The 44,336-nt window shown below is 34.8% G+C and carries 39 protein-coding genes and 2 pseudogenes (1 of these 41 only partly in view); 9 read left to right on the forward strand and 32 right to left on the reverse strand.

Going from position 1 to position 44,336, the window contains the following annotated elements; all coding sequences use genetic code 11:
• From DFR56_RS14950 to DFR56_RS14995, 10 genes are all read right to left on the reverse strand, one after another.
• Nucleotides 1-812, reverse strand: the 5' portion of a protein-coding gene (locus DFR56_RS14950; RefSeq protein WP_110396254.1) for a cysteine desulfurase family protein. Its footprint begins 328 nt before the window's first position; the window shows 812 of its 1,140 coding nt (coding positions 1-812); it begins with the start codon at nt 810-812; its stop codon lies off the left edge, out of view.
• A gap of 85 nt (nt 813-897) precedes the next feature.
• Nucleotides 898-2,592 carry a septation ring formation regulator EzrA gene (gene ezrA / locus DFR56_RS14955; protein ID WP_110396255.1) on the reverse strand — a complete coding sequence of 565 codons (1,695 nt, stop codon included), beginning with the start codon at nt 2,590-2,592 and terminating at the stop codon, nt 898-900.
• Nucleotides 2,593-2,788: 196 nt separating this feature from the next.
• On the reverse strand, nt 2,789-3,394 hold the full coding sequence (gene refZ / locus DFR56_RS14960; RefSeq protein WP_110396256.1) for a forespore capture DNA-binding protein RefZ: 606 nt from the start codon (nt 3,392-3,394) through the stop codon (nt 2,789-2,791).
• 107 nt (nt 3,395-3,501) lie between these two features.
• Entirely contained in the window at nt 3,502-5,370 is a 1,869-nt protein-coding gene (locus DFR56_RS14965) for a sensor domain-containing diguanylate cyclase (protein WP_158525663.1), read from the reverse strand.
• A gap of 250 nt (nt 5,371-5,620) precedes the next feature.
• A complete protein-coding gene (locus tag DFR56_RS14970) occupies nt 5,621-6,298 on the reverse strand; it encodes a response regulator transcription factor (protein WP_110396258.1) in 678 nt (225 codons plus the stop codon).
• Nucleotides 6,299-6,489: 191 nt separating this feature from the next.
• Nucleotides 6,490-7,176, reverse strand: a complete 687-nt coding sequence (locus tag DFR56_RS14975) for a class C sortase (RefSeq protein ID WP_211320640.1) — start codon at nt 7,174-7,176, stop codon at nt 6,490-6,492.
• Nucleotides 7,177-7,178: 2 nt separating this feature from the next.
• On the reverse strand, nt 7,179-8,006 hold the full coding sequence (locus DFR56_RS14980; protein ID WP_110396260.1) for a class C sortase: 828 nt from the start codon (nt 8,004-8,006) through the stop codon (nt 7,179-7,181).
• A gap of 514 nt (nt 8,007-8,520) precedes the next feature.
• Entirely contained in the window at nt 8,521-10,044 is a 1,524-nt protein-coding gene (locus DFR56_RS14985) for a SpaH/EbpB family LPXTG-anchored major pilin (RefSeq protein WP_110396292.1), read from the reverse strand.
• 38 nt (nt 10,045-10,082) lie between these two features.
• Entirely contained in the window at nt 10,083-12,581 is a 2,499-nt protein-coding gene (locus tag DFR56_RS14990) for a Cna B-type domain-containing protein (RefSeq protein ID WP_110396261.1), read from the reverse strand.
• A 211-nt stretch (nt 12,582-12,792) separates the two neighbouring features.
• Nucleotides 12,793-15,555, reverse strand: coding sequence for a SpaA isopeptide-forming pilin-related protein (locus DFR56_RS14995; RefSeq protein ID WP_244916550.1), 2,763 nt, complete (start codon nt 15,553-15,555; stop codon nt 12,793-12,795).
• Between the two features lie 380 nt (nt 15,556-15,935).
• Between DFR56_RS14995 and DFR56_RS15005 the strand changes: the two genes are divergently transcribed.
• A complete protein-coding gene (locus tag DFR56_RS15005; RefSeq protein WP_110396263.1) occupies nt 15,936-16,670 on the forward strand; it encodes a helix-turn-helix transcriptional regulator in 735 nt (244 codons plus the stop codon).
• Between the two features lie 632 nt (nt 16,671-17,302).
• Nucleotides 17,303-17,905 carry a 30S ribosomal protein S4 gene (rpsD, locus tag DFR56_RS15010; RefSeq protein WP_110396264.1) on the forward strand — a complete coding sequence of 201 codons (603 nt, stop codon included), beginning with the start codon at nt 17,303-17,305 and terminating at the stop codon, nt 17,903-17,905.
• Nucleotides 17,906-18,175: 270 nt separating this feature from the next.
• On the opposite strand, the gene DFR56_RS15015 is transcribed toward rpsD, so the two are convergent.
• The 12 genes and pseudogenes from DFR56_RS15015 to DFR56_RS23730 form a co-directional block, all read right to left on the reverse strand.
• Nucleotides 18,176-19,039 carry an N-acetylmuramoyl-L-alanine amidase gene (locus DFR56_RS15015; protein ID WP_110396265.1) on the reverse strand — a complete coding sequence of 288 codons (864 nt, stop codon included), beginning with the start codon at nt 19,037-19,039 and terminating at the stop codon, nt 18,176-18,178.
• Between the two features lie 76 nt (nt 19,040-19,115).
• Complete coding sequence (locus DFR56_RS15020) at nt 19,116-19,514, reverse strand: phage holin family protein (protein WP_110396266.1); 399 nt, start codon at nt 19,512-19,514, stop codon at nt 19,116-19,118.
• A gap of 153 nt (nt 19,515-19,667) precedes the next feature.
• A complete protein-coding gene (locus DFR56_RS15025; protein ID WP_110396267.1) occupies nt 19,668-20,279 on the reverse strand; it encodes an alpha/beta hydrolase in 612 nt (203 codons plus the stop codon).
• 524 nt (nt 20,280-20,803) lie between these two features.
• Complete coding sequence (locus DFR56_RS15030) at nt 20,804-21,106, reverse strand: metal-sensitive transcriptional regulator (RefSeq protein WP_110396268.1); 303 nt, start codon at nt 21,104-21,106, stop codon at nt 20,804-20,806.
• 84 nt (nt 21,107-21,190) lie between these two features.
• Nucleotides 21,191-21,901: pseudogene (locus tag DFR56_RS15035) on the reverse strand (HAD-IC family P-type ATPase); the annotation flags it as partial.
• Between the two features lie 475 nt (nt 21,902-22,376).
• Nucleotides 22,377-22,586, reverse strand: coding sequence for a copper chaperone CopZ (copZ, locus tag DFR56_RS15040; protein ID WP_110396269.1), 210 nt, complete (start codon nt 22,584-22,586; stop codon nt 22,377-22,379).
• Between the two features lie 175 nt (nt 22,587-22,761).
• Nucleotides 22,762-23,799, reverse strand: coding sequence for a flavin-containing monooxygenase (locus DFR56_RS15045; RefSeq protein WP_110396270.1), 1,038 nt, complete (start codon nt 23,797-23,799; stop codon nt 22,762-22,764).
• A 62-nt stretch (nt 23,800-23,861) separates the two neighbouring features.
• Nucleotides 23,862-24,772: pseudogene (locus DFR56_RS15050) on the reverse strand (cation diffusion facilitator family transporter).
• A gap of 71 nt (nt 24,773-24,843) precedes the next feature.
• Complete coding sequence (locus DFR56_RS15055) at nt 24,844-25,167, reverse strand: ArsR/SmtB family transcription factor (protein WP_244916544.1); 324 nt, start codon at nt 25,165-25,167, stop codon at nt 24,844-24,846.
• A gap of 251 nt (nt 25,168-25,418) precedes the next feature.
• Nucleotides 25,419-26,768, reverse strand: coding sequence for a sodium-dependent transporter (locus DFR56_RS15060; protein WP_110396272.1), 1,350 nt, complete (start codon nt 26,766-26,768; stop codon nt 25,419-25,421).
• Nucleotides 26,769-27,333: 565 nt separating this feature from the next.
• A complete protein-coding gene (locus DFR56_RS15065; RefSeq protein ID WP_280523463.1) occupies nt 27,334-28,227 on the reverse strand; it encodes a tryptophanase in 894 nt (297 codons plus the stop codon).
• Nucleotides 28,215-28,715 carry a beta-eliminating lyase-related protein gene (locus DFR56_RS23730; protein ID WP_280523464.1) on the reverse strand — a complete coding sequence of 167 codons (501 nt, stop codon included), beginning with the start codon at nt 28,713-28,715 and terminating at the stop codon, nt 28,215-28,217. The genes DFR56_RS15065 and DFR56_RS23730 overlap by 13 nt, the downstream gene beginning before the upstream one ends.
• 189 nt (nt 28,716-28,904) lie before the next feature.
• On the opposite strand from DFR56_RS23730, the gene DFR56_RS15070 reads away from it, so the two are divergent.
• A complete protein-coding gene (locus DFR56_RS15070) occupies nt 28,905-29,531 on the forward strand; it encodes a helix-turn-helix transcriptional regulator (RefSeq protein WP_110396273.1) in 627 nt (208 codons plus the stop codon).
• Between the two features lie 238 nt (nt 29,532-29,769).
• On the opposite strand, the gene DFR56_RS15075 is transcribed toward DFR56_RS15070, so the two are convergent.
• Nucleotides 29,770-30,411, reverse strand: a complete 642-nt coding sequence (locus tag DFR56_RS15075) for an NAD(P)-dependent oxidoreductase (protein WP_110396274.1) — start codon at nt 30,409-30,411, stop codon at nt 29,770-29,772.
• 179 nt (nt 30,412-30,590) lie between these two features.
• Between DFR56_RS15075 and DFR56_RS15080 the strand changes: the two genes are divergently transcribed.
• Entirely contained in the window at nt 30,591-31,028 is a 438-nt protein-coding gene (locus DFR56_RS15080) for an Rrf2 family transcriptional regulator (protein WP_110396275.1), read from the forward strand.
• A 93-nt stretch (nt 31,029-31,121) separates the two neighbouring features.
• Here DFR56_RS15080 and DFR56_RS15085 read toward each other — a convergent pair whose 3' ends face one another.
• From DFR56_RS15085 to DFR56_RS15095, 3 genes are all read right to left on the reverse strand, one after another.
• Complete coding sequence (locus DFR56_RS15085; protein ID WP_110396276.1) at nt 31,122-31,622, reverse strand: GyrI-like domain-containing protein; 501 nt, start codon at nt 31,620-31,622, stop codon at nt 31,122-31,124.
• 47 nt (nt 31,623-31,669) lie between these two features.
• Nucleotides 31,670-32,605 carry a class I SAM-dependent methyltransferase gene (locus tag DFR56_RS15090; RefSeq protein ID WP_244916545.1) on the reverse strand — a complete coding sequence of 312 codons (936 nt, stop codon included), beginning with the start codon at nt 32,603-32,605 and terminating at the stop codon, nt 31,670-31,672.
• 119 nt (nt 32,606-32,724) lie between these two features.
• Nucleotides 32,725-33,645, reverse strand: coding sequence for a class I SAM-dependent methyltransferase (locus DFR56_RS15095; RefSeq protein WP_110396277.1), 921 nt, complete (start codon nt 33,643-33,645; stop codon nt 32,725-32,727).
• Between the two features lie 893 nt (nt 33,646-34,538).
• Between DFR56_RS15095 and DFR56_RS15100 the strand changes: the two genes are divergently transcribed.
• Together DFR56_RS15100 and DFR56_RS15105 are read left to right on the forward strand one after the other, a co-directional pair.
• Complete coding sequence (locus DFR56_RS15100) at nt 34,539-35,714, forward strand: cystathionine gamma-synthase family protein (RefSeq protein WP_110396278.1); 1,176 nt, start codon at nt 34,539-34,541, stop codon at nt 35,712-35,714.
• 154 nt (nt 35,715-35,868) lie between these two features.
• Nucleotides 35,869-37,341: an alanine/glycine:cation symporter family protein gene (locus tag DFR56_RS15105; RefSeq protein ID WP_110396279.1), complete on the forward strand. Its 1,473-nt coding sequence runs from the start codon at nt 35,869-35,871 to the stop codon at nt 37,339-37,341.
• A 314-nt stretch (nt 37,342-37,655) separates the two neighbouring features.
• Here the strand turns inward: DFR56_RS15105 and DFR56_RS15110 are convergent, their stop codons facing one another.
• Together DFR56_RS15110 and DFR56_RS15115 are read right to left on the reverse strand one after the other, a co-directional pair.
• A complete protein-coding gene (locus DFR56_RS15110) occupies nt 37,656-38,297 on the reverse strand; it encodes a phosphatase PAP2 family protein (RefSeq protein ID WP_110396280.1) in 642 nt (213 codons plus the stop codon).
• 86 nt (nt 38,298-38,383) lie between these two features.
• Nucleotides 38,384-38,989 carry a PepSY domain-containing protein gene (locus DFR56_RS15115; RefSeq protein WP_110396281.1) on the reverse strand — a complete coding sequence of 202 codons (606 nt, stop codon included), beginning with the start codon at nt 38,987-38,989 and terminating at the stop codon, nt 38,384-38,386.
• Between the two features lie 212 nt (nt 38,990-39,201).
• Here DFR56_RS15115 and DFR56_RS15120 point away from each other — a divergent pair, with 212 nt between their 5' ends.
• Nucleotides 39,202-39,678, forward strand: coding sequence for an Lrp/AsnC family transcriptional regulator (locus DFR56_RS15120; RefSeq protein ID WP_110396295.1), 477 nt, complete (start codon nt 39,202-39,204; stop codon nt 39,676-39,678).
• A gap of 241 nt (nt 39,679-39,919) precedes the next feature.
• Here the strand turns inward: DFR56_RS15120 and DFR56_RS23735 are convergent, their stop codons facing one another.
• Nucleotides 39,920-40,051: a hypothetical protein gene (locus DFR56_RS23735; RefSeq protein WP_280523465.1), complete on the reverse strand. Its 132-nt coding sequence runs from the start codon at nt 40,049-40,051 to the stop codon at nt 39,920-39,922.
• Between the two features lie 136 nt (nt 40,052-40,187).
• Here DFR56_RS23735 and DFR56_RS15125 point away from each other — a divergent pair, with 136 nt between their 5' ends.
• Nucleotides 40,188-41,600 carry a hypothetical protein gene (locus tag DFR56_RS15125; RefSeq protein ID WP_110396282.1) on the forward strand — a complete coding sequence of 471 codons (1,413 nt, stop codon included), beginning with the start codon at nt 40,188-40,190 and terminating at the stop codon, nt 41,598-41,600.
• 361 nt (nt 41,601-41,961) lie between these two features.
• Here DFR56_RS15125 and DFR56_RS15130 read toward each other — a convergent pair whose 3' ends face one another.
• The 3 genes from DFR56_RS15130 to DFR56_RS15140 are packed head-to-tail and all read right to left on the reverse strand — an operon-like array spanning nt 41,962 to nt 43,502.
• Entirely contained in the window at nt 41,962-42,438 is a 477-nt protein-coding gene (locus tag DFR56_RS15130; protein ID WP_110396283.1) for a Crp/Fnr family transcriptional regulator, read from the reverse strand.
• 41 nt (nt 42,439-42,479) lie between these two features.
• Nucleotides 42,480-43,115: a GyrI-like domain-containing protein gene (locus DFR56_RS15135; protein ID WP_158525665.1), complete on the reverse strand. Its 636-nt coding sequence runs from the start codon at nt 43,113-43,115 to the stop codon at nt 42,480-42,482.
• A 36-nt stretch (nt 43,116-43,151) separates the two neighbouring features.
• Entirely contained in the window at nt 43,152-43,502 is a 351-nt protein-coding gene (locus DFR56_RS15140) for a VOC family protein (RefSeq protein ID WP_211320641.1), read from the reverse strand.
• Between the two features lie 259 nt (nt 43,503-43,761).
• On the opposite strand from DFR56_RS15140, the gene DFR56_RS15145 reads away from it, so the two are divergent.
• The gene (locus DFR56_RS15145) at nt 43,762-44,238 is read left to right on the forward strand and encodes a sigma-70 family RNA polymerase sigma factor (protein WP_110396286.1); all 477 of its coding nucleotides are present in this window, start codon (nt 43,762-43,764) and stop codon (nt 44,236-44,238) included.
• Nucleotides 44,239-44,336 lie beyond the last annotated feature (98 nt).

The following is a 44,336-nucleotide window of genomic DNA, read 5'->3' on the forward strand; positions in this document are numbered from 1 at the left end:
AAAAGATTCTGATGGATTTTTTGTAAGTGGCCATATCCCTTTTGTTTCCGCTCCATCATTAACCGTAAAGCACGAACAAAGGAAACATTTCCTGCCACATTTTCAGTTCCCGATCGTAATCCCTGTTCTTGATTTCCACCGTGAAAAAGTGGATAAAGAACAGTACCTTTTTTAATGTATAGCATTCCTGTCCCTTTTAATCCATGGATTTTATGGCCTGAAAACGTACATAAATCAATGCCGCTATGATGTAATTGAAGTGGAACTTTCCCAAGTGCTTGCACAGCATCTACATGGAAAAATAGTTTTGGATGCTTTTTAGCAATTTCTCCGATTTCTTCAATCGGTTGAATGGAACCTGTTTCATTGTTCACATGCATGATCGAAATGAGAATTGTTTTATTCGTAATAGCGGATCTTACCATTTGTACATCCACTACACCATCGCTATTTACGGGAAGATAAGTTACAGTGAATCCGAGCTCTTCTAGACTTTTACATGTTTCATACACGGAAGCATGCTCAATTTCAGTCGTAATTATATGATTCCCGCGCCCTTGATATTTTAACGCGACCCCTTTTATTGCCAAATTATTTCCCTCTGTTCCTCCAGAGGTAAAAATAATCTCACTCGGATCTATTTGCAATAAAGTAGCTGCTTGTTCACGTGCTTTCGTTTGCAACCTTTCAACGTCTGCTCCTAATTCGTGAATGGAGGACGGGTTGGCAAAGTATTTTTCTGATACTTGTTTAAAGCTTTGTACAACTGATTCATCAGGGATCGTCGTTGCACTGTTATCTAAATAAATCATCTAAAAATCCTTCCTACTCATTATTCATCTTATCAAAAAACAAGACTGACTATATAGATGTTACCCTATAAGACAGTCTTATTATTTAAGAAACAGTCATTTCTTGATGTTTTTCTATTTTTTTAAGTGCACCAGGTTCAATTTCTTCTATTGCATTTGCTGCATTTTCTAATGCTAATTCATATTCAGCCTTACGAAATAATTGTTCTGCTTCTAAAAGCTTTGCCGCAAGTGATGGATTGGAACTACGATAACGATTTGCATACTGGATAACTTGTTCCGTCAAATACGCTTGCTCTAACATCATATTCGTATTTTCAATAGCACTCATCACAGAGCTTTTTGCTTCTGCTAGCGATTTTTGTACTTCTAATATATCTAGTGGTTGGTTATCAAGCGCTTGTAAAACGAGTTCGTTTTTCTCCGTGGCTTCCTCGATCATCGACCAAATAAAGTTGGGAACGCCAGGTAAATTGCTATTTCTTAGCTTGCGATTTGTTTTAAAGATATCATCACTCATCGACTGCAATTGTGCCCTCGCTTCTACTTCATCTTTACGTAAGTTTTGAATCCGACTTTTGAAATCTTGATGCTCTTCGACAATGTTTTCAAGTTGCTGAAAACCTTGTTCTAACTCTGTTCTTAATTTTGAATGTGCAGAATTATTTTTTTCAACTTTTTGTGCAAATGTTTTTAATTGCTCTTGTAGTTGAGTAACCATTTTTTCTAAAGACATATATTTTTCTAAATCAGAATCTTCAAAGTAATATGCTTGCTTCAGTTGTGCTACTTCTGACTTTGTATGTAAAAATTGAACTTCAAAGTTTTCCAATGCACGTTCATAACTAGGCATTTTGGATTCGACAAAGTTTTTAGCTAACGCTTCTTTTTCTAACAATAGGTACATTTCTTTTACCCGTTCCTCGATTTCGGGAACCATTTCTTTTACCTTATTCGTACTTTCCTTCTCTAATGCATGAACAAGATCGATTAATTGGGCTTGGAACTCTTTTATTTCTTTTTCTAAGTCTAAATGATCAATCCAATAGCCCTCCGCTTTCATTTCGTTTAAGCCTTTATACAATTCATCTAATTGTGTAGGAAGTCCTTGTCGACATAATTTATACAGAGCTGGAAATTCTTCTAGTTCTTGTTGTAATGCTTCTAAACGTTTTTTTACTTGATCGACTACTTCTGTTGACTGTATATAGTTTCCTTCTGCCACTAGCTCCTTATATAGCGTTAATTCCTTCTGTATTTCATCGAATTCAACTTCAAATCTTACATCTGCTCGGTCATATTGATAACGATTTTGCGAAAGTATTTTACGCAATTCGTTCAGCTTCGGTTCAAGCTGTTCAACTTCTTCTCGATTCGATTGCTCTATTTCAAGTAGTTCATTTAATTCCGCTAAAATAGTTTCGATCTTCTTTTCAACTGCCTGTAAGATCTCTTCCATTTGTTTCATGCATTTTTTTGCAGCTGGAAAACTATAGCGGTCTGCTGCATTTTCCGTATCATAAAGTAATTCTTCTACTTTTCCAAGCTCAACGGTTAAAATGGTTTCCCATTTATTTTTCCATTGTTCAAATTTTTCTTTTGTTTCTCCTTCTAAATTAAGCTCCTTCACTTTCGCTAATTCTGAAGCAACATTACGATTCATAATATCGAGTTTCCAGCTTTCATAATAATCGACCGAATCATATAATCTTTTTCTTAAAAGGAGTCCTACTATAATTAACACAATTACTGCTAAAATTGCACCAATAACATATTCCATCTTTTACCTCCTAATCATTTTTATAGAAGGATATATATAATTAAATCATTATAGTATTATTTCACTATTAATAATACCATGATTACGGTCGTTTTTGCTAAAAAAAACAAAAAAATATGCATATTCTACATAAATGTCGAATTTTCGTCCCGATAAAACGTGAAGTCATTCAATTTCATGAGCAAAATAAGGAAACTTACTTATCTTTATCTGCAATAAAATCGATCCATTGATCAATGGTTTTTACATAGTTTTTAATAAAATGGCGAAAAGATTGTTGGTCAACCATTTGATTATTCCATTCGTTCTTTAACATATAAGGTGACATTAACATCCCTTTTAATTGCATATATAAATAAAATCGTTGCTTTTTATTTTCTTTACTTAAAATAGGGAAAAACAGTTCACTCAAAACGTGATTTTCCTTCGCTAAATAAGTTACCGTCATTTCACGTACAAAGGTAGAATCTAAAGATAGTTCACGATTAATGAAAGAGGTTAATTGAAAATAGTCTGTTTTATATTGAATGATGGCATAAATCACTTTTTTTAATTTTTCAATAGGATGTATATGTTCATTGTTCGTTATTTCTTCATTTACAATAGTTAAATACATTTCATAATAATTCGTTACTGCATATTCTAATAAGCCTTGTTTGCTATTGAAATAATAACTAATTAAGGAAACATTCACCGAAGCATATTCAGCGATATCCCGTACCGATGTACCATGAAATCCTTTTTGAAAAAAGAGTGATGATGCTGCTTCGACTACTTTTTGCTTTGTTTGATTTATTTTCATGCATGTCAATCCTCCCTTTCTTTATTTAATACGACAAAAGTATGAAAATTCCTGCAATTTAACACAAAATAATAAATGGCAACCTTCCAATAGAAGATCGCCATTCATTATTTATGTTGAACTACTTTATTTTTTCCAGATGTCTTTGCTTCATATAACGCCTCATCGGTTCGGATAAATAATTGTTCGACCGTATCTTTTTTTGCTGAAGTCCATGTAGAAACTCCTGATGAAAGAGTAACTTGTGGTTGAGTAGTTTTGATCACTTTTTCTCTTATTCGGTTTGCCCTTTCTGTTGCCTCTGCTAAGCTGCAATGTGGTAAATATACGGCAAATTCCTCTCCACCCCATCGAGCAGCAATCTCCCCTTGTTTCATTTCCAATTTAATAATTTCAGCCACTTGGATGAGCACTTTGTCACCAATATAATGCCCAAACGTATCATTCACTAATTTAAAGTCATCGACATCAAATAAGATAAATGCCCCTCGTCCACTTCGACTCATCTGTTCCCCTATTTTTTTATCTAGATGATTTCTTGAATATAGTTTTGTTAAATAATCTGTTATTGCAGTCTGCTTTAATTGTTCTTTTAAAACAGAATTATGGAAAGCTAGTGATGCATGTTGGACAAATGATTGGATAAATTTAAATTTATCAAATGAGAAATAGTAAGGGATATGGTGGGCTACAATAATAACACCAAAAATCGATTCAGAAGACCACATTGGGATGATCATGATTGAATTATACAGAGTATCAATACCTTCTGCTTGAAAGTTACCGGACAATATTGGTTTTGGATCTTGCTTCATCTTTTCATATACATGACAAATAAATTGAATACCGTTTTGTGTAGTAAAATATTCAGTGCTCCCATCCAGTATATCAAAGGACTCTAGACCTTCTTCCCGTTCTTGTGAAAAAAAGATCACACCAACTTGTTCTGGGTGACATGATTCAAAAATATGTTTTTTCACTGTGTCAGTAATTTCATTTTGGTCTAAGTTTAAATTTAAATCATGTGAAGCCACATTAATAATTTGCAAGTCTGATACAAGCTGAGTGGAAGACTGATAAAGCGTTGTCCTTTCAATTGCACGCCCAACCATATTCGTAAACTGAGTAATAAAATTCACTTCTTCGTCAATCATCGTAACAATTTGTTGAATGTTTATTTGTAAAACACCATATACACCTTGTTTACCACTTAACGGTGAATAAATATTGGTTTCTTTTTTCACTTCATTATATTCAATTTGTAATTCGTTATTAATAAACGCTAACGTACCCGGAGATAGTGTTGCACCTCCTGTATACTCAATCATTTTAATCGGTAATGTTTCATTTTCATACTCTTGTGACATTAATAAATAATATCGAAAGGTAGGGTAAATTAATTGAATCGTTTCATAAAAACGTTCTAACACTTCTATTGTTTGATGAACAGAATGTAATTTGGTAGATAATTGGAACAGTAACTGATTACGCTCCCGTAGAAACATTTGGTGTCGCTTATGGTATAAAATACTTAAAAATTGCTCAATAATGATCCGTACTTTTTCAAGTGTCGTTAAACTTACAATTTGATCTTCGGAAAACGTAATGAACATAAACCCACTAAAATTCTCTTTACAATAAACTTTTAATAAAAAAGTCATTTGATCTAAAGATTTTTGTGTAATAGGGTTTTCTTCATTTACTACGGTAATATTCGTTTTCTCCTTAAAATAAGCAATGAAACGACTGGGAGATAGAGTCTTAACACTAACTGGATATTGTGAGGAAAAATAAGTTATTTGCTCATTTAATTGCTTTTTATTATACATATAAAACACGATATTTGAAGCATCCAAGATTTTCTTTAGCCTCTCACATAACATGTTCATCATGTCTTTTCGTGTATATTCATCAATCGTGTAGGTTAGTTCAAAGAGATTAGCCTTTAAATTTTCTGATATTCGATTCGTATTCATCATATCCCCACCTACTATGTCTATATGATTCCATTATACTATTAATGATTCTTTTTTACTAGTTATATTCCAAAAGTATTCCATTATTTTCTTGTTCGTTATTTTTTTGTTATTATACTTCAAATAAACATTGATTCTATAAGGTTTTGGTGAGTCGTCTATCACGACTTTTTATGTAGGTGTTTAGACCTATAAATAGAGTTTTGAATTCAAAAAAAGCCTGTAGTAAGATCCTACAAGCTAATAAAGGTTAAAGTTCCACCCAATGCTTTCTAATGGCCATAACAACTGCTTGGGTTCGATCATTTACATTCATTTTTTTGAATAAACTACTTACGTGATTTTTTACTGTTTTTTCACTAATATTTAACGTTTCCGCTATTTGACGATTGCTTTGCCCGTTCGTCAATAATTGAAGCACTTGACATTCTCTTTTTGTGTATAAATGTAATGGCATTTGAAAATTTTCTTCCTCTTCTTCAAGATCATTACTCGTTAATTTACGGTACTCTTCCACTAAATCATGGGTAATGGTTGGATGAATATAGGATACACCATTTTTTACAATTTTAATTGCTTCTATAAAAGAAAATATATCCATTTCTTTTAACAAATAACCATGTACTCCAATTTTAATTGCTTCTGTTACATAGTTCTCTTCGCCTTCTGCCGAGAGGATGATTACTTTAATGTTGGAATCGTTATGAAACACCTCTTCTTTTATTTCATAGCGATGTTGCATAAATGTGTTAACATCAATTAGCAACACATCGATGTCCTGTAATGGCAATATAGTTTTAACGACGGAATAATCATCACTGCTAACGATAATATGAAACGATGATTCTGAATCCAGTACACGTTTTACACCTTCACGAAATAGTTGTTGATGATCAATTAATACGATATTTATTTTAGTTTCGCTCATTTTTAAAACCTCCTATTCACTTTTAGTGCGTGTTCAAAAGGCCGATAAAAAGGATCGAGAAGTTCAAGGCGGCGTAGCTCCCGAGGAACTCGCGTATGCTTTTACATACGTGAGTACCGGAAAAGCAAGCCAACGCAGAAATTCGATGTGTCATTTTTGTTGAACTTTTTGAACAACTTCTTTTATGAAATTTATTTTACCCGTTCTCCATGTACGACGAGACGATGGCTATTCGCCCGATATGGATGACAAGTTATTAATGATGCTAAGTCTTTTCCTTCATTAATTCCTAAGTTTTCTGTTTCGTGAGGTAAAATCACTTCTACGTCAAATACTTCATATTGAAGCTTTTCTTCTAACGTATATATATAAAACGTGTCCCCAGGTTGGATTAGATCTAATTGACGAAACATTGCTTTCGTCCCCATTCCCCGGTGCCCGGCCAAAACGGTATGTGTACTTAGTCCCCCTACCGGTAAAGAGGATCCTTCCACTTGCCCAATTCCTTTAGATAGCTCATTTTCACTAGCTCCAAGATAGATTGGTATTTCTAGGCTAAGTTTCGGTATTTCAATCGAAGCGAAATGATTTCCATCCATTGGAGCATCCTTACACCCTTCATAGTCATCACGATTATAACCATCTGTAAAAGGGTCATGAAGTCCTTCTTCATTTTTAAAAATAGCCTCATTACATCTTCTTGCAGCTTCTAACTTTTCAAAAATAAATTGCGGGGTAAGTAATTGTGCCTCATTTTTGAATTGATTTACTTGTGACTTTTGAAGCTGATTATTAATAAATTGGGCTATATGTGGATAAACAATAATTAGGAGTCCGAGAATAAATAATAACAATATCCATTTATTTTTTCTCATCATCATCACACTTCCATTTGCTTTTTTTTACGCAAATATATTATTAGTAGTATTATTATGGTCAAAATACCTACAAAAAATAAGGAAAGTTTTACTATATCTACCTTTTGGCTTATGTCTGTTGTAGCGGTATGAGGAATATCTTCAAAATATGGTACCCTTTCTCCTCTAACTAAAAGGCGGTGTGTATTAATCATATATGGCTCACAAGTAATCAATGTGACAAAGTCTTTATCTTTCTTCATATCTAGCCAGTTCGTTTCGGTTGGTAATACTATTTGGATATCATCAACCTTATATGCTAGTGTTTCATCTAACGTATGAATCAGAAAAACATCATCTACCTCTACTTTATCTAAATCACGGAATAATTTTGAACTAGGTAACCCGCGATGACCTGTCAATGCGGTATGTGTCCCACTCCCTCCAATTGGAAAAGAAGAATTTGACATATGACCAATTCCTTGTTGTAGGACATCTTCACTAACCCCGTGATAAATAGGTAATTTTACATTGATACTCGGTATTTCTAAACTACCCATCGTTTCCCCAATGTCTAACACATTGAAATAACCAGTAACTGTTGTCTCTGTTGCATCTTCAGCGAATGGATCTGCAATCGGGATAGCTGTTTCATTTAATGAATCATTATATTCTTTCGCTTTTTCTCGCTCTTTTTCTTTCTCATCCTCCGTCATTTGTTCTAGTACTTCATTATGTTTACTCATCACCGTATAGTGGTCTTTTGTACTAAGCCAATTGCTGACGATGGGATAAAAAAAAATGAGAAAACCAGTGATAAAAATGATCGGAATAATTATTTTACGTACCATAGCCGTCATCCTTTAAATTAGCGATAAAAATTTGTTGCTTGGCGGTCTATTTCAGGTAAAAGTTAGCGTATTTAGGACGATTTCTAAGATTTTTACCTAAAATTCCTATAAAGAAAACTCGCAACTTGGCGAGCAAATAGTTAAATAAACGTCCAAAATCGAATAATTCTTCATTTATTACGGATTCTTTCTTAAAGAAAGAGGCCGTTTTCACCAAAGAAAAACCCGAACAATGGTAGCTGCATATCACCCACTCTGGAAATATACTTCGCTTTCACCACAGGGCATAAGAGCGACATCTGTTCAACCTGCGCTATCGCTTGTTTTCACAGTGTCTCCTTTACCGCGGGCGGCTGGTGAGCCTCCTCGTGCTGGCGCACTATGGGGTCTCACCGATGCCTTTCCTCCCGCAGGAGTCTACGTATATTTCCTCCACTTAGGTAATGCATTATTCGTTTTTAGATTTGGTCGTTTTAGTTATGTCCCAGCCTCTTTCCCGATTTATTTATCAGACTTAAGCAAATTCTCTCCTTCTACGACGGATATACAGATATAAAGCTGATCCCATAAACGTTAATCCGATTAAAGTAAAGAGAATTGTTCCAATTCCACCGGTCTTCGGTAACTCCCATCCAGATTTAGAGTTGTCGACAGTTATTGTAACGTTGCTATTTTCGCCGTCAATTGTAACTTCGATTGGTTTTGTTAATTTACGATAGCCGTTTGGTGCTTTTGTTTCATGTAACGTATAGTTACCGTAATCAAGTTCACTTGTAAAAACAAGTTCACCATTTGCACCTGTTGTTCCTGTTTCTACTAAATCACCGTTAGAATCACGAAGGGCAAATTCTGCACCTTCTAATCGCTGTTTTGTTGATTTGTCTTGCTTAATCACTTTTAGTGATCCTGCTGTTGGTGTGACTGGAACTGGATCTGTTTCTTTATGTCCGGAAGAACCATGATTGTTTTCATAGTCAATATATGCCTTGTTATCGATAACTTTATTTGCCTCTGCATCCTCAGATACTTTAGCTTTGAAACTAAATGCTACTGTGCTTGGTCCACTAAGCTCTGATGGAGTAGCGGTCCATGTCAATGTTTGACCGTTTTGATTGAAAGTAAAACCATCTGCCTGAGATACAACTTCAACGAATTCTAGGTTTTCATGTAATGTATCTGTTACAACAAAGTTCTTATAATCTTTGATGTCACCTGGTAAATCTACTGTTATCGTATACGTTACGATTTCTCCACGGTTTACCGCATCAAAGTCTACATCCTTATCAACTTCTGGTTCTTTGTAATTTTTAACATTGACCTTTACTGTTGTACCACTTTCAGTAATTGAAAAATCTACCTTTTGGCTACCTAATACATACCCATCAATTGTTGCAATTTCTTTAAAGTAGTAATTGCCAAATGCTAGACCATCTACTTTAATTTTTCCATTTGCGTCTGTTACAAATATTGTATCTTCTACTTTTGTTCCATCAGTATTGTATAGTTCAAATTGAACACCCGCTAATACTGCTCCTGAATCACCGTCTGTTTTCGTTAATTCAACAGCACCACGGATTGTTTCGTTCTTTGGATAAATGTGTACGTCGTAAGTTAATGTCGAACCATCTTTACTGGTCATTGGGATATCAACATAGAATGTATCTGGATTTAAATTAACGTGATCTGGTCCGTCAATTTCCCCAACTGAATAGCGCCCTAATGGTAATTCTTGTGTCACTTGGCCATTCTCATCTGTTGTTAACTCATACTCCTGACCACCTGTTACTTCTGTCCAGTTCTCACCATCATATGAATGTGTTTGTTTCACTTTATACGTAACACCAGCTAACGGCTCTCCTTCTGGTATTTGACCAGCTGACCCGTCACCTTCACCTTGTGATGCACCTGGTTCTTGTTCATACTTATGAATCGTTAATGAGCCTGTTGTGCTAGCTTCCGCATTTGCCACCCCTGGTAATAGTAGACTAAACATCATGATAGCTACTAAAAAATGATAAATTGAAAATCTCTTTTTCATTCTGTAATTCCCTCCTAATGATCTTAACGTTCTATGTTTTATACTTGACGCCTTCTAAATACAAACCATCCTGCTCCAGCTATTAAGATAAAGCCAACTCCATAAAAGCCTAGTGTTCCAATGCCACCAGTTTTCGGAATGTTCCATCCAATTGGTGTATTTACCACTTGTTTTGTTACATGTAAATTCTCTCCATTTATCGTTATAGCAATTTCTTTAACTAGTTTGTTATACCCTTCAGGAGCTTTCGTTTCTTTTAATTTATAATCGCCCCATTCTAGGTTTTCAAATTTAATCGTTCCATCATTACCTGTCGTAAATATGCCAACGACATTCCCCTCTGAGTCTCTTAGTTCAAACGTTGCACCAGCAAGTGGCTTTTCATTTTCATCCACTTTTTCAACGGTTAATGAGCCGTATCGGGCCGTATTTGTAATGATATGTTTTTCATCTTCTGTACTATAATCGACGTCATATCCATAAGGAACTTCAACTTCTTCCACGGAATAAATTATTTCTTTTCCTGTTTCCGCATCATATTTCCTTAAATTTTTAAAAGTATCTGACCAATTGTTATCCTCACCTAAGATGAGCGTTTGTCCTGTATCTTCTCCGCTCGCAAGCAACTTAATGGTTACAGATTCTGTTGCTGGTCCAACCCATCTTTTCTCGACATCAACATCGATAGTTTCATCATTTGTGTTCGTAATGATAAAACCATCTTCGGCTGATCCTGTTGTATTGGAGGAGTATCCTGGAATGACAACTTCTTCTACCGTATAGACAATTTCTTCACCAGTTTCCTCATCGTATTTTCTTAAGTTATCAAACGTACCTGACCAGTTGTTATCTCCATTTAATACAAGCGTATCTTCTGTATCTTCTCCATTCGCAAACAACTTAACGGTCACAGAATCTTTTCCTGGTCCAATCCATTTTTTCTCGACATCAATTTCAAGTGTTTCATCGTTCGTGTTTGTAAAAGTAAATCCATCTTCTACTGAACCTGATAATTCATTTGTGTAGCCAGGAATATCAAGTTCTTCTACTGTGTAAATAATCGGATCTCCAGTAGTATCATCAAACTTATTCAATTCAGTAAATGAACCTAACCAATCATTCGCTTCATTTAATATGAGCGTCTTGCCTGTATCGACCCCATTCGCAAATAGTTTAATCGTGACGTACTCCGTTGCAGGACCAATCCACTCTTTATTTACATTCATATTCATTTGTTCTGGATTATACGTATTCGTTACAGTTAAACCATCCAATGTTTTATCATAGTTCACAGGGACTTCAGCTTCATCTGCACTGAATGTATAAGGACGACCATATGGATCATACATTGGTACATCAGTAAACGTATACGTCCACGCAGGTGACTCTGTTCCATTCACTGTTCCTGTTCGAAGTACTTGCGTTCCCCCATCGACGTTCTCAGCTATTAATTGAAGGTCTACTGCTGGATGATTTGATCCACCCACCCAAATCTTCTTAACTTCCTTATCTTCTTTAGGTATCGTAAACTTTAAATCTCCACCAACGTCATGTCCACCACCGATTCCTTTAACAAAAAACGGGCTATTCCCTTCTGGCAACTGAAGATCCGCTAAGTTAAATTTAAATACTGTCCAGTGTGAATCTTTCGTATTTCCAGATAACCCAGTTGGCAGGTGACTATCTCCGTCAATCGAGATTGGTACCTGCGCATTATAAACATCTGAATCATAATTTTGTATCCCATTTAAAGTCATATATTGCAATTCATGTGTAGACTTTATTGCTACGTAAACTGTATCACCATTTGCCCATAAATAATCCGCTAACGTATGGGCGTTTGTTGATTCACCAACAATCGCTGTTGGTACGACAATGGAGTTAGGATCCGTTGTATAAACTCCTGGAGTCCCAATTGCAAAAGGAATTATGGATAATAAATTTACCTCATCCTTTTGTTGTTCTTCTTTTGTTTGTTTGGCTATCTTCTCCTGCTTTACACTCTCTTCAGACTCTGTCAGCTTCACTTGTTCTTCCGGTTCAGCTTTTACAACTTCTTCTTCGACTTCAACGACCTTCTCAGTATCTTCTGATTTTTTCTCTAATGCAGCTACTTGATCGGATGCCTTGAAACTTCCATCGTCATAAGTTGTTAATGCTTCTAAACCATATGAAGATTGATCCTGATTTGTAATAGATGTAATTATTTCTACGTCAAATGTTTTAGCTCCAGCTGGTGTATGTATCACATAACCGTTTGCCGATGTTTCTACATCTGCATCTCCTACATTATTTATTGAATGATGTGTTTGACCTGAACCAATTGTTACCTTTGTCGTAGAACCATCATTTTCTTCACCGGAAGCATTAATTATAACTTTCCATTTAGTGGAATCAGCATTCTGTTTGACTTGCTTTACTTCAATTTTGCCACTATTGTCACTTTTAGCCTCTGCCAATAGACCTAAATTAGGACTAAAAATTTGAAAGATTAATAGTGTAATAGCGATTAACGAAAGTCTTTTTACTTTGTTCAAATTACTTTCCTCCTTTCACATAATTCAAAGAAAACCTACAAATGGTCTACTTATGGATTAAGTTTAGAGGAAATCCATCCATGCCCTGTTACGATTTACAATACTTTATTTACGTTTTTTTATATAATTAGGGCAATTCTGTTAACTAAGTTTTTTTCCTATTTCTTATAGGTATTTTTTCTATTATTCATATTTACTTCGTTACAAGGACTTATGTTTGACGTCTTCTAATGAAATACCAGACCGCAGCAACCATAAGAATAAGCCCAATTCCGTAAAATCCTAACGTTCCAAATCCACCTGTTTTTGGAATAGTCCACCCTTGTTTTGTATTTTCAACAGGCAATTCAACGACTTGACCACCATGTTCTATTTCTACATCTATTGGTGATGTTAATAAACGATAAGCAACCTCATTACCATTTTCATCGATATATATTGGTGCTTTTGTTTCAATTAACTTATATTTCCCAATTGGTATTTCTTCCACGAACCATTCGCCATTATCATCTGTTATACCTTCAGCTATGATATTTTCCTCTAGATCAACAAGTCTAAATTCAGCACCAGCTAATTTTGTTTGATCATCGGCATCTATTTTGATAATTTTTAACGTCCCTGATCCTGGTGGCTTCACATATACTTCCTCTGAGTCTTCATGTTCCCCATCTACTAATAATGTCGCTACGTTTGGAATACGTTGATCAACATATTTCTTCAAATCATCTGGAGTTACAATGTCCTTTATCTTTGCTTGGAAAGTAACAACAATCTTTTTCCCAGCTAAGTAATTATACGATCCATTTTGTTTAGGCAGGTCAACGGTAAATCCACTTTGATTATTTAAAAGACTAATTTGAACGGATAGGTTGTCAATATTATCTGAATGAACAGTAATATCCTCTACGTTTCCAACAAGTTCTAAAACAGATTCCAATTCATCTTTCAGTTGCACGGTGTCATACTGAGATATATTTTCACCAAACTGATATTCAAGCTTATACGTAAAAGAATCATGGATTTTTTCTAATTCAATACTATTGGTGAAATCATTTGACCCGCCTAGTGCAACATACTTATTTATCTTCTGTTCACATTGATCACTATGTTCATTTCCAGCTAAGGTTGCATTTGGGATGGCAATAGATTCATTGAATGAATTGTTCTCCTTGTCATAGTAGATCATGCCGTTTGTCATCGGTGTTGTCGTGTCTTTGTGACTAGCTGTTTCTTTTAGTTGATATGTCAATATACTTGCGCCAGATTTTATTTTGTCTGCAGTAACCGTAACTGTGTTACCTGAAACGGAATAGGTAGCCTGACTTCCATTCAAGTAAATACTGTCTTCTACAAGTTCAAATCCTGGTGCAATGTCAAATTCAGTCTTAAATCCGTTATATTCATTTACGACACTTTGCAGATTTTCTAACATTTCATTGATTAAATCTGCCAAGTTTTCATTGGCACTATAATTTTCTGGAGAAGAAGCAACATCCCTTAACATTTGCCTAGCAGCAGGACCGATTGTGTTATTGTAATAGTTCGTTCCGTAAGCATTTCTTAACACAGCCGTATTTTCCCAATAGGCGGAAACCATTTCATATCCAAGCCCTTTAATTGAATTTGCTTCACCGACTACTTGGGCAAAAGTTGGTTGATAAAATTGGTTTGCCTCGCTCCATGCTGTACCTATTTGACGATTTAGATGAATATAGCCATCTAATTGAATATTGGCAACACCGTCAGTAATGAGAATGAATATTGTTTTTCTATCACTTAGATCTTCACCAGCTGTAGCAGCTTCATATTGATTTTTAGCAAATTGCAGTCCACTTGCAGTTGGAGTTGCATCATCAAACCTTATTTGGTCAATACCATTCTTTAAGTGGTTTGCGTTATTTGATAAGCCTGTATGATTTTGCAAAATAAGATTTGTTCCACTTCTTGTATCGTAGACTCTCTCATTGTTATAATCTGAAAGGTTACGATAACTTCTCCAACCTTCATACCCTCGATAACTCGTTACCATCATCCGGTCTTGGGTTAGGTCAAGCATATTGACAATATCTTTTAAGCTTTGCCGTACCTGACCCGCATTATTGGAATACGATCCACTCGCATCTTGAACGACGACAATATCAACCGGTTTCTTTTCTTCCGGAACAGGTAAGTTAAAATTGACTGTCCCTTCTACTTCTCGAATACAAATATTATCTGATGTGCCTTTTTCAATTTTATGAGTCGCTGTCCCTTCATCTACTTGCATCATCATTTGTAGTTTATTCGCTGAAAATGCTTTCGCTTTTGGAATGGCGCCACCACTAAATTGTTCGAGTGGAATAATTTCTTCCTCTTCAGCTTCTCGTTCTGTTTCATCTTGTTCTTCGTTAACTGTTTGTTTTTCCTCTTTTTCTTCCGTCTCTTTTGCCTTTTTTTCCTTTTCTTCTTCTTTTGATTTTTCTTGTTGCTCATCCGTTCCCGTCTCAGTTACTGGCTCGGATGTTTTTTCATCTGCTGTTTCTTTTTGTGGTGTTTCGGTTTGTACTTCTACTTGATCTGATGCCTTAAATGCCCGGTCTCCGTAATTTGATTCAGCAACTAGTGAAAAAGTCGTCTGATCACTACTATTTATTTTCGTCATTAGTTCAATTTCATACGTATCATTTCCCTCTGGAGTTTCAATCAAGTATCCTTCTGAAGTTTTTTCGACATCGACATGACTTAAATCATTGATTGATCCATGAGTATGCCCAAAACTAAATGTCACTTTCGTATGAGTACCATCTGTCTCTTCACCTGAAGCGTTTACCGTGACCTTCCATTTAATGGAATCATCAACTTGTTCAAGTTGTTTTACCTCGATTTTGCCACTATTGTCACTTTTAGCTGATTTTGTTTCAGCAATTAGACCTACATTCGGACTAACTATTTGTAATATTAAAAGTGTTATAGCAAAAACCGAAAATGCTCTCACCTTCTTCAATTACTTTCCTCCTTTCACTTAATCAAAGAAATCCTTCAAAAGGATTACTTATGGCTTTAAGTTTAGAAGAAATTGAAATATGACCTATTTCGTTTTTGAACACTTTATTTAAGATAAACAATATAATTTAAACAATTTTGTTAACTCTGTCTTTTCCCTTCTACATTTTTAGTACTTTAAGCTGATGAACGTAAATGAATCCAACTTATTCACTAGAATGTTATATGCTCTGTTTAGATTTTGTTTAATTTAAACAGGTAGAATGATACTTATAAATGGGAAAATACACCAAAATCCTTTTGTAACGTTTTTCAACTTTTCTTTCACCATTTAAATAGTAGAAAGGCTATAATTTGAGGGGGAATGCTCAAATGAACAAAAATAGGAAGGTATCTGAGCAGAAAATAATTAGTACAGAAACGATTATTCATTTTGACTTAGAGAAAAGTATTGTCGATTATGAAAGGAATTTATTTTCGAGGTTAACAAGAAAAGAATATGAAAAATGTGAAGAGATATTGACTGATTTCTGTTTTGAGCTTCTAGAGCTTCAAGAAAACAAACATGTATTTATCAATCGAATATTTTTTATCAGCATTATTACTGACATTATTCTTGTATATTCACGGAAAAATTTATTACATCCAAACATACTTGCACATTCATATAAAACAATTTCTACCGTTGAAAGATGGGAAACAATTTCTGAATATATACTCCACATACCTTGGTACATCGATCAACTAAAATGGTTACTTTCCGATCATTTTTTAGTTGAAGGAAATATCCATGTAGAAAAAGCATTACAACTTATTAATCATTATTTAATCGGGGATCGTCTGACAGTTACCTGGCTTGCAGAGCAATTAGGCATCTCGTCTACCCATTTATCTAATCTATTTAAAATTCAAATAGGAGAAACGATTTCCAAATATATTACCAAACGTAAAATTGAAGAAATAACATACGAGTTAACTTATACAAATGAATCTTTAAAAACAATTCGTGAAAAATACGGTTTTACAAGTCACAGTCATTTTATTCAATCCTTTAAAAAAGTGAAAGGAGTTACGCCACTTCAATACATGCAGAATTCAGAAAAATAACTATAAAGTAATTGCACTCCGTTTACTTTTCCGTCTCGGGATTCGCTTTCCTTTCGTGTAGGACTCGCTTTTTTGAAATGACAAAACCTTACTTTTCGCTGGGATATAAAAACATCGTAAAACATGAAGCATTTAACGATATGATCAAGCATTCAATGGTGACAATACTATTCTGAAGTCCCCTCGTAACTGTACCCGGTGAAAATATAAAAGCTGATGGAGTTTCTCGTTACCGTTTTCCGTGAAAATGCCATAAATTTGCTCCATTAGTCTTTGGAACATTTTTTTAAAAAAGTGCTAATTGTAAAGACGTTAGATAAATTTCCATATGAAAAGGTACAAATATTGGGATTATTATCAATGTAGAGATGATTTTTCATCTCGTCGGTGATTCGTTTGTTTTCCGCTTCTAATTCGTTGACTTTTTCTTCCTAAAATTATATACTGTACTTTGTGTAAAATAATTAGGTAGCTTATGTGTACTAATGCTTGCCCCCATTTTGTTCCTCTTTTTGGAGGTGTATCGTGTAACTCTCTGCTGCTGGAGCGATGGTACATGAAAACAAAATGGACAACATGTAGAACACAATCATTTATTTTATGCAAGTATATAATAAAGGAGGAAATGTCTCATGGCACGATTTACTGGATCTTTATGGAAAAAATCTCGTCGTCTTGGCATTTCGTTAACAGGAACTGGTAAGGAGCTTGCAAAACGTCCTTACGCACCAGGTCAACACGGTGCAAACCAACGCCGTAAAATTTCGGAGTATGGCTTACAGCAACAAGAAAAACAAAAATTACGTTTTATGTACGGTTTAAATGAGCGTCAATTCCGTACGTTATTTGCTGAAGCTGGTAAGATGAAAGGGATTCACGGGGAAAACTTCATGGTTCTTTTGGAATCACGTCTAGATAACCTTGTTTATCGTCTTGGTCTTGCTCGTACTCGCCGTCAAGCACGTCAGCTTGTAAATCACGGTCATATTACTGTTGATGGTCGTCGCGTTGATATTCCATCATACCGCGTAAAACCAAGCCAAGTAATTAGTGTTCGTGAAAAAGCTCGTAATCTTGATATCATTAAAGAAGCAATCGAAGTGAACAACTTTGTTCCAGATTACTTAACTTTTGATGCAGATAAATTAGAAGGCGTATATACACGCCTACCTGAGCGTGCTGAATTACCAGCTGAAATTAACGAAGCACTAATCGTTGAGTTCTACTCACGTTAATTTTTCACAACGAAAAACAAGCATGAAAAGCCTTAGAATTGTTGATACAACAGCAATTCAAGGCTTTTTTATTTTTCCGAGGTAAAATGGAACGTGGTGGCAACTAGTTTTTAAAGTAGTAGGGGCTAAAAAATAAGTGAGCAGATAGTAAGTAAATCCAAGATTGTCATTAAGCATTTGTTTCTTTTCTTATTTTTACTGCCATAAATATTATGATTGTATCTATTCCAACCTATTAACGAATCCACTCACTTTCGAAAGGTTTTGACTTTATATCACTCTTACATATTTACTACTGGCTGTAATCCAAAATAACTGTTTTCTAGAGTTTTGCACTCGATACATCGGGTACCCATCTACTACATACTTATTATCGATTATCCAGCCTTGACCGTAATTAAAAATTCCACTTGGATTACTCCAACGCGGACTATCGTAGTAATTCAGTCCGTCAGAACCACGATAAATGGACTCAACCCTACGTCCCTTTTGATCCGTGCCTAACCATTTAATAGTAGAATTTTCATTAGAACCGGAATTACTAGTTGATCCACTAGGGTTTGAACTGTCAGCATTACTACCACTAGATTTACGCTTTAAATTAAATGCTTTTGCAATACCTTCACCATGTCCTTTGGCAATTCTGTTTAAAAAAGCACTTGACTTTAATTTATCTGCATCTGCTTTTGTATCGATAAAGCCGTTTTCCGTTAACATAGCGGACATTTTGCTAGTTCTTAATACTGCAAAATTAGCTTTTTTCTTCCCTCTATTACGCCAATCAACTTGCTTAACAATTTCCGCATGGATAATATCTCGTAGCTTTGCAGTACTAGAAGTATTCGATAAAGAACGATGAATGAAGTCTTCATATCCTGTTCCACCACCTGCATTGACATGAACACTTACGAATACATCTGCTCCCCAATTATTAGCTAACGTGGTACGTTGTGATAGTGACACTGTTTGATCATCTGAACGTGACATTCGAATACTATGGCCTTCAAAATGATCATTTACATATTTTCTAATCCGCTTAGAGATATTTAACGTTACATCCTTTTCCCTTAATCCATTGCCAACTGCTCCTAGATCACTACCACCGTGGCCTGGGTCAATAAATATTTTAATCATTTATATCACTCCTTAGTTTACTTTATGTTTATTAAAAATGCCTGTACATGCTAATAACCAAATGAATAGTAACGATTTATTCGTTACTATTTGATTTACTACTGAGTGTTTCTACTGCCTTTTTTAGTATTGATGGAATCGGTAAATTCGTCTTCCCTGCAGTTTCTAAAATGCTTAGCAACTCATTTGCTAAATAAAAAAAGATGACTGCATCACGTATAAACGTACCATCGCCCATCATTTTGTCGATCGAATATGCGATAGCTACTAGCGCCAAAATCATCACTTTTTTAGTAATTCCTATAAAACCAATTTTGCTGTTTAGTTTTCCGAAACTTGCAGCTACCAAAACTCCTAAAATATAATCAAGTGCAATAAATAATACTAGTACCTGCAGCAAAGACGACCAACCTCCTAGTAAAAATGTAACGATCGCCCCAACAATAGCAACAAATGATTTAAATAAAGTTTCCATTATTGCATCACTCCTTTGATTTATTCTATGAAATGCCTGTCTAACTAGTAACGGCAATGTTAATCGGTATTTTGACATAAAAAAGAGTATCGTTTAGATACCCTTTATACAGATGAATCAAATTCCTCTTTCATTATAGTCGTTCTTTAATTTTCAGTACTGGTTTATAACGTCATACCATCCACTAGCGGCCTCTACTTCCTCCCAAGTCAATTGATGGCCTTTATTTTCCCAATGGATTTCCACTTTTGCATTAGCTTTTTCCAATAACAGTTGTAATTCTTTTGATTCTTCTGGTGAACAAATTGGATCATTTGTTCCCGCCGCTATAAACACGGATTTCCCTGACAAATCAGGAATCTTGACTCCCCTTCTCGGGACCATTGGATGGTGAAGAATGGCCCCTTTTAGTGCATGTTCAAAATGAAATAATAAACTAGCAGCAATGTTGGCACCATTTGAATACCCAATAGCAATGATATTATTTCGATCAAAATCATATTTTTGGGCGGCTTCATCAAGGAACTTATTTAACTCATTCGTACGAAATACAAGGTCTTCTTCATCGAATATTCCTTCCGTGATTCTCTTAAAAAAGCGTGGCATTCCATTTTCTAAAACATTCCCCCGAACACCTAGGACTGAAGCATTCGCATCAATTCTCTCTGCAATCGGCAGTAAGTCTCTTTCATTTCCTCCCGTTCCATGAAGTAATAATAAAGTAGGTCTACTGGATTCTTTTCCTTTTTCAAAAATATGTTTCATTCTTATTCTCCTTCTAGAAACCAAATCTCTACTGGAGAGACCAAGTATCTTCTATTTGATTAAAAAATACATTTTCTAAATTCATTGATTGAAAAAGTAATTGTTAACATATGTTCTATTTTTAAATAATAAATCCAAAGGAAGTTACTTATATAATTACCTCGAATTCGAGATAATTATATAATCAATGGCATTCTTTTGTCAACTGTATTAACTTTTGGATCATTATTAGCATTTCAAAAAAATGAACTCACCTAGTACAGCATATTAAATTAGGAAACTTCACTTATCACCCGGCATTAGTTACACTTACGACGCACAGGACGTGCTAGTACTGGCGTTGCGACAATGCTTTTCGGTGGGACGAGCATTTAGCGGAGTCCCAGGACGTCGCGTCTTTAGCCAGTGAACTGTAAGACAAGTCTCTTTTCACCCCAAAAAGATCCTTCGTCATTCATCATAAATAATTTTTATTCATGATGTTATCGACGATTAAGGATCTTTCCATTAACTTTTATCCTAATTTATTTTGAAAAGTGCTTCATTATCTCTAGTAGTTCGTCGATTACATTTTCTCCTTCACCATCATTAATCGCTCGGTGAACACAATGTTTCATATGCCTTTCCGTAATAGAATATCCAACTTTTTTTAGGGCAGCATTAATCGCACTTATTTGAACTAATATTTCAATACAGTAACGATCTTCTTCTACCATCCGTTGAATTCCCCTCACTTGTCCTTCAATTCGTTTCAATCGATTAATTACTGCTTGTTTTTCTTCATTTGTTCTTGGTACTATTGGCTCTTCATGGAGAAATTTATCCATTTACTCTACTCCTTTCCTTATCAAAGAGAGTCAATCCCTTATCCTAACATATTTACATTTTTTTAATCACTGTTCTTCGGAAAACTAAAATCTTTTGTGCAAATTGACACGTTGTAAGCGTAAGGGGTTAACACTACTTATACAGAGCTAAATGCCATTGCAGCACCAGCAACCCATGGAGCAAGTAAACCGAGAGCTGCGATCGGAATTCCAATATTATTATAAATAAATGCGAAAAATAGATTCTCTTTAATATTACGCATCGTTTTTACTTAAGAGCACTGCATCAATTACACTATTTAAATCATCACGCATAAGTGTAATATCTGCCGCTTCAATCGCAATATCGGTACCTGTTCCAACTGCCATTCCTATATCTGTCATTGCGAGTGCTGGAGCATCATTGATTCCATCACCAACCATGGCCACCTTTTTTCCTTGTGCTTGGAGTTTTTGGATTTCGGCACTTTTTTAATCTGGCAAAACTTCGACAATAACTATACGGATACCGTAACCTGGTATAGACTCAAAGCTTTCTGCTTCAAGTAAGGCTATATCTTTTTCCTTTACTCCATTGACAATCGCTTGAGCTAATGGATGTTCTGATTGATTTTCCGCAGCTCCTACTAATTGTAATACATCTTTTTCTTGAAAACCATCTGCTATAACAATATCTGTTAGCATCGGCTCTCCTTTTTTTACTGTTCCCGTTTTATCTAGTACGACGGTATCAATAGATTGTGTTCGTTCTAAATGTTCTCCCCCTTTAAACAGGAGTCTAAGTTCGGCCGCACGTCATTTGACAATCACTTTTTTCTACTCGAGAGGCATAAGTAGTACAGGTCATCCCACTAATTTGTAATGTACTTTCTTTTAATGTCATTTCTTTCCCCTCCCATACATGGAAGGGGTATGTAAATGTGTTAAAAAATAGTCATCATTGCTTATGCACATTTATCTTCCCAAACTAAATGTATATAAATCTTATGTTAAAATACGTTACTTCTTTTGTTCGCTCACAAGTTCCAACCAAATTGACCATTATAGCAGAACACTACTTCTAACGTCTTTATTTTTCAGTTAAACTAATATCACCATTATATTTACTCCCATATAGTATGCCGAGTTGTTTCATTTTCTTTTTTGCACATAGTAATAAGCCCTCTGTAAGGATATTATTTCCTATCATAATGAGGATAATTCATTTTAAGAATAGACGATGGTTAAATATAAAAAACCATACCAAGAGGTATGATTTTATCAAATATGCTTACTTTTCTATCTCGTATCCTTGCTCTTCGATCTCATTTTTTATTTCTTCTATACTAACTAGGTTTGAATCGAAATTTATATCAACAGTCTGTTCATCTAAATGCACATGAACAGACTTCACACCGTTTAATGCACTAACACTTCCTTCAACTGCCTTCACACAATGTCCACATGACATCCCTTGAACATGTAATGTAGTTTGTACCATTATAATGACCTCCTTTTATTCAACGCTATATTAGCATACCCCTATACTGTATATCAAGGAAAAAAATTGATTACGTCTTATATCAATATCATATTTTCCTTCAAAATAGTATTAGATAGTTGTTATCGCCATTTTGACAGATTATTGACTTTTGTATGGTTCCTTTTAATGCAAATCATAATTTGGAAGCAATAAATGCTGCATCTCCCCCTACACCATTTAATAAAGCAGAACTTCTTTTATATTGCCATGACAAACCCAAAAAATATAAACCTTGTTCTGTAGTAATCCCTCTCGTATGTATTGGATTACCATTTATAGTAAAGACTTCCGGGATATCAATCCATTTATAGTCCGAGTAATAACCTGTCGCCCAAATAATATTTTTAGGTTTAATAAATGTACCATCTTCAAAAAACATTTTTTCCCCTTTCCAAATTGTTGCTCTTGTTAGTAATTTTATTCTACCTGAATCGATTAACTGCTTGCTCTCCCTGCCGATAATAGGATCATTTTTCCTAATAAACTTCCCTATTTTCGAGTGAACAGTTGCTTTAGATATTCCCAACAGATCAAACCACCAAAAAATGCTGCGGTTCCACATTTCATAAGGAAAAAACTTTGGCTTTTTGCTGATAGATAAATACACTTCCCTATCTAATGACAATTCTGTCGCTATTTGCATGCCAGAATTTCCTCCACCTACAACAACTGTCGTTTCTTTAGATAATTGGTTAGGGTTTTTATAATGAGCAGAATGGATTTGAAAAATATTATTTGGTACATGTTTCTCAAAATCAGGATAAAAAGGCTGTTGAAATGGACCAGTTGCAACAATCACATTCTTAGAAAAATATATCCCTCCTGATGTTGTTAGAATTTGAAATGTTTCATCTATTTTTTGTATTCCTTTCACACTTGTATTGAATTGGATTGGTATAGTAAATTTATTTGAATAGTCTTCCAAATAGTTGGCTACTTCATCTTTTGTAGGATATTCACTCTGCTCCCCTTGTAACCTCAATCCTGGTAATGCACTATAAGATCTTGGAGTAAAAAGCATTAATGAATCATATCTATTTCTCCAAGAATCTCCAACTCGCTTGTTTTTCTCAAGTATGATAAAAGTGGAATGATTCTTTTTTATATAGTATCCCATTGCTAATCCTGCTTGTCCTGCCCCAATAATGATTGTATCGTAATATTTTGCCACTGTATCTATCCTCCAAGTCTTATTTTTATGGCTCCATTTCATTCATGCTAATGCATTGGCAACTAAGTAGCCATTTGGCACATAACTACATTGTGATGGGGATGGTTTTGATCTTCTATTTGAATCGTCACATGATCAATTCCTACATGGTGTAAAGTACCTTCTAACTTACGAAGCAATGCTTGACTATCTTCTACCATCATATTGCCATCAACAACTACATGACAGGAAAGTGCATGTTTTCCGCTCGTAATACTCCATACATGTAGATCATGAATACTAATAATTCCTTTTATATCACTAATTGCAGCAAGAATATCATTCATCTCCATGTTTTTAGGTGTTCCTTCCATTAATACATGTAAGGCGTCCTTGGAAATACGAAAACCACTTACTAATACTAATATTGCAACGATAACACTTGCCAATGGATCAGCCCAACCCCAATTGAAAATCATGATAAGTAAGGCGGCAATAATAGCGCCGATAGATCCTAACATATCACCGATTACGTGTAAGTAAGCAGCTCTTAAATTTAGATTTTCTTTTGTATCAGCTCTACGCATTAAGAGCAAAGCAACAAAAATGTTTACTACTAATCCGATAACTGCAATAATTAACATTCCATTTGATGCTACTTCTGGTGGATTCGTGAACCGCTTCAGTGCTTCATAGAAAATGTATAATGCGATAATAATAAGGGTAAAAACCGCTGCTAGTATTTCAATTCGTTTATAACCATATGTTTTGCTGTAATTTGCAACTCGTTCACCTAATGTAAATGCGAGCAACCCAATCCCTAAGGAAACAGCATCACTTAACATATGTTCAGCATCTGATAATAGAGCAAGACTGTTTGTTAACAATCCCCCTACCACTTCAACAATCATATAACTTGTAACAATAAAAGAAACTAATCATTAATACTTTTTTATTTGCACCATGTGTGGTCATGGCTGTGATTATGTCCCATTCGAAAAACCTCCTATTTTTAACAAACAACTCATATATATGATCATATACTCATATATAAGCCAAAAAATTTTAATGTCTTGCGTGTGCTATCATTTGCTCTAGAATTTGTATAACATGTCCATCGTCATGTGAATAAAATATCGTTGTCCCAGCTCGACGGTTTTTCACTAGTCGTAAATTTTTCAAGAAGCTTAGTTGGTGTGAAACAGTTGATTGTCGTAAATCTAAAGTATTTGCGATTTCATTTACAGAGCTTTCTTTTTGATGAAGAAGATGTAATATACGTAATCTTGTTGGATCCCCAAGCGCTTTAAACGTTTGTGAAACGACAAATAATGTTTCTTCATCTAAGTTATTCACTTTAGTCTGCTGTATCGTTTCATTTTTCTTCAATATGTATACTCCCACTACGATATATGTACATATTACCATACACACATATAAATTTCAATAATAATTTTTTATCTTTAAGGATCTCGTACCACTGATTTTCCAGTTTAAGAAAATGCCATCCCTTTTAAATCACTCTCATACAAAACATCCCTTTCCTATATTTTCTCACTTAGAAAAGGGATATATACTATATTGACTCTATACTCATTAGGAGACGTTACATTTTATGAATTCAGATTGGAAATTATTTATTACACCTTAATGATGCCCAACAGTTGTAAATAAACAATCAATAACGCGATTGGTGCAATAAATTTTACCGTAATGTGAAAAGAACGGTAATCCATTTTTATACCTTTTCCAATATTAATTTCATCAAATAGTAATTTTGGTTTCCACATCCACCCTGTAAAAATCAATAAAGCCAAACCACCACCAGGTAATAAAATATTAGTAACGATATAATCTGACAGGTCAAATATTGTTTTGCCAAATATAGTTACATCGGATAAAGGACCAAATGACAGCATTTGGAAAACACCGATTAGATATATACCTGTTAATGTAATGAATACAGTCTTTTTCCTTGCCCATTTCCACTCATCTACAAAATATCCTACAATTGCTTCTAATATTGCAATGGTGGATGTGAGACAGGCAAAGAATAGAAGTAAATAAAACAGAATAGCAAAAAACATTCCGAAATCCATTTGAGCAAAGATGATTGGTAATGTAATAAAAACTAATGGCGGACCGGATGAAGGTTCAACTCCATATGCAAACACACCAGGGAAAATAATGAATCCCATTAAAATTGCGACAAAAACTTGACTCAAGACGACGATAAATGTGCTACTAGCAATCGTTCTGGAACTGTCTAGATAACTGCCGAAGATCACTAAATTACCAGTACCTACGCCTAATGTGAAAAATGCCAGTCCAATTGCTGCTAGAATCCCTTCTACAGATAGGGCACCAAAGTCTGGCTTTAAATAAAACTCCAATCCAGCTTGTGCACCAGGTAATGTTATCGCTTTCACTCCTAGCACGATGATCATAATCAACAACATGGGAATTAAGACTTTACTAACTTTTTCTATTCCATTTTGAATACCTTTAGCAACTATTACTCCTGTGCAAACTGTCATCATTAATTGCCAAAATAAAATTTCAACAGGTGAGTTTAAAAATTCCCCAAAATTGTTCGCTATTTCTTCAGCTGGTAAGCTAGCATAGGATCCCATGATGGATTTAAACAAATACGCTAACGTCCAACCTGATACCCCCATATAAAAGGACAATACGATAATTAATGCTACTAATCCAATAACACCAATTAAGTACCACTTTTTACCCGGGAATAACTTTTTAAGCGCCCCTTGATAATTTAACTTCGTTTTTCTCCCTATTGCAAATTCAATCATTAAGATTGGAGTTGCAATGACCATTAGGGCAATTAAGAAAATTAGCAGGAATGCTCCCCCACCATATTGACCTACTGTATAGGGGAATTTCCATACTGCACCTAGGCCTACCGCAGCACCAATACAAGATAATATAAAACCATAGTTTGAAGAAAACGTTTCTCTTCCATTTTTCACATCGCCACGTCCTTTTTAAAAATTCAGAATTTTTAAAGCTGATTCATTCGCCTATTTTTACAATTTAATCGCTTACAAATTATCTTGAAGAGTACATAAATACTACTATCATGTTTCCATTTTAAATAAGTAGCATTTATGCACATCTTTATTTTTATCTTTTAGAGGTTGTTCAAAAGTCCAACAAAAATGACACATCGAATTTCTACGTTGGCAGCTAAGACATTCGCTGTAAAAGCGTAGCGAAAGCCAAGTTTTCTAAGCTTGCTTTTTTACGTACTCGCGTATATAAAAAGCTTTAGAGGATCTTCCGTTAACAATTCGCCCACGTCCTGGGACTGCGCTTACTCGTCCCATCGAAGAGCATTTGCACTTTCGTTTGTCCCAAAGCACTTCGATGGGATGAGCATTCAGCGGAATCCCAAAGTACTTCGATGGGATGAGCATTCAGCGGAATCCCAAAGCACTTCGATGGGATGAGCATTCAGCGGAATCCCAGGACATGGCGTTTTTAGCCAGTGGAACTTCTTAGATTTTCTTTTATCGACTTTTTGAACACATGTTTTTACAATAATTCAAATCCAGCTGTAAAGTGTCTAAGCGATACGATTGGTCCTTCATATACTAGTTTTAAGCCTTTGTAATTATCACGATTTTTATAGATTTCTCCCAATGCATTAGCTATAACATCCATATGGCTATTTGTATATACTCTTCTGGAAATACCTATTCTCATCGTTTCCACTTCAGGCCATATTGGATCACCTGTTTCTGGATCTTTTGAACCAAATGCACATGCCCCTAGCTCAACCGCTCGTACTCCTGCTTCCTCATATAAAGCCGTAACAAGTCTTTGAGAAGGAAATTCATGTTGTGGAATATGTGGGAAAAATCTTCTCCCATCTACATACACCCCGTGTCCTCCAGTTGGTCTCACGATTGGCACGCCTTTTTCTTCTAACTGGTCTCCTAGATATTTAACTTGATTGATTCTATATTCCAAGTAGTGAGGATCGCAACCTTCTTGAAGACCAACAGCGAGCGCTTCCAAATCACGTCCAGTTAGTCCGCCATAGGTAATAAATCCTTCATGGACGATGGCTAATTGTTGTGCCATTTTAAATATATCTTCATTTTTTGTAACAAACAACCCTCCAATATTTACCATTCCATCTTTTTTGGAGCTCATTGTAGCTGTTTCGCAATAGGAAAACATTTCTCTCGTAATCTCTTTAATTGATTTATTTTTATATCCTTCTTCTCTCTGTTGGATAAAGTATGCATTTTCAGCTAAACGAGCAGCATCAATAACTACTGGTATATTATATTTTTTTGCTAATTCACTTACTTCTTTAATATTTTGCATGGAGACTGGTTGTCCACCATTGTTATTGCACGTTACCGTAATAATAACAACAGAAACATTTTCGGAACCTTTTTCATCAATCAAACATTGCATTTTATATCAATATTTCCCTTAAATGGTTGTGGTGGACTTGTCGTATCTTTTCCCTCATCGACAACATAATCTACAGCTAGGGCACCTAACACTTCCGCATTCCCTCTAAATGTATCAAAATGCATATTACCAATTGCATATTTACCTTCTTTAGCGTATAACTTTGCCATGATATAGTCAGCTGCACGCCCCTGGTGTGTCGGTTGAACATATGGTAATCCAAAAATATCTTGTACAGATGATTCTAGTTTAAAAAAGCTCTTTGAACCTGCATAAGATTCATCCCCTAGCATTAGTGCAGCCCATTGCTCACTGCTCATCGCAGAAGTCCCGCTATCTGTTAAACAATCTATATAAACATTTTCAGCTTTAATTTTAAAAGCATTATAACCTGCCTCTTTTAACCATTTCTGTCTTTCTTCTTTCGTTGTCTTTTTTACTCTTTCGACCATTTTTATTCTAAATGGTTCCGCTGTCATAAATTTCATTATGAAAACCTCCTTGGTAATTTTACTTCGGTTTGTTGTTTTTTTATCGCCGTGTAAAAATATTATCATAATGTCAAAAAATAATCAATTGTTTTTTTACAAATTTTAAAAGGTTATTTTCTAATTGGTATCAGCCTTTACTATGAAGTGTGCTAACTTTATACTTAAGTAATAGAAAGGAGAGGTTATATGGATATTCAATCATTTATCCCAATTGCCACATTCTTATCTGATTACCTAGGGGAAGATTGTGAGGTAATTTTAAGTGATTCTACGAAAGAAAAAGTTGTGTTTGTAAAAAATGCTCATCATAATCATATAAAAATTGGCAGTCCACTTAGTTCTGTTGAAAAGAAATTCTTAGACAATAAATTGTATAAAGAAAAAGACTCCATCATTAATTACAGAGCATTTTCAAGTGAGCATAAAAAATTACGATCTGCAACCCATTTTATTAAAAATGATCAATTAGAATTGATTGGGATGTTAACAATAAATTATTCAGTAAGTCCTTTAATTGAATTACGTGATGTATTAAATAATTTAATTAGTGGTTCTACCAGTAACGAGGATTCGAGAGAAGAGTTTTATGAAAGCTTTAATGTGTCATTTGAGGATTTAATGAACACAACTATTATGGACGCTATCAAGAAGTACGATATTCCTCCTGAACGTTTATCTCACGAAGAAAAAATAGAATTAATACGAACATTGGACGAAAAAGGGACTTTTTTAATTAAGGGGTCAATCCCTGAATTGGCAAAGTTATTGGATACATCTGAGACATCTATCTATCGTTATATTAATAAGTTATAAGCAATAGTGTTTCTCGATAAGCATGCTAGTAATAGTACATATATTTTTAGGCATCTTGTTCAACATTCTTTAGGCTTGATCATATTGCATTACAGCTGTGAACTTTTTTAACCATCGAATGATTCTAGTTTGAGTTTTTAATTCTCCAAAATAATACAAACGCTTGACCCATTATGAGTCAAGCGTTTGTATAGATACTTTCAATCTTCTTGCAGTAATTAATGACTTATTGCATAAATTATTCAGCTTCTCCAACGACTGAAAAACGTTCATTTTCATGTTGTGGATTGTCAATTTCGTCTAAAACGGCAAGTGCATAATCAGCGTAGCTAATATAACTTTCACCTTTTGAATTCAATAGGAGCTGTTCTCCTCCTTTTTCGTAAGAGCCTGTCCGTTTACCTTCTGGGTCAAAAAATCCAGCGGGGCTTATATACGTCCAATTAATTCCACTCGCTTTTTGTAGATCTTCTAGATTTTTACCCATGTTAGTTGCTACTGGTAAATAGGATTTTGGAAAATCAGGAGTGTCCATCACTCTAACTGTTTTTGCCTCATCTATAAATAAGCTTCCTGCCCCACCAACAACGATTAAACGTGTATTTGGCTCCCCTGTTAATGCATCTATTAAGATTTTACCCGCTTCAATATGTTCATGTTCATTTCCAGGAGTAGCATTGAACGCATTGACAATCACAGCAAAATTCTTTAGATCCTCTGTTTTTAAATCAAATATATTCTTTTCTACCACAGCAACTTGTTTATTTTTTATTTTCGATGCATCTCTAACAATTGCAGTAATATCATGTCCTCTTTCAACCGCTTCTTTAAGAATAAGACTCCCAGCTTTTCCGCTTGCACCAATAATTCCTATTTTCAATTTAAGACCCTCCTAAAAGATATATGACACGCTACATGTAACTGAAACAGTTACATGTAATAATTATAGTTACAACTTAATGTGAAGTCAATTACATTGTTTATCATTTTCACTTATTTGATGTATACTATAACTGTAATCAACTTGATTACAGTTATCGAAAGATAGGTGATTATAGTATGTCCATAAGCAGTAGATTTTCTGTTGGGATTCATCTATTAACTTTACTTGGATTAAATAAGGATGGCACAAATACTTCGGAATTTTTAGCTTCCAGTGTGAATACGAACCCAGTTGTTGTGAGAAAAATAATGGGGATGCTCAAAAAAGCGGGATTAGTCAGTGTTCGACCAGGAGTTGCAGGTGCTAAGCTTGGCAAAGAATTATCTAATATTACCCTTTATGATGTTTATAAAGCTGTTAATGTTGTAAAAGATAAGGAATTGTTTAGCTTACATGGAAATCCAAATCCACAATGTCCTGTAGGTAAAAACATTCAACATACAATTGAACCTATTTTTAATGCTGCTCAACTAGCAATGGAAAAAGTGTTAGAAAATGTAACGATAGAAGATATTGTAAAGGATATTCCTAATACAGACAGTAATATACACTGATGCTAATTAGAAGAAGGGACAGTTGACTTTTGACCTAGTCAAACATCTTCCTATATTCTGTTGCCAGTTCGCTTTCGGCACGATGAACTACTTTCATAGAAGATTTACCTTTTTTACTGGAATCATTATCATAAACTCCGGATCTGTATCAAAAGGATCTTGCTTCATTGGATATTGTTCGAAATGGGTTAATTGATTCACATTGTTTTCCTCATAGTTATGACATTTTATCCAATCATACACTTTGTTATAAGATTCCCTTATAACTTGCCCCTTATGGTGGTTATACGTTATATAGGTTAATGTCGGAAGTGAAATGCTCATCATGCCGTCTGGAAGCTGATTCACAGATTCAACTTCTACGGCAGAATAATGGGTAAAACCAGAACCGTCCGGAACCGCATGATAAGACAATCCTAGTAATGTTTCTGGATGTACGATGTGAGGGATTTCATGTAAACGTCGTTTTACATCTTGTTGTATCGTACGAATACTACCATTCGCTGCTTCTACAAATGTACCCTCCCATTTGATACCTAGTGCATGAAAAGCGTGTTTCGTTGATACATGAATATCATTCTCCTGTTTTTCCATTTAAGATTTCCCCCTTTTGATTGATTTAAAATGATCATACAAATAAATTAAAATACTCTCATTACTTGAGTACATAACTCGTTTGTTTCTACATGATAGCCGTCAGTAGATGAAATTAATACGTCTTCCATAAACGAAAGACTTGGTGCATAAATAAACCTTCCTTCCCGTTTTAAAGAGTGTAATATGTTCATATATGTCTTGGCATATTTTTCAACATTACCATCGGCTCTTAAATGATGATGCTTAAAATGATTTGAAAATGCCATATGGGAAATGATCGTACCCCAAGCATTAGGAACAAATGAAGATTCAAGCCAATTCATTTTACCGACGTCGTTTGTAGTTTGGACATCTCTATCCATGCCATATGCTTCCACACCATTTTTCTTTAAATAATGAACAAGGTTTGCTTGTTTTCCACACCCAATATCTAAAACAGGTTCTTTTATCGTTGATAACTCGATATTTAATAGTTCCATTTGAAATTCAGGGCTGTATTCAGCACACTTGACGTCGAATACATGGGGCTTTTCTTTATATTTGTAACATATAGCACTTCCATTTGAATGTAATAAAAATAATTGTAAGCTTTTATAGTGTGCATAAAATAATTCGTCTATTTCTGCATCAGTCATTTCTATTTGCTTACTAAGCGTAAACACTCTCTCCATTAACTTACTATAGATTTTTTGTAGCTGGAATTTATCTTGAAAAGAAAAATCCAAGTACTGGTTAGCCTCTATAAATAATTTAATTGTTTTATCTGAGATGTATGTAATTAGTTGGCGAATCGTACCATTTGAGTATGCCGATTGTAAAAAATATGAAATGTCCCTAGCTACATAGTTGAATATATATTTCGATTCTTTGGAAGGACTTAATAATACACGCCCATTTGCCCCCTCATAAAAAAGACTCTTATTTCGGTTATGGTGTAATTGTTGTTCAACAAAGTCTTGAAAGTCTACGATGGTAAACATCTTTTCCCCTCCTAGCTATAAATCACCAAGTTTTCATATCATTTCATTAAAATTTTTGGCAAGACCATAAAATGATGAATGGTCTTGCCCCATCCATAGTCAATTTATGTTATGCTCAACTACCGTTTGTTTTTTACTACATGCATGTAATGAATCGTTTCAAAGGCTGATAAATAATCATCTCTATTTTTAAAATATCGATCATTTATGTCAGCGGGGGTTAAATGTTCATATATGAACAAGCCCGACTTTTCTACTGTTTTTTCGATTTCAGAATAAGAATAACATGACTTCATTGGCTCTCCACTTGCTGCAGCCATTTTAACCATATTTTCCACTCGCCCTGATACCCCTTTTTCTTCAAAAAGTTTTTCATCAGCATAATCAAAGACAATCGAACTTCCTTCTGGTATTTCAGAGAATAAATGTTCCAGCAAGCTTGAAAGTTCCGTTTTTGTTAAATAATACGAAACACCTAACAGACTAATAAATGTTTTCTGTTTTGTAAACCCTTCATTGATCAAATCGTTATACGTAAAGGTTTTCGTAAAATCCATCGGAGTAAAATGAAGATTATTCGGAATATCCAACTCGACTTCCTTCAATCTGTTCTGTTTAAATTGTTGTGTTGTTGGGTTATCAATTTCAAATATTTCTAAGCTATTTTCAAATTCAGGATGTCGATAACTAAATGTGTCTAAACCAGCCCCAAGTATAACATATTGCTTTGCACCTAATTTGACTTCATGCAGTAGTACTTCCTCACAATATGCAGCCCGCGCAAGTGGTGTTGGTGAAAGTTGAACTTGTGTGATCCATTTTAATAGTTCCTCAGTATTCCCTTTATATTTTTCTGCAATATTTTTGCTGAAAAATTGTATGCCTTTAACCATATTCTCTTTTATATCCTTAAATTCCTGTTGTGAAATGAATTTTTCTGCCATATAATCATCAAATATTTTAGGCGTATCAAATTTACTATGGTAAGCTCTCCCAAATGCAGATATTAAGGCAGTTAAACTGAACTCTCCCTCTTTCATATATTAGACACTCCTTCAAAAAAAATAAGATTCCCCTGGTCAGGAGAATCTTATTATATATTAAATTAGTATAAAAGTAGATTTTAGCACAAATAATTATTTTTGTCAAGCAAAATTAATAGCATCCTATTTACTACCAATCAATAGATCAAAACTGTGATTTTATCTATATTTATCAAGATTATTCTCCTTTCAATCATTCAGTAACCCTTCATTTTTCATCATACTTTTTGAACAATATTAATTATTTAATTATATAAATTACTATTGTTTCGTTTTTTAATGATAAAACAAAACATTAAACCGTTTAAACTGTTATTATGATAGAATCATTAATAATAAGCACCATTTAAAATTAATGATGGAGTCAATTTCATACATGCTAATACCAAGGATAAATCCGAACATGATATATTAAAAAGTCCTAATATTCGGTTACTTTAACTACCACCTAAGCCTTCTACTCTAGGTCGTCGACTCCTAGTCGGCTAAAAGCGGTTACGTCCAAGGACTGTGCTAAATGCTTGCCCTATCGCAGACCTTTGCATCTGCGACTACTCGGTGCAATAAACATTGTATGTTACAGGAGGAAAGGTACAGGTAGGCTACGAGGGCTTGGGACTGACGCAGGCTTAACACCTACCCGCTTGTTCGGATTTTTAACTAAAATATTAAATGATGAAATTGATTCTATTAAATATTTTTTAGAAGAAACGTTTAAATAGAAGAACATCTAATCGTTTTTCCAAATAAATTTTATTTTGAAGGTGCTAACTTTTAGGTAGGAAATATTGATTACCATTTTGCTAGTTGGAAACATCAGTTTCCTCCAAAGGTGGTGATGAAAGGGCATTCATAGAATTAATCTATATCATTTTTAAGGAGTGGAGTTCATGAATAGTGCAACAAAATCGGTATGGAGTGGAGAAGAAAAATATGTCGTCGCAGGTGCAACACAAGTTCCAATCATTCAAAGTGTTGTTTTTGGTTACGATGATGTTGAAGAATGGTCAGATGTAATAGAAGGTAAAAAAGATGGATATATTTATGGGCGTTATAAAAACCCTACAGTAGAAGCTTTTGAAGAAAAAGTTCGCATGTTAGAGCACGCTGAAGCAGCAATCAGTTTTTCAACTGGTATGGCAGCAATTAATGACACTTTGTTCTCTCTTCTAAAACCTGGAGATCGGGTTGTATCAATTAAAGATACTTATGGCGGAACGAATAAACTTTTCCTCGACTTTTTACCTAAGTTTGGTATTGAAGTATCTTTATGTGAAACAAATAATCATCATGAGATTGAAGCAGAAATGAAAAAAGGGTGTCATTTACTATACCTAGAAACACCAACAAATCCAACAATGAAGATTAATGATATCACCCGTTTAGCAAGGGCCGCTCACGATGTCGGTGCAATCGTTATGGTCGATAATACGGTGGCAACACCAATTAACCAAAATCCTATCAAACTAGGAGCGGATTTAGTTGTTCATAGTGCCACAAAATACTTAGGTGGACATGCTGATGCAATGGGTGGCATTCTCTGTGGATCAACCGACATCATTAATAAGGTTTATGAATATCGGATGATTACTGGTGCTCCGCTTGATCCAAATGCTGCATATTCTCTTATACGTGGAATGAAAACACTTCATTTACGAATAACAAGGCAAAATGAAAATGCTTATGCAGTAGCAAAATTTTTAAAAACACACCCATTAGTTGAAGAGGTTTACTACCCTGGACTAGAAGATGATAGTGAGCATGAATTAGCCAAAAAACAAATGAGTGGATTTGGAGGATTGTTAAGCTTTTCAATAAAAGGTGGTATGAAAACAGTCAATGAATTTTTACCACATTTAAAATTTGCTCATCTAGCCGCAAATTTAGGGGCTGTTGAAACAACTGTTGGGCCAATTCATACGACAAGTCATGCAGAATGTACGCTTGAAGAGCGAAAAGCGATGGGGATGCCAGAGGGATTAATTCGTTATTCAACGGGAATTGAGGATGCATCTGATTTAATTGAAGACTTACAACAAGCCTTTAAAATAATTGAAGAAAAATAAAGGTAAAATGAAATAATGACAATGCTATTCATCCAGTTGTCCTTCTACTGGATGAATAGCCATATTTTTTACATCTAAAAGTATCTGAAAAATCTGTTTGTTCAAATTTATTTACATTCATCACTTACTTCAATCATAACAAGGAGGTTTTACAATGGATTTTATCGGTAAAATTGCAGATCTTTTATGGGGGAACCCACTTACATACTTTATTTTAATAGGAAGTTTACTGTTTACCATCATTACACGTTTTGTACAAGTTCGGCATTTTAAAAATATGTTAAGAACGATGTTTCGTGGAAAGAGTTCTGATGCTGGAATTTCACCTTTTCAAGCGTTTACACTTGCTTTATCGGGGCGGGTAGGTACGGGTAATATTGCGGGTGTAGCGACAGCAATCGCTTTAGGTGGACCAGGAGCAGTCTTTTGGATGTGGTTGATGGCATTTTTGGGAGCTGCTACTGTTTTTGTTGAATCGACACTTGCACAAATGTATAAGGTAAAAAAAGATGGTCAATTTCGAGGAGGACCCGCTTTTTATATCGAGAAAGGAACAGGACTTAGATGGTTTGGTGTTCTTTTTGCAATCGCTACCATCGTTGCTGTTGGTGTGTTTGATGCTGGATTACAAGCAAATACAATCGCATTAGGATTTGAAAATGCATTTGGTACGAATCGATTAGTGACAGGTATATTTCTTGTCGTTGTTCTTGGTATCATTATTGTTGGTGGAACGAAGCGAATTGCTAATGTAGCTCAAGTGGTTGTACCGTTTATGGCTGCTGGCTATATTATCGTTGCTCTTATTATTATGATCATGAACATTCATGTCGTTCCAGAAGTATTTGCGCTAATTTTTAAAAGTGCATTCGCTTTAGATTCAACATTTGGAGGTCTAATTGGTGCTGCGATTGCATGGGGAGTTAGACGTGGTATTTATTCTAATGAGGCTGGTATGGGAACAGGTGCCCATGCAGCAGCTGCCGCAGAAGTAGATCATCCCGTTGAACAGGGTTTAGTCCAATCCTTTTCTGTCTATATTGATACCATTATCGTCTGTTCTGTAACTGCATTCATTATTTTAATCTCCGGTGTTTATAACGTTCAAGATCCTAGTGGAGAATACGTTGTAAACTACGCGGGCGAGGTGGAAGATTCAAGCTTTACACAATTATCCGTAGATAACGTTCTGCCTGGTTTCGGTGCACCGTTTCTTGCAATTGCATTATTTTTCTTTGCTTTTACAACGATTATGGCTTTTTATTATATGGCAGAAACGAATATTGCCTATTTAATGAAAAATAAGAATTCGAAATGGCCAATCAATTTCATGAAATTTGTCATGCTTGCTGCAGTATTCATTACTTGCTTTAGAACATCAGAAGCTGCTTGGATTATGGTTGACTTTAGCCTCGGTATTATGACGTGGATGAATATGATCGCGCTTGTTCTATTATTTAAACCTGTTATGGCAGCATTAAAAGACTATGAACAACAATTGCTAACTGGGAGTAAACTTACTTTTAATCCATTAAAGCTTGGCATAAAAAATGCTGATTACTGGGAGAATGAAATACGAAAAACGGATAACCGTTCTGAACCCTTGAAAAAGGCATCTTCAAAATAATTTGAATAGACAATTCTTTTATACATTTAAAATCATACTTACCGTTTTTAAAACCTTAGAAATTACGTAAAAAAACGTGTTCTAAGGTTTTTTTACGACCTCTTCCTTATTAGAATATCCAGCTACAAAGAGTAGAAAGACCATTCCATAAAGGAATTACTTTCTTCCTATACACCTTTCAACTATAACTTAATGTTACTATCTGTCAATTTCATTTTTCTCAAAAATACCTCGATGATCAAAATAGAAAATTGAAAAGTCTAACAATTAATAAAGACTTGGAATTGTTTTCTGTTACTTCATTGGAGTATTTGTTATTTTGTATATCCACTTGATCTATTAAACCTCTTAAAAACCCAAATCGCAATCGTAAGCCAAATGCCACTGGCTAAGTATCCCCCGATAATATCTGTGGGGTAATGTACGCCAAGATAAACCCTGCTTACACCTATCATAACAATAAAAATCGTACTAAATAAAATTAACATCATTCTACTTTTCCGATTACGAAAATGATTCCAAAGTAAAAACGTTAACACGCCGTAAAGGGAGAAAGCATTCATCGCATGACCACTTGGGAAACTGTATCCACCTATTTCAATTAATCGATGCAAATCTGGACGTTCACGATGAAAGTACATTTTTAACACTTTATTTAAAAGTGGTGTTCCAGCTATTACGATCGTAAACAAAATAAGGTCGGAGCGGCCTTTTAATATGAAAAACAAAACCAATACGATGATTAAAGAAATAACGAGGACAGCAGAAAACGATCCAATAAATGTGAAGAATTTCATCATAGATGTCAATACTGGTGATTCAAATCCTTGGATAAATGAAATAATTGATCGATCGAATTGACTAATAGGTTGTCGACCAATAAAAAATGTGATAAACATAAAACCAATTAGCAAAAACAACCCAATTAATAGTGCCTTTAAATGCTCCGAATACATAATCGAGACCCCTTCACATTAGTCATCATTTTATAAAAAAAGGTGTCATGGAAATAGCTCTTTCCGCGACACCTTCTTCGTTTTTCTTAATCCTCGTCCTCTTCGTCCTCATCATCTAGTTCTACTTTCATTACTTTACCAGTTTGAGCATCAATTTTCACGTCATATTCCTTGCCGTCTTTAGAAAGGATTTCAAATTCAAAAACAAATAAATGATCTTCATCATCTAACTCCATTTCTTTAACTGTACCAGGAACTTCTTCTAACGCTATTTTTGTTGCTTCTTCTTTCGTAACTTTTACTTGTTTGGCCAATGCAGCTTCTTCTTTTTCATCGTCGGCGTCATCGTCTATATCATCGGCTTCCACTTTTAATACTGTAGTTGTTAGAGCATCAATTTTAACATCAAATTCTTGACCATCTCCAGAAATGATTTCAAACTCGTAAACAAGTGAACCATTTTCGTCATCCAATTCCACTTTTTTAACCGTTCCAGGGACTTGTTCTAATGCTATTTTTGTTGCCTCATCTTCCTTGATTATGTCTTGTTGTGTTATTTCAGCTTGTTCCCCCTCTTCTGTTATAGCAGGGGCACTCTCTTGATTTGCTGCATTAACTATTTTATAGCCGCCCCCAATGACGACTGTCGTTGCTAAAATTGGAATGAGGTATTTTTTCATTCGATTCTTCATTCTTTCGTTCCTCCTTTATTATTTGTTACAATACTAATCATATACGTTTGTTCTAATAGAAAGCTGAGAATATCTTTATAAAATAATGAGAATTTCATTAGAACTTCTTCATTTTACCCGGTAATAATATTAATAAATAATCCAAAAAACTTTATTTTGTTCTAATTAATTGATATAATACTGAATATTATATACATAAGGATGATATTATGATAGATTCATTAACAAACAAAGAGTTAGATGAAATAGACAAGCTTTTATTAAGAACCATGCAATCTGATGCAGGACTAAGTAATGTGGACCTTGCTAAGAAAGTGAATCTTTCTCCTCCGGCAACACATGGGAGAATAAAAAGGCTTGAAAATGAAGGATATATAAATAATTATGTAACCATTTTAGACCGCGAAAAACTTGGTTTTGACTTATTATGTTTTATCTATGTTAAAACGAGTATTCATCAAACAGAACAACTAGAAGCATTTGAAGGGGCAATCATTTCAATGACAGAGGTACTTGAATGCCATCATATTACAGGTGAATACGACTTCTTACTAAAAGTGGTGCTTAAAGATAGCAAAGATCTAAAAAACTTTATCGGAAATAAATTAAGTTCTCACGGTAGTATTAGTGGAATTCAAACAAGCTTATCCTATGAAGAAGTGAAATCAACAACGGCCTTGCCTTTTTAAGCTTAAATAATAAGACTGGGACAAAAGTGTTTTAGTTTTAGGGAAATCCGAACGATGATTCAAATTTCTTCAATAAAAATTTTCATTCGTTCGGATTTTTTCATTTGGCTGGTTTAAAATCGTGTTGCCAATTGTCCATAACTGCTTAAGTTGTTATCCGCTGCGGGTCATTGCCTTCTGTCCTGTTATCGTTCGTCTTCGAAGCGGAACGTTTCGTTATGTCCCACCCTCTTTATATGCTTTATTCATATATTTCATCCGCATTTTTGAATCGTAGTTTCTCTGATTTTATTTTCTTTTCTTTTTCGATTTGATGCTCAACTTCCTTTTCAGAATCAATTTTTTCGTTCCCGTCCATTTCTTCTTTTTCCATCTAGATACCTCCATTATTTTTTCCATATTATTGTAACCGAAAAAACCTTTCTTTATGTAAACGGAAAAACTGTCTATCTCAATGCTTAGTGGTAGAATGGATTTATACAATATTGGATTGGAATTGACAAACAAACATGAGAAATTTTGCAAAGATAGGATTACAGATAACTATTGTTACATATGCGATACTCCATTTTTTTACATCATTTTTTGAAATAAATATACTCATTAATAGCTTAGCGATTATAGGGTTATGTATGTTTTTCTTGTCCATTTTCTACCTTTCTATCAATCAATGTAAATTACCTAGTTTTATTTTTATCCTTGGTGTTCTCGTTTTACTGTATGCAGATAGTCCACTTCTTGATGGCATATTACATGGTACACTTCAAATGCGGAATATGATTGGTCTTCTTATTATTGTGCCGTTAATTAGTTGGGTTCTGAGGGAAGAACCCTATATAGAAGACATTATGAGTTTATTTTATCGATGGATCAATACGAGTCGAAGATTTTATTTTGGTTTGCTAGCATTTACGCAAATTATTGCTTATTTTTTATTATTCGGTTCCATTACGATGATGTATCAATTCGCTCACATTATTTTAAAAAATCATCAAACAGAAGCTTGGGAAAATTTTAAAGGAACGGCCTTATTACGCGGATTCGGTTTATCTACACTTTGGGTCGTCAGTATTCCAAGTTTTGTTTTTGCTGTTGAAACATTAGGTGCGTCTCTTTGGATAGCCATCATGCAAGGCTTTTGTATCGCCATGGTCGGCACATGGATGGCAGTTATTTTTTCTTATTTTCAAGAAAAAAAATATGGTGTAGAGATCACGCCTGTTTTACAGACTGAGCTTACAAATGTCCTTTCTTATGCTTCGAGTAAAGAAGTCCAAGTGAAAAAAGTGATTGAATTTTTCCTCCTTTTTCTCACCTTATTTGGATCAATCTTTGTCATCCATGCTATTTTTCCTCTTCCATTAATGCTCCTTATTCCGATCGTTATTATTGCTTGGGTTTGTCTGTTTTATTTTGTAAAAGGAAAAGGACGCAAGCTGTTTTTTGTCTTTAGGGATTATGTAAAACGCGATATGACAAATCAAGCATATCAATTAAATGTGATGGTGACTGTCGGTGTCTTAATCTATGGGTTGAAGCATACAGAATTTGCAAATGCCGTTGTCGGTGGACTGAACTATATACAAGATCATTTTCCACTGATTAATTCGTTGTACTTACTACCTTTCCTTGTCGTTTTACTGGGATTTCTCGGATTAGGTCCATTAACGGTCATGGTTTTAGTTGCAGGAATTCTGCAAAGTATGGCTTTACCGTACCCACCTGAACTTATTGTACTTGCCGTAACGTCTGGTAGTGTCATTTCGATTCTAATCTCTCCTGTTATTATGCCTGTTATTGTCCTTAGTGCATCGAACGGGCTAAATTTATTTACAAATGGGTTTAGATTTAACTGGAAATATGCCATTGCTTTTTATATCCTTGTACAAGCTTATATTCAAACGATGATCCACTTTTGGTAATATAAGGTTGATGCATAACTAAAATAATTACTTTTAAAGACGAACAATACATTACCTTAGCGGAGGAAATATACGTAGATTCCAGATTGGCTAGAAACGGTCACGTCCTGGGACTATGCTTACTTGTTCCATCGGAGCATTTGGGACTAAGCTAAATGCTCGTCCCATCGAAAAGAGTTTGCACTTCGTACGTCCCCCCGTAAAGATTTGTGATGTGTACGTCCTCTACGTCGGCGGGTCACCAGCCGCCTTAGCATGCGCGAAAATATTTCCCGGAGCAGGTTATATGCAGCCATCATTGTCCCGATTTCTCATTGATAAAACACTTTTGTTGTCCCAGCTCTTTCTCTGTACAACGTTTTTATTCATAGTGAATCCCTTGAGCAATTTTCTCTAATTCCAGCACATTTATTATTTGAATGGCGCTTTTGTCCTTTACTATAATGTTCTTTTGGACAAAGGAATGAATAACTCTATTTAAATGGCGGTAAGTCGTACCAAGGAGATTTGCTATTTCTTCTATATTTGCTGTTATCAGTTCCACCGCAAATTGATTATTATCTTCAAGCTTCGTTGATAGTAAATAACTTGCGAATCTATTTTCAACAGATGCCAACAAATTAACACGTGATGCCGTTGTACAAGTTTGCAACTTATAACTTACATGTGCCAGAAGCTTCTGTAATAGCTTTGGATTATCCATTTCATGCTGCTTTATATACGTAAAAGATAATCCAATCAGTACACATTGATTTATTGCTTCCACTTGTGATTGCACTGGCACATGTTGAATAAGTTCAATATCACCAATAATTGAAAATGGGTGACTAAATGCCAATGGAAGATAGTAAAATTGCTAACCCATTGTTTTTTCAAGGGTTACTCCACTTTCTCCACCTTTACTCTGATAATTGTTTCACATTTTTCCGGTGGGTAACAAGCCATGGCAGGTTTCAAGTATATTTCACGGTGAGCACCGATTGCATGGTACCCTTTTTCCTCTAATTCACTAGTTAATTTTCGCAACGACTCCTTTGTATCCCTGTAATGACCAAGGTGGAATATTTGTGCACATAGAGTTGGTTTTGTTTTTACGAATGTGATTTTCGGTAATTCATTTACACGTAGATTCTTTTTTACTTTTTCGATCGCTCGATCATACATAGCGTCTGTAACACAATCAGCAACTAATAACATTTGGTCAACTATCCATTTGCCATTTTTATCTTTTTTATGCCAAACAATCTCTGGCGGCATGCGTTTAAACTTGTATGCCAATTCCTTTTTTGTTATTTGTTTTAATTGGTTTGCAACTTTCCATGCAATCCATTTCTCATCCTTTGGTTCTGGATGCCCATCCCATTCCATATGATAGGAAGTTACCATTCGCTGAGAAACAAATTTCAATGCTGGCAATTCTTGAATCATGGTGTTACCTTGTTTCATTTGATATATGTTTTTGTGAATTTTACGATGATCATGAGTTTTAAGTGGCTTTGTTTCAACCTTTTTCATACTCCTCCCCCCCTTCATTCATATGAATCTTGATACTTAACATGCACAGATCATTAAGTGATTCCCATCAGGATCTTTAAAACAGAACCAATGACCATGCTCAATTTCTGTTGTTAACTCAATTCCTTTTTGTTTCACATAATGGAAGGCGCTTTCAATATTATCTGTATTAAAATGAAATAATGGTGTATTAATCCTATTTTCTAGCCGACTTATCTTACTATCTAATACAATATTCGTTGTTCCCATAGGTATGACAAACAAATGATCATACAATATTTCTCCTTCTGTATGTAATCCTAAAAGTTCAGTATACCAATCACGTGCTTTTTCAATATTACTAACAGGAATAAAAATCGCACCGATTTCTTTCGATATTGGATGCAATATTATTCACCCCTTCCTAAATATACAAAAGATGTTTACAAAATAAAGAAACACTGTAATAATATGAATAATCATCATAAGATTTTTCTATTTTAAATAATCTGAGATCATCCGATCTTTTATTGTATGCCTATTATCATAAACAGATTTTTAAAACAATTCAATTCATTTCCAAAAGCCGTAAGGAGGTAAATATGGATTACAATAGGTCAACTATTCATTCATCCACTTTTGAACAAATAATTGCTTCCGTTTTACTCTGACCTCAAATAAATGGGAAGGAGAAGATTTATTTCAGGAAACGCTAATGAAACTATATTTGGCATTAAAGCGGCAACCTGATCGAACATTAACTAAGCGCTTTTTCTATCAAGTTGCCCGAAATACATGGATCGATCAATTGCGAAAACAAAAAGTGACGACTGAGTCTTTTGAAGAAAACAAGTATCCGGGAAATGATCATGAAGATTTTTTTCAGATTTGTGAATCACTAGAAATATTGGCAGAGTATTTAACAGTCAAACAATTTGTTATCGTCCTTTTTATGGATGTTTTCCAATTTACTGCTCAGGAAACAGCAGATATGATTAGTGACACTCAAGCTAATATGTATACGATATTACATCGATCAAGAAAGAAATTAAAAAAGTGCATCGATTTGGCAACAGACCCAAAATCAGCGTTTGAACCTCTCATGACTAAAGTCACGAGATTCTTGGGAACAGAGCATACTTGAGAGCGGTGGCATACACTACCCACAGTGGTTTCTCTTATACACCAAGCTATCTCCGCAGTTCCTGCGGTTCTTGATTATTTCTTTTTTACGTTAGGGAT

This window comes from Pseudogracilibacillus auburnensis (genome assembly GCF_003201975.1).
Classification (GTDB): Bacteria; Bacillota; Bacilli; order Bacillales; family Amphibacillaceae; genus Pseudogracilibacillus; species Pseudogracilibacillus auburnensis.

Coding starts and splice junctions, on each gene's coding strand:
- DFR56_RS23730 (WP_280523464.1), bottom strand. CDS start 28,715: ATGAAATTTATGACAGCGGAACCATTTAGAATAAAAATGGTCGAAAGA.
- DFR56_RS15030 (WP_110396268.1), bottom strand. CDS start 21,106: ATGGATAAATTTCTCCATGAAGAGCCAATAGTACCAAGAACAAATGAA.
- DFR56_RS15095 (WP_110396277.1), bottom strand. CDS start 33,645: ATGAAAGAGGGAGAGTTCAGTTTAACTGCCTTAATATCTGCATTTGGG.
- DFR56_RS14985 (WP_110396292.1), bottom strand. CDS start 10,044: ATGAAAAAGAGATTTTCAATTTATCATTTTTTAGTAGCTATCATGATG.
- rpsD (WP_110396264.1), top strand. CDS start 17,303: ATGGCACGATTTACTGGATCTTTATGGAAAAAATCTCGTCGTCTTGGC.
- DFR56_RS15080 (WP_110396275.1), top strand. CDS start 30,591: ATGTCCATAAGCAGTAGATTTTCTGTTGGGATTCATCTATTAACTTTA.
- DFR56_RS15115 (WP_110396281.1), bottom strand. CDS start 38,989: ATGAAGAATCGAATGAAAAAATACCTCATTCCAATTTTAGCAACGACA.
- DFR56_RS15125 (WP_110396282.1), top strand. CDS start 40,188: ATGAGAAATTTTGCAAAGATAGGATTACAGATAACTATTGTTACATAT.
- DFR56_RS23735 (WP_280523465.1), bottom strand. CDS start 40,051: ATGGAAAAAGAAGAAATGGACGGGAACGAAAAAATTGATTCTGAAAAG.
- DFR56_RS15085 (WP_110396276.1), bottom strand. CDS start 31,622: ATGGAAAAACAGGAGAATGATATTCATGTATCAACGAAACACGCTTTT.
- DFR56_RS15070 (WP_110396273.1), top strand. CDS start 28,905: ATGGATATTCAATCATTTATCCCAATTGCCACATTCTTATCTGATTAC.
- DFR56_RS15090 (WP_244916545.1), bottom strand. CDS start 32,605: ATGTTTACCATCGTAGACTTTCAAGACTTTGTTGAACAACAATTACAC.
- ezrA (WP_110396255.1), bottom strand. CDS start 2,592: ATGGAATATGTTATTGGTGCAATTTTAGCAGTAATTGTGTTAATTATA.
- refZ (WP_110396256.1), bottom strand. CDS start 3,394: ATGAAAATAAATCAAACAAAGCAAAAAGTAGTCGAAGCAGCATCATCA.
- DFR56_RS14970 (WP_110396258.1), bottom strand. CDS start 6,298: ATGAGCGAAACTAAAATAAATATCGTATTAATTGATCATCAACAACTA.
- DFR56_RS14965 (WP_158525663.1), bottom strand. CDS start 5,370: ATGAATACGAATCGAATATCAGAAAATTTAAAGGCTAATCTCTTTGAA.
- DFR56_RS15100 (WP_110396278.1), top strand. CDS start 34,539: ATGAATAGTGCAACAAAATCGGTATGGAGTGGAGAAGAAAAATATGTC.
- DFR56_RS15025 (WP_110396267.1), bottom strand. CDS start 20,279: ATGAAACATATTTTTGAAAAAGGAAAAGAATCCAGTAGACCTACTTTA.
- DFR56_RS14980 (WP_110396260.1), bottom strand. CDS start 8,006: ATGGTACGTAAAATAATTATTCCGATCATTTTTATCACTGGTTTTCTC.
- DFR56_RS15005 (WP_110396263.1), top strand. CDS start 15,936: ATGAACAAAAATAGGAAGGTATCTGAGCAGAAAATAATTAGTACAGAA.
- DFR56_RS15135 (WP_158525665.1), bottom strand. CDS start 43,115: ATGAAAAAGGTTGAAACAAAGCCACTTAAAACTCATGATCATCGTAAA.
- DFR56_RS15065 (WP_280523463.1), bottom strand. CDS start 28,227: ATGCAATGTTTGATTGATGAAAAAGGTTCCGAAAATGTTTCTGTTGTT.
- DFR56_RS15020 (WP_110396266.1), bottom strand. CDS start 19,514: ATGGAAACTTTATTTAAATCATTTGTTGCTATTGTTGGGGCGATCGTT.
- DFR56_RS14975 (WP_211320640.1), bottom strand. CDS start 7,176: ATGATGAGAAAAAATAAATGGATATTGTTATTATTTATTCTCGGACTC.
- DFR56_RS15015 (WP_110396265.1), bottom strand. CDS start 19,039: ATGATTAAAATATTTATTGACCCAGGCCACGGTGGTAGTGATCTAGGA.
- copZ (WP_110396269.1), bottom strand. CDS start 22,586: ATGGTACAAACTACATTACATGTTCAAGGGATGTCATGTGGACATTGT.
- DFR56_RS15105 (WP_110396279.1), top strand. CDS start 35,869: ATGGATTTTATCGGTAAAATTGCAGATCTTTTATGGGGGAACCCACTT.
- DFR56_RS15110 (WP_110396280.1), bottom strand. CDS start 38,297: ATGTATTCGGAGCATTTAAAGGCACTATTAATTGGGTTGTTTTTGCTA.